The organism is Tateyamaria omphalii, from assembly GCF_014651375.1.
Classification (GTDB): domain Bacteria; phylum Pseudomonadota; class Alphaproteobacteria; order Rhodobacterales; family Rhodobacteraceae; genus Tateyamaria; species Tateyamaria omphalii.
The window spans coordinates 287,145-344,815 of record NZ_BMWT01000004.1 but is presented as its reverse complement, the minus strand read 5'-3'; the positions used below and the strand labels follow the sequence as shown (position 1 = coordinate 344,815).

Below are 57,671 nucleotides of genomic sequence, written 5' to 3'. Positions count from 1 at the left end.
GTCTTTGCATTGCAGGCGTGGCGGTGTCCTTTGTTTGGCAATCACCTTCGAACCATCAATGGGCACTTATGGCTGGTGTCGGATGTTCAATGGCGTCAGCTCAGGCATGTTTTGTGAATGCAATGGCACGGGCCGATGCCAGCTTTGTCGCGCCGTTCAGCTATGCCACCCTGATCTTTGCCGCGGGGTACGACATCATCTTCTATCGCGTTATCCCCGATGCAGTCACGATCCTTGGCGCTGGAGTTATCATCGCGGGGGCGCTACTTCTGGCTTGGCGGGAAGGGTTGCACGCGAAACCCAAAGCCCAAGGTGATCCCTTGTAACTTTGGGCTGTGTGACTACTATAGGGCGCTGACACTGAACTGAGACACAAGGCGGCCCCACGTGAGGCCGCTTTTTAAATCGGAAAGCCTGCTGATGTCCTGGACCGACGAACGCGTTGAACTGCTGAAAAAAATGTGGGGCGAGGGCCAATCGGCCAGCCAGATCGCCAAGGAACTTGGTGGCGTCACCCGCAACGCGGTGATCGGCAAGGTGCATCGCCTCGGTCTTTCGAACCGTGCTGGTGGCGGTGGTTCGAGCACAAGCACAGCCAAGGCAGAAGCCAAACCGAAACCAGCCCCCAAGGCCAAGGCTGAACCAAAGGTTCAACCCAAGACGGAACCAGCCGTCAAACCGGTCGAGACAAAAACCAGCCTGCCTGCACGCAAGCAGATCATTCCAGCAGGGCAGCCCCTGCCCCCGCAGCCCTCGGCCAACGAGATCAGCCCGGAAGCATTGGCCAAGGTCAACGAAGTCGAAAAGAAGGCCAAGAAGATCAGCCTGATGGAACTGACCGAACGGACCTGCAAATGGCCGGTGGGTGATCCGGCCACGGACAATTTCTGGTTTTGCGGCCTGCCTGTGCAACAGGGCAAACCCTATTGCGAAGCGCATGTAGGTGTTGCGTTCCAGCCGATGTCATCACGTAGGGATCGCCGCCGCTGATCCTGTGGTCGCCTGACGGCGGCATCATTTTCAAGGGGGCTTTGCCCCCGGCCTACGGCCTCCCCATGGTATTTTCAGTCAGAAGAAGACAGGCTGTTCAAAATCGGGCAGTCCGGTCTGTTGTCGCCAGCACATGTGTTGACCAGGTGGCTCAGCGTATCACGCATAGCTGACAGGTCGGCGATCTTGGCTTCAATAGCGCCGAGGTGTGTCGCAGCGATGTTGCGTACATCGGCGCTGGCTCGGTCCCGATCCTCCCACAACGCCAACAGGGAACGGCAATCCTCGACCGAAAAACCAAGCGCACGCGCTCGAGCCAAAAACGTCAGTTGATGGATATGGGTATTCGTGAAGCTGCGATAACCATTCGCGCTACGCCCAGGAGTAATAAGCCCAATCTCTTCGTAGTAGCGAATGGTTTTGGCCGGCAGTGCGGTGATGTCTGCAGCTTCCGAGATGTTCATGCGGTTCCCTCCGTGTGCAGGCGCAATGCATTCGTAACGACAAAAACGGACGACAGCGCCATGGCCAGAGCCGCCAATGCAGGCGAAAGTTGCGGACCACCAAAGGGCACAAGAATGCCAGCAGCCACCGGGATCAGGGCCGTGTTGTAAACAAAAGCCCAGGCCAGGTTCTGCCAGATGTTGCGCAGCGTGGCGCGGCTGATGCGCATAGCGCGGAGGACGGCGGCGGGTTGTGCGGACATGAGGACGACATCAGCCGCTTCGATGGCAGCGTCGGTGGCGCCATTTACAGCCAGCCCAACATCGGCAGCAGCAAGGGCCGGGGCATCGTTGATACCATCCCCGACAAACGCAACTGCACCTTTGTCCGCACGCAGCTTGCGGATCGCATCAACCTTTTGGTCCGGTTTTACGCCTGCGATGACAGTATCAATCCCTAGTGCCTCAGCAGTGTGTTTTGCTGCGGCAACCGCGTCACCGGATATCATGGCCACCGACCTGCCCTGCGCCTTCAAAACGGCAATAGCTTTTGCCGAACCGCTGCGTATCGTGTCGCGAATTGCCAATGATCCCATGTGGCGGCCATCAATCGCGACATGCACAACTGTCGCGCCTGTTGCGGCCCATACCGACGCAGCTTCGCTCAAGTCTGCATCCGCCTTCACGCCAGCCTGCGATAACATATCGAGGTTGCCAACAACCACCTTGTGCCCTTCGACAGATGCAGATGCGCCTGCCCCGAGCGCTGCTTGGAAGCCGGAGACATCGGTTGGCGCATTCGCAACATGATCAACGATTGCGCGGGCGATTGGATGCTCGGACAGGCTTTCGACACCCGCCGCCATCCGCAGAGCAAACGCCTGTTCTGCAGCGTCTGCCACGGCAATCTCATGTAGCTGCGGTGCGCCCATGGTCAGAGTTCCCGTCTTGTCGAAGGCGACGACCTGCACATCTTGCACACGCTGCAATGCATCGCCCTTGTGGAATAGCACGCCCAACTCAGCTGCACGCCCGGTGCCTACCATGACGGACATTGGCGTTGCCAAGCCCATTGCGCAGGGACACGCAATGATCAGCACCGAGACAGCGGAAACCACGGCAGGGGTCAATCCGGCGAAAGCCCACCAGAGCACAAATGTCCCCAATGCTATTGCAAGGACAGCAGGCACGAACCACGCCGTGATCCGATTGACCAATGCCTCGACCGGCAGACGCGCGGCCTGCGCTTCACGGGTTAGAGCCGTAATACGAGCAAGTACCGTATCCTCGCCCACATGCGTGGCGCGCAACGCGATGGTTCCTGTGGTTGTCAGCGTCCCACCAGTGACCACGTCGCCCTCTCGCCTGAGGACCGGCACAGGTTCACCCGTCAACATGCTTTCATCAACATGGCTGTACCCATCGACGACGATGCCATCCACCGGGATCCGCCCACCGGAACGGACACGCAACACATCACCGGTATGTACCGACGCCAGCGGCACGGTCTCGGCCTCGCCATCATCCGCCAGCCGCTCGGCTGTATCCGGGCGCAACCCCAACAAGCGCCGGACGGCGTCACCGGTGCGCCCTTTCGCACGCGCCTCGAGCCAGCGCCCCATGAGGATCAAAGTGACAATCACCGCGGCAGCTTCGAAATAAACGCCTGCAGGGGGCAAGATGCCGGGGGCAAGGACAGAAAATGCCGAAAACGCAAACGCTGCCCCTGCCCCGAGTGCCACTAGCGCATCCATGTCTGGGCGTGCCTTGAAAAGATTGGGCAGTCCACGACGAAAGAAACCAGCCCCTGGCCCCGCCAGTACAACTGCAGTCAGAACAAGCTGAAACAGATGGCTGTTGGCGGTGCCAATCGTTCTAGCCACCCAATGATGCAAGGGCGGATACATGTGGCCGCCCATCTCGATAACGAACACGGGCAGTGTCATCGCAGCTGCGACGAGGAAACGGCGGAAGATACGCTCAGTTTCGTTTCTTTCTTGTGCACTGTGGTTGGATGGCTCGGCTCGATATCCGGCGTCTTTCAAAGCGGTTCGCAGATCAGAGTCGGAACCAAGCGTGTCAACAACAAGGGTGCGGGTTGGCAAACGTGCTTCGGCTTTGATGACGCCGGGCGTGGCGCCCGCTGCCGTTTCGATACGCCTAACGCAGGATGCACAAGACATGGATGGGATGTGCAAGACGGTATGCCTGACGGTAGGCGGATAGCCAGCGCCATCCAGCGCCTGCATCGCATTAACCACATCGACCCCAGCAACCCGTGCACTGTGATCTGCAAGATTCACCCGCACGTCATGCGCACCTGGCAGTGCGGCTAAGGCCGCCTCGGCCCGTCCAACGCAAGAAGCGCAGTGCAATCCTTCCAACTTTAAGGTTAGTGTCCCTTCCGTCATGTGTTGCACATAGGGCTTCCAGTCACTGGAAGGTCAAGCCTTTGGTGAAACAAATCCAGCGCAGGTGTGAGTTGTGCGTCAGGGATGACCATGACAGGAAGGCGCGGTGCAAAAAAGTGAAAGACCAGCGATGCAAGACTTGCCCCCGCCCCCAACACCACCGCGCGCTGCCGATGTTCTGGCGGCACGGCTCTTTGATGCAGGGTGTCGTTTCGCCTTTGGTATGCCCGGCGGCGAGGTTCTGACCATCGTAGACGCGCTTGAGCGGGCGGGCATTCGCTTTATCTTGTGCAAACACGAAAACGCGGCTGCCTTCATGGCTGAAGGAGCATGGCACCGCACCGGTGCGCCCGGCATTCTGGTGGCTACGGTTGGTCCTGGAGCATTGAATGGCGTGAATGCTGTGGCCAATGCCCATCAAGATCGCGTGCCACTGATTGTGCTGGCCGGTTGTGTCGATGCGGACGAAGCACAGACCTACACGCACCAAGTGCTAGACCAGACGCAAGTGTTCCGTCCAATCACCAAGGCGACCTTTACGCTAAATACCGGCGCCGCGCACGTCATTGCAGACAAGGCTGTTAGCATCGCGCAGGAGGGACGACCCGGCCCCGTTCACATCGATGTGCCAATCACCGTAGCCGTGACTCCCGTAAGGCCGGAGCTTCCAATACGCAGGTCCCTTGCAGAACCGGTTGTGCCAGCGGCACAAACACTTTCAGGCATGCGAGCGGCCTTGGCGAATGCAGAACGTCCAATCCTGATCGCTGGTGTCGATGCGTTGAATCAGGGCTTTGACACACGGCGACAAGACATGTCGGATGCGCTGCGGCAGTTTGTTGAAACCTACAACGTGCCCGTTATTACGACGTACAAAGCCAAGGGGTTGCTACCGGAAGATCACCAGCTGGCTTTGGGTGGCGCGGGACTGTCACCCAAGGCTGACAAAGTTCTGTTGCCGTTGGTCCAAAGCGCCGATCTGATCATCGGCCTGGGCTATGATCCAATCGAAATGCGCACAGGTTGGCGGGATTTCTATTTCCCCGGCATCCAAACCATGATCGACATCACGGCCGAACCGAACCACCACTACATGCACCAAGCGACAACCAATGTGATCGGTGACTGCGCCGTCACGCTGGCAGCAATGGCGGACGGCGTGACGCCCCGTGCTACATGGACAAATGGAGAGGTTGCGGCTGCCAAGTCTGCTTTGGCCGACGCTTTCCCTAGCAACGATGATTGGGGACCCGCGGCGGTAATTGACACATGCCGTGCTGAATTGCCCCGCAATGCGCTCGCCACCGCAGACAGCGGAGCACATCGCATTCTGCTCAGTCAGATGTGGGAATGCTACGAGCCGAGAGGGCTTATGCAGTCATCCGCGCTGTGCACCATGGGTTGTGCAATTCCATTGGCAATGGGCGCGCAAGTTGCCGACCCCAACCGCACAGTGGTTAGTTTCTCCGGGGACGCGGGCTTCCTGATGGTGGCTGGCGAATTGTCCACGGCAGCAGAACTTGGCCTCAAGACCGTTTTCGTTGTTTTTGTTGATGCATCGCTGGCCCTGATCGAATTGAAACAACGGCAGAGACAGCTCACCAATGCAGGCGTCGACTTTGCCAAGCACGACTTTGCGGCCATGGGCCGCGCCTTTGGTGGCGTCGGCCATACGGTCACGTCACGGGCCGAGTTGAAAGACGCCCTTGCCGCCGCGCAATCGGCCGATACGTTCACCGTGATCGCCGCTGTGATTGATCGGGGAGCATATGATGGCCGCATCTGAGACACAGGGCGCACTGGACGGCCTGTTCGTTCTGGACCTGTCGCGCATCCTTGCCGGACCGACCGCAACACAGATGCTGGGTGATTTGGGCGCCACCGTCATCAAAATCGAGAACCCGAAGACCGGCGGCGATGACACGCGAGGATGGGGCCCCAACTATGCCCGCGGCGTTGACGGGCAACCCACTGATCTGTCATCTTATTTCATGTCCGCGAACCGCAACAAGCAATCGGTGGCCGTCGACCTTTCAACCGACGAGGGACAGGACATCGTTCGCCAACTCGCCGCACGCGCCGACGTCGTGATCGAGAATTACAAGCCTGACGGATTGGTCAAGTACGGCCTGGACCACAATACGCTGCTCAATGCCCATCCAGGGCTTGTCTACTGCTCTATCTCCGGGTTTGGCCAGACCGGCCCAAACCGTGACAAACCCGGCTACGATCTAATGGCACAGGGTTACGGCGGGATCATGTCGCTGACTGGCGATCCGGACGGCACGCCAACGAAAGTTGGCGTTGGCATCGCTGACGTTATGTGCGGCATGTACGCCACCATCGGCATTCTGGCAGCACTCAGGCATCGTGACCAAACAGGCGAGGGTCAACACATCGATCTCAGCCTCGTTGACGCACAGATGGCGTGGTTGATCAACGAAGGATGCAACTACCTTGTGTCCGGTCAGGTGCCCGAAAGGCGCGGCAACGCACACCCGAATATCGTTCCATACGATGCGTTCGCGACATCGGACGGACATGTATTGGTGGCAGTTGGCAACGATGCGCAATTTGCGCGTTTCTGCGATGCAATCGGAGCGCCCGGTTTGGGTCGCGACCAGCGCTACACGACCAACCTAAGCCGCATTGAGAACCGAGTTAGTTTAACCGCATCACTCACCCCAATTCTGGCAAAGATGACAAAAGACGACCTTCTGACAAAAATGCACGCTGTCAAAGTCCCTGGTGGACCGATCCATGATGTCTCCGAAGCGTTGAACTCCGATCAGGCAGAGGCGCGCGGTACGGTGGTGCAGGTCGACAGACGCGATGTGGAAGACGGACACGTACGTCTTCTGGCGAATCCGCTCAAGTTTTCGGCGACGCCGGTGACTTACAGACGCCCCCCGCCCCGGTTCGGGCAGGACACAAAAGCCGTGCTTGCAACATTAAAGCCCAAAAATTCGCAACAAAATACCGACTAGCCCAAGCGCTTTGGCCGGTTTTTGCCTGATTTTCGCGGATGTGCTGACATTTTGCTCACGGAACCGCACATGCTGCTTCACGGTTACGTGTTTCCTGTGCTCATAGCATACCATTCCTGCCTAGATGTTTTACACCCAGTAAGAACGCATACGGTAAAAGGTCACGCACCCATGATGCACGATATTTGTCAGGCGCCCGTCAGCCTAGAAGATCCCGCTCTCGTCGAAGAGTGGAACGGCATGATCCGCGCCTTCCTCGCGCATGGCACTGCGACCCCAACGCATCTGGGCGCAATCTTGTCGGGTGCACCCCAATTTGCGATGGGATACGCCGCAAAGGGTCTCTTTTCCCTGATGATGGGGCGCAAGGAGTTGTGGGATGTCGCCCATCAGGCAGGCAAGGATGCGGTGGCCGCACTGGCTGCGGCTGGCGGCTCAGCGCGCGAACGGCTTTGGGTTCGTGCCTTGGGCGAATGGTTAGATGGCCGCCCTTCGGGCGCGATCGCCGCAATGGAGCGCGTTCTGGCGGAGCACCCCACCGACACCTTGTCCGCCAAGGTAAGCCACGCGATCCGATTTATTCTGGGTGACGGTGTTGGCATGCGTACCTCGATCGAGAACGTATTGGATGCCCACAAAGATCACCCGCTCGAAGGGTATCTGCACGGCTGTCATGCCTTCACGCTCGAAGAGACAGGTGACTATCACGCGGCAGAAGCAGCCGGGCTCAAAGGGCTGGAGTTGGCAACGGACGACGCTTGGGGCCTGCACGCCGTAGCTCATGTTTACGACATGACCGCCCGTCCTGACGCGGGTATTTCCCTCATCGAAAACAACGTTCCGGCATGGGATCACTGCAACAACTTCCGCTACCACGTTTGGTGGCACAAAGCGCTTTTGCACCTCGATCGCGGCGAGAACGACATCGTGCTTGCGCTCTATGATCAACAGATCCGCGCGGACAAGACAGACGACTACCGCGACATCGCCAACGCGACATCCCTTCTGATGCGGCTCGAGCTTGAGGGCACCCACGTGGGTGATCGCTGGACCGAGCTGGCGGATTTTGCGCAGAACCGCACGGATGACGGGTGCCTCGTCTTTGCCGACCTTCACTACCAACTGGCTCTCGGTGCCGCCGGACGTGAGGATGCGCAGGCCGCAATGACCACGCGCTTTGCCGTCGATGCAGCACGTCAGGGCGAGATGCCGGCACGCGTGGCCGATCCGGGCAAGGCAGCGCTTTCAGGTTTGAACGCGTTTGCCGAGGGGCGCTATGACGCGGCATTCCAGAACCTTGCCGCGGCCCGACCATCAATGCAGATCATCGGCGGCAGCCATGCCCAGCGCGACGTTTTTGAACGGATGACAATCGACGCGGGGCTTCGGTCTGGCATGTATGACGCGACCGAGGCTTTGCTCGAAGATCGCATTGCACGTCGGGCTGGCGCCATTGACCGGTTTGCCGCAACTCGGCTGGCCTCGATCCAGGACGCGCGGCGCATTCCCGCTCAATAATGTGCGGGGATGGCACCCATTTGTGAGGTAAAGTAGACAGCGGCCATGACTTTTGCCGACCCGACAACGACCACTGCAGCCCCTTCTGCTGCGGCTGCACCCGCCAATCCTGTGCGGGTGCGTGATATCCGTCTGGATTTCTTCCGCGGGCTGGCGATGTTCATAATCCTGTTCGCTCATACACCGGGCAACTTCCTGACCTCGTGGATTCCTGCGCGTTGGGGTTTTTCTGATGCGACTGAAATCTTCGTCTTCTGCTCTGGCATGGCATCCGCCATTGCCTTTGGTTCCACATTCCAAAGGGCTGGCTTTGCCCTTGGGACGGCCCGTGTCGGATATCGCATTTGGCAAGTGTACTGGGCGCATGTCGGCCTGTTCTTTGCCACAACAGCCCTTTTGGCATTCGTCACCGATCTTGACATCACGACCCGCAACTACTGGGGCCAACTGAACCTGTGGATGCTGTTTGTCGAAGGCGAACATTGGCAAAACCCTGACATGCTGTTCCGATTCATGACGTTGCAGTGGGTACCGAACCTGTTCGACATTCTGCCGATGTACATGGTGATCCTTGCCATGATGCCCATCGTGATCTTTCTGGCGCGTGTGCATTTGGGGCTTGTCGCGGCCTTCTGCGGTATCCTGTGGTTACTTGGCCAACGCAAATTCATGGAGGCAGCGGGCCTTCCGTATTTGAACTTCACAGCCGAACCGTGGGTTGGAAATGACGATTGGCAGCGGCGTTGGTTCCTTAACCCATTTGGCTGGCAGCTTGTTTTCTTTACGGGTTTTGCGTTTATGCGTGGCTGGTTGCCGAAACCGCCCGTCAACAAGATGCTGATCGGCATCGCAGCCTTTATCGTTCTTGCGAACATCCCGCTCTCGAACATTGGCGTGCGCGAACTGGGTTTTGACTGGGCGCGTGACTGGCGCGCAGATAACCGCCAGTGGATCTCCAAATCCGACTTCGGCCTTTTGCGCTATGTGCAATTCCTGGCGCTTGCCTACCTCGCTTGGGTTTTGGCAGGCGACAAAGGCCACCGCCTGCGGGTGTCGGCCACAAGCGCACTGTCGCGTGCTTGGGACAAGGTGCTGACTGTCATCCTGAAGGTCGGACAGCAATCCTTGGCGGTCTTTGTCGTCTCAATATTTGTCGCACGCTTCAACGGCTTTGCGATGGACATTCTGGGCCGTGAAACGATCACGGTTCTGGCAGTGAATGCATTTGGGTGCGGTGTTCTGATCCTGACGGCATACCTAGCCGGTTGGTTCAAATCCGTTCCCTGGAAACCGAAGGCAAGCCGCTGATGCTGCGCCGTGAATTCCTCGCTTCCCTTGCGGCGCTATCCGCGGTTCCTCATGCGTCTTGGGCGCAAGACAAACAAGGATTGCCGCTGGGTGACTCTGTGCCATTCAGCCCGACGGACGTCGTTGATATCGCCAGGGAAAAGGCCAGCCGCGCATATGAACCGCGGCCCATGATCCCTCAGGCATGGCAGGACCTTACCTACGACCAGTATCGCAAGATCTGGTTCGACAGCCGTAATGGTCTATGGGAAGGCACTGACGCGTCACAACGTGTCGACGTGTTTCCGCCGGGACTCTACTTTCCTCAAGCCATCCGAACCTATGTCGTCGAAGGCGACCAGGCACGCCCGATCCAGTTCGACATGGGCGTCTTTGATACGACGGACAAATTCCCGGATGTACCCATAGATGAAACGCTCGGCTATTCAGGTCTGCGCCTACGGGCGGAACTACGTCAACCGGGCATCCACGAGGAATACGCCGTCTTCCAGGGTGCCAGTTATTTCCGTGGCATCGGCACGGGCGATATCTACGGCCTGTCAGCGCGCGGTCTTGCGCTCAAAACCGGCGATCCAATGGGCGAGGAATTCCCCGACTTTACTCATTTCTGGCTGGAGCGACCCGCAGCGGGCGCTGCCCAAATCGTTGTCCACGCGTTGCTGGACAGTCCGTCCTGCACAGGGGCCTACCGGTTCGAGATCATGCCGGGCCAACCGCTTGTGATGGAAGTCGAGGCGGAAATCTTTGCACGAAACACGCTCACGCATATTGGCATCGCGCCGCTGACATCGATGTTCATGTTCGATGACATGAACAGACAACGCTTCGACGACTTCCGGCCTGCCGTCCACGACAATGATGGGCTTATGATCCACAATGGTGGTGGCGAAGTCATCTGGCGCCCGCTTGCCAACCCCCGCACGCTGCAAATCAGCGCATTTGGTGACAACAACCCACGTGGATTTGGTCTGATGCAACGGGCGCGCAAATTCCGCGACTTCAACGATTTAGAGGCGTTGTATCATCGCCGCCCCGGTCTCTGGGTTACACCGGGTGAGGGCTGGGGACGCGGCAGCGTCGCCCTCATCGAGATTCCAACTGACAAAGAAATCTACGACAACATTGTTGCGTATTGGCGCCCCTCTGCCGATATCGAAGCCGGTACGTCGCATCGCATGACCTACCGCCTGGATTGGGGCTCCGATCCGGCACCGAAAGCTGCGATGCCACTGCGTGTTTTGAACACTGCGGCTGGCGGTCGTCCCGAAGGCGGGCGCATCTTTACAATTGATTTCGAGGATGCCCCTCACGTTCCCAAAGACCTTTCGAAGGTTGATCGCCTTGTCCGATCAAGCGCCGGTGATGTGACCGAAGGCATCATCCAACGGAATCCGGAAACCGGAGGGCCGCGCCTCGCCTTTACATTCATGCCAGGTGAGGCCGAATGGGCAGAGTTCCGGGCGCAATTGCGACTGGACGGGCAAGCTCTGAGCGAGGTGTGGTTGTACCGATGGACAGCGTGAAACACTTTGCAATGCCTCCACGGGCCCCGCTGGACATGCCTGCGCAGGACTTGGCACGCGCGCCGGCCAATACAGATGCGGGAACGGCCAAGCAGGACCCGATTTGGCGCATGGCTGTTTTTCTTCCGGCGCTGACCATCACGGGTCTTGTACTTTGGGGTCTGTACGGCCTGTTCAAAATGTCCGGTATGACGGCTTTTGAATACGTGCTTCTTGCGCTCATAGGTCTGACATTCATTTGGGTCACCATTGCAGTATCAACCGTTGGCGTCGGCTTGGCAGGCAGACTGGATGCAAACCGCATGCCAGCACCTTCAGACCCATTGGACGTCGCCCTTCTGGTACCAGTGTACAATGAAACGCCTTGGGACGTGTTCGGCAACGCCGCAGCAATGCTGACCGATCTGACGCGTCAAAAAGGCGGCCATCGCTACAGCCTGTTCATTCTGAGCGACACAACCGATGACCTGATTGCATGGCAGGAATGGCAAGCCTTCGAGGCATTGCGAAGCAGCGCGCCTGTGCCGGTTCACTATCGCCGCCGCGCACAAAACACGGACAAAAAAGTAGGTAACCTTGTCGATTGGATCACCGGTTGGGGTGCCTCTTACGAAGCAATGTTGGTGTTGGATGCGGATAGTCTGATGACAGGTCGGGCCATCGATCGGCTTTCCAGCGAGCTGGCGACAGACCCGAAAGCCGGGCTGATACAGAGCTTTCCTCAGCTTATCGGCGCCAATACGCTGTTTGCGAGAATGCAGCAGTTTTCCAATGTCGCATATGGGTGGCTGCTGGCCGAAGGTCTGGCGCACTGGTCCCGCACTGAAGGCAACTATTGGGGCCACAATGCGATCATCCGCACACGTGCTTTCGCGTCATCTGCGGGTTTACCGCATCTACGCAGCATGACGGGACAAACAAACCTGATCCTCTCACATGATTTCGTAGAGGCATCGCTGTTGCGGCGGTCCGGTTGGCGGGTGCGTTTCCTTCCCCGTATCTCTGGCAGCTTTGAAGAAACGCCGGGCACACTCATCGACTACGTGATACGGGACCGTCGATGGTGCCGGGGCAACCTGCAACACTTGCGTCTGCTCGCAACCCGCGGCCTTCATCCGGTCAGTCGCTTCCACCTGTTTCAAGGTGCGGCCGCTTACCTTATGTCACCCGCATGGTTTGTACTTCTGGTGTTCTGGGCGTTGTTGGGTCGCGATGCCGAGACCAACGTGATCTCGTACTTCAACGAGGCGAACCCCTTGTTCCCGAACTGGCCACCGGCCATGACGCATATCGACAGCGCAATTTTCCTGGTGGTTATGTACGCGATGCTTCTGACACCCAAGATCACATCTGCACTGATCATTGCGGCCAACGGAAAAGCCGTCAGGCTTTTTGGCGGGCGTCGGGTATTTACCGGAGCGGTTCTGACCGAGCTTGCCCTGTCAGTTGCTTATGCACCCATCATGATGATCCAGCAGACCAAAGCCGTTATTGGCGGCTTGGTAGGACGTGGTGGGTGGTCGCCACAAAGCCGTGCTGCCCAAGCATATCCAATGGCAACTTTGATCAAGTTTCATTGGATTGAAACCCTGATTGGCGCGCTTCTGTTTCTTGGGTTGGGCATGGGGTTGGTGTCTTGGTGGCTTATTCCGATTGCTGCCAGCCTGGCGTTTGCCGTCCCGCTGTCTGGTCTGAGTTCATACCCCTTGGCTCATATCCGGCCACCGAGCTTGCGACTGGACAATCCTCTGACGCTTCGTGAACCAGCTATCGTTGGCAACGCGCGTACAGCCCGCGCCGAAATGCGTGCGCGAATAGAGGCGTCCGAAATAGCAGCGGAGTAGTCTTCTCGAAGGCCTTCCTGGGATTGATTGTCCTTGTAGACAGCGAGCCACAGCCTCCAGCAGGGCCTGCTCGCACAATGAGAACGGAAAACGGGCGTCGAGGAATGGCTGAAATGCAGTGCGCCTGAGCGAGTACTATTGAAGAACTATTGTACGCGAGTGAACTGCGAAGCAAAGTCTACGAAAGACCTTGAGCATAGTCGTAAGGGGTGTTCGGAAACGGGTTACTCAGACGTCCAAGCCACAGTAGGCAGCCCGCGCTTTACCCATCCGGGCCCGGCGCCCGATCCCAACATACCTTCTGGAACGTCGATGATCGTTGTGAACCCTGCTGCTGTCAGGCGTTCGCTCAAGCGCCGAGAACGCACGCCGCGGGCGCAAATCAAAGCCACAGGCACGTCCGTGCGCCCATCAGTCTGCGCGAGAAGCGCATCGGTAAAGTCTTTCCGGCGCATATCCAAGGGGACAGCGCCCTCACCGACACCCGTCCGCTTCCATTCGTCAGGTCGACGAATGTCGACCAACAGGACCGTACCTTTTGTTGCCGCCGCATAGACATCCGGAGTGGTCAGGGTGCCTTCCATCCCGGCCTCGGCAGAGATGTTGTACCAACGCGATGCAAAGACTGTGCCGCCGACAATCGCCATGCCAATAAAAAACCCAAGGCCCCGGCGCGTCATACGCGCCGGGGCCGCCGCCCGGTCAGTTTTGGGAGTTTCTGCCGAGCGAACCGTCATGTCATGTATTCGGCGCTTCACTGGTGAATTTCGGAATGGTGCTTTCCGACGCCGCTTCACCTTCGATGCTGACCCAGTTGCCTTCGGAAAGGTTGATGTTTCCAGGAATATCTTCCTCCCAGAAGCCCACAACCACATCAGTGATGTTCAAATACAGTTTGTCATCGACGATGCGCCACAGGTTTGGGTTGGCAGGTACTTTCCCGCCCTTTGCGACGCCATAGGCACAGTGACCGTCATACTGCGGTGCATAGCGCGCCGGGTCGGCAACGAACTTGTCGCGGTTTTCTTCTGTTGAGAAAGCGAATGTCGCACCATTGTATTCGGCGGTGATGTCCGCGTTGCCCGGCACGCCGGGCGTTTGTGTCTGACCTACCGGCTTCATTTCGAGGTCGAAATAGGCCACAACATCATAACCCGAAACAGCAAAGCCTGTTTCGTCAATGTACTGGTCGCCGGCAAACGCAGCCGTGCTGAACGTCAAGGCACTTGCAGCCGCAGCAACGGCCATCGTGAGTCGATTCATCATATGGGATCATCCTCTGTCAAACTAGGTCCGGCGCGTATCACTTGCGGCGGATAATCAGACATTAATGGGCAGCGGTCCAGCTTTTCAGCCCGCCTCGCGCCGATGTGAGACCACGTCGGTTTTCGTGAGTTCCGTTACACTCAACGCAACCGCGGCGGACGATCCGGATCCATGCCCGGCGCGGCAGGTTCCGGTGGCTGCACTGGCGCGGGCTGCGGCAAGTCAAAGCGCAAGCCGACACGCGTCAAACGCTGAACAATCGCGGCATTTGCATCAAAAAAGCCAACATCCATTGCCCCGGCATCAATCCCCGAAAAGATCAGAGCTTCGGATGCAGCCTTGGCCAGCGCATCCTCTGCCCCGGGTGCTGCCCCGACAAAAGCAAGCATGTGGCTGCAAGCGCCGTCAGCGTCGGTTGTACCGACAAGGTAGGCCATCTGCGCCAACCCGGTCGCCGTTGCCAGTTTGGTATCCAAAGCCGAAATGAGGACTTCGGGCAGTCCTGTTGGAGCGGATACTTCGGCCAGTCGTGCCTCGATCTCTTCGGGACCAGTGCGAAGCGTGGTTGCCAGCCATTGCACCCCATCCGCATCCAGAAGAAAGGACGACGGGGCCACATCCAGGTTTAAACCCAGCCCAAGACTCTGCTCTGCAAGCAAACCGGCAATCACACGACCCGACATCGCAGCATATGGTGCCTCCGCACCAACAAATCTTGCCAATCGTTCCACTCGGTCGAACACAAGGACAAGCGGGCCGATTCCCGGATCAAAGACCTGTGGCGTGATCTGATCTCCCTTCACCTCGGATTCCAGTAGCAGGAATAGCTCTGCGTCTCCCAATCGCTCAAGAAACTGCAATCGTGCGGAATCATCATCTGGCCTAGCCTGCATCACGCCGTGGGCCTGATCCAAAACCGTTTGTGTCAAGACAGCACCTCTTTGACGCGCGCCCTTAGTACGGGCAGCACGTCTACCTCGAACCACGGGTTTTTCTTCAACCACGCGGTATTGCGCCAGGACGGGTGAGGCAAGGGAAAGGCCCGAGGCGCAAAGTCGCGCCAAGCGGTCACAGTGTCTCGGACCGACATCTTGGTGCCCAGATGCCAGGATTGCGCGTACCCGCCGATCAACAAGACCAACGGCACATCACCCACGTGTTCCATGACGTCCTCCCGCCAGGTCTTGGCACAGATCTTGGGGGGTGGCCGGTCAGATCCCTTTGCGTCATATCCGGGGAAGCAAAATGCCATTGGGACGATCGCCAGTTTGTCTCGATCGTAAAATGTTGCCTCATCCAACCCAAGCCAATCACGCAACCGATCTCCGGAAGGGTCGGTGAAAGGCCGCCCGCTTTCGTGTACACGCGCGCCGGGCGCTTGACCCGCCACGAGGATTCGAACACCGGGCTTAAACCAGACAACGGGTCGCGGGCTATGCGCTGTTTCTGTTGCGGCAAATCGGTCCGCACACAGCGTGCATGCGCTAATTCTTTCTGGCAGTCCCATGGAAAACACTTATGCGACACCAATGGGTTAGGCAATCAATTCGAGACTCTTCGAAATAAATCTTGCGTGATTCAAAAATTTCTATAATTCTAGGATTATGAAAATGAATCACGTCCCTGAGCTTGACCTGACCCGCGCTGCTGCTGCGTTTGCTGCTCTGGGTTCTGAACAGCGTCTGTCAGTTTTGCGAACACTCGTGCGGGCCGGGCCTGACGGCTTGAGCATCGGCGTACTGGGTGATCGTACCGGTGTTATGGGCTCGACCCTGACTCACCATGTCAAAATCCTCGCCAGTGCTGGTCTGGTGACCCAAGCACGACAAGGTCGTTCAATTATCTGCGCCGCAGTCGCATTTGATGAGCTGCAGGGCCTGTCGAACTTCCTGCTCACTGAATGCTGCGCAGACAGTGCCGAAAAGGACAGCAGAAATGGCTGACACCACGTCCTCTTCCAGATCCGCCGCCAGCCGGTGGTCGAGTATCGACCGTGTTTGGATGGCCGCTGCACTCATTGTTTTGTTTGTGGCTATCGTCGATCCTTACCGCGTCGATGACGTGATCGGATTTGCGGCACGAGCGCTTGCGGGCACTCTGCCCTTCATTGGCTTTGCAGTATTTGCAATTGCCTACCTCAAGGCGACTGGTGCCGAAAACCTGCTGGCCCGCGCGTTCGAAGGCAACCCCACCCGCATGATCGTCATGGCGGCCTTGCTTGGAGGGTTGTCACCGTTCTGTTCATGCGAGGTTATACCGTTCATTGCCGCACTGCTGGCCGTTGGCGCGCCGCTTGGTGCAGTTATGGCCTTCTGGCTTGCGTCACCTCTGATGGATCCCGCCATGTTCGCGATCACGACCGGGGCCATCACACTGGAGTTTGCAATCGCCAAAACCCTTGCTGCCGTAGCGCTGGGGCTATTCGGTGGGTTTGGGACCCAACTGTTATCGCGCACACCACTTTTCACCGACCCTCTTCGTTCAAAACCGGCTGTCGGAGGTTGCTGTGGAGTGAAAGCCCCCTTTTCGGCAACCCCGGTATGGAAATTCTGGCATGTAGAAGAGCGCGTGCAAATCTTCCGTCACGCGGGTTTGAACAACGGGATTTTCCTGTTGAAGTGGCTCACGCTCGCATACGTCATCGAAGCGCTGATGGTGTATTACATGCCTGCCGACTTCATCGCCAATGTTCTTGGCGGCGGCGGGATAGGAACCATTTTGCTGGGCTCAGTCGTGGGCATGCCCGCCTACCTGAACGGTTACGCAGCTGCTCCGCTGATCGGAGATCTGCTGGACCAAGGCATGGCTCCGGGAGCAGCGATGTCATTCATGATCGCTGGTGGAGTAAGTTCTATCCCTGCCGCACTTGCTGTGTGGGCGTTAGTTAAACCCCGTGTATTTGCGGCCTACCTCGGTTTTGCACTGGCTGGGTCTGTGTTTGCGGGTGTTGCATGGCAATTGGTGGCATCGACTTAGAAGCAATTCTGCCGACGGAGATCATCACAACCGTGTCACATCCCCGTGGCAGAGAGGTTGAACTGTCTTTTGCTCCGCAACAATTACCCTCGTAACCTATACATTTGACAGGATAGCGGACATAATATTGCCCAAGTCGATGGTTAGATCGTTAAGACACCTCTGCTAAGGGGGGAATTGCCATTCGCTCGAACACGTAGGGCAAAGCAGACACCGCGGAGCAACGGGGATGCTGGAATTCGAAAATGTATCCAAGTCCTTTTGGACGGGCACACAGCGCAAGGTGATCCTTGACCGTGCGTCCTTCAAAGTGGAATTGGGCAATTCGTTTGGCATACTGGCTCCGAATGGGACCGGTAAGACAACCCTGATCAACATGATGGCCGGGCTTGAAAAGCCTGATGAAGGTGAGATCCGCCGCAGTTGCAACATTTCTTTTCCGCTTGGGTTCATGGGCGGTGTCTTGCCCAAGATATCCGCGCATGAGAACTCACGTTACATTGCGCGATTGTACGGTCTGGACCCCGACTATGTGGAAAGCTTCTGTCGCTGGCTCTGCAATCTTGGTGAATACTTTGATCAACCTTTAGGCACCTATTCATCGGGCATGCGAGCGCGTTTTTCCTTCGCGCTTATGCTGGCCCTCGAATTTGACATCTATTTGATTGACGAAGGCATGCCATCGTCAACAGATGTTGAATTCAACCGCAAGGCAGGCGACGTGCTGCAGGAACGGCTGCGCACTACAACAATTATCATCGTGTCGCATCAGGCGCAGACGCTTGAGAAATTCGCGCGTTCCGCGGCGGTTTTGCTGAATGGCAAACTGCATATGTTTGACACGTTGGAAGAGGCAAAACGGCTTTATGACTACGAAACCCAAAGCTAGGAAGTTCCGGATCAAACGTGCTGCGCCCGCACTTGGCAGTGCGACGTCCGAGTCCGACCGCGACAGCTCAGCCGAAGAGCCCAAACCCGAAACCATATCGCAAGATCAGAAACAAAATCCTGCCCCTCAAAGTGGCGAAGTCGCTTCGAGCCAACAGGTGCAAAGCGAAAGCACCATCGATGAAATACGCAAAGAGGGGCTGACCGGCCGACAATTGCGTATGGCGCGTCGGGTGGCTCAAAAGCATGGGTTGGCCCCTACATCGGATTTCGATGCTGTTCGTCTTTTGCGAGCCAAAGGCATTGATCCGTTCCAGCGCGCAAAAGTGCTGGAGCTTGTCGTGCCTCAGGCAGGGGCTGAACCACATGAAGGCGGCGCGCCGGATGCCTTCGCAAGCCTGCCTGCAAGTGCCGGCGGGGCCGGACGCGCCCAACTGCCTCAGACCATACCTGTGAAGCAGCAATTGCCGTCGACAGAACTCAGCCCGGCAGACCGGCGATCGCAGGAAATCCAGAACATTCAGCGCGACATCGCGCGGCGCCGCCGCAGAAAGATGGGCCTCCTGCTGGTGAGGCTCGCGTTTTTCGTGCTTCTGCCGACCTTCCTGGCCGGGTACTACTTCTACGCCATCGCGACGCCAATGTACGCAACCAAATCCGAATTCCTCATCATTCAGAATGAAGGGTCTGGCGGCGCAGGTCCGCTTGGTGGGTTGCTGCCCACGCAGTTCGCAACCAACAGTGACAGCATTGCCGTGCAGGGTTTTCTGCAATCCAAGGATGCGATGCTGCGGTTGGATCGCGACGTCGGGTTCAAATCTCACTTCACCCAAGACTGGATCGACCCGATCCAGCGGCTCAGCGACAATCCGACAAACGAAGAAGCATACAAAACCTACAAGAAAAACGTCAAAATCGGGTACGATCCGACCGAGGGCATGATCCGCATGGAAGTGGCTGCCGCCGACCCTCAAGCGTCAGCTGATTTCTCCAGACAATTGATCAACTACGCCGAACAACGTGTGAACAACCTGTCCGCCCAAAAACGCGACGATCAGATGCGCGATGCCCGCCAAGGATTCGAGCGCGCGGAAACAGAACGCCGTGCGGCGCAGGAAAACCTCGTCCGACTGCAAATTCAAGGTTCGACCCTTGATCCCGAAGGTGTTATCGCCTCGCTGCGCACGCAAATCGGCCAGCTGGAAACCCAGATTATCGAAAAAGAAATCGAGCTGGCCAGCCTGCTGAACAATGCGCGACCGAACCAATCGCGCGTTGATGGCGCCCGCGGAACACTGCAGATCTACAAAGATCAACTGGTCCTTCTGAACAACAAGATGACCGACGTGTCCCAAGGTGAGAATTCGCTGGCCGAACTCGCTGCCAATATTCAGATCGCTCAGGCCGATCTTGCGGCGCGCGACATGATGCTGCAATCGGCACTGCAACAGATGGAACAGGCCCGCGTGGAAGCCACCCGACAGGTGCGGTATCTGACCGTCGCCGTAGACCCCATCGCGCCGGAAGAACCGACATATCCCCGCGCATTCGAAAACACGATCTTGGCATTTCTGGTCTTTGCAGGCATCTACCTGATGATCTCGCTTACAGCGTCGATCCTTCGAGAACAGGTGACAAGTTAGGGGCCGAACCCATTATGAAACATGTTGAAGTCGCCGGCCTCACGATCGGCAATGACCGCCCCTTAACGGTGATCGCAGGACCTTGCGCCTTGGAAAGCGCTGACCTCGGCCAAGAAGTGGCTGGGCGAATGAAGGAAGTTTGCGAAGCCGCGGGTGCGCAATACGTCTTCAAAGCGAGCTACGACAAGGCCAACCGCACATCACTCAAGGGTGGCCGTGGGCTGGGTTTTGATCAAGGCCTTAAGGCCCTGCAATCGGTCAAGGATGCGATTGACGTTCCGGTCCTGACAGACGTCCACACCGAAGCCCAATGCGCACCTGTGGCAGAAGTGGCCGACATCTTGCAAATCCCTGCTTTCCTGTGTCGCCAAACCGACATGTTGCTGGCAACAGGTGAAACGGGTGCCGTGGTGAACATCAAGAAGGGCCAATTCTTGGCCCCTTGGGAAATGGGCAACATCGTCGCCAAAGTCGAAAGCACGGGCAATTCCCGCATTCTTTTGACCGAACGGGGCACATCCTTTGGCTACAATACACTCGTGGCGGATATGCGGTCGCTGCCGCAAATGGCGCAAACCGGGTACCCCGTTGTGATGGATGCCACGCATTCGGTCCAGCAACCCGGAGGTAAAGGCGGATCATCGGGCGGGCAGCGCGAATTTGCGCCGGTCATGGCCCGCGCGGCCGTGGCAATTGGGGTTGGCGCGGTATTCATCGAAACACACCCCGATCCTGACACCGCCCCGTCAGACGGTCCCAATATGATCTATCTCGACCAGATGCCCGCCCTGGTCGATACGCTTATGCAATTTGACGCGCTCGCCAAAGCGCACCCAATGACGTTTTAATCAAAGAGTTCTCCCATGACCAAACCTGCTGCCACTGTGACCCCAAACACATGGGAATTCCTGCGTGATCCGATGATCAAGCCAACAGGCTTTCGGGAATATGACGCGCGCTGGAAGTACCCGGACGAGATCAACCTGCCAGGAATGACGGCATTGGGTCTTGGCCTTGGCACACAAATGCAGCGACGTGGCATTGATCCTGTGATTGCCGTGGGCAACGATTATCGCGACTATTCGCTCAGCATCAAGAACGCGCTGATTGTCGGACTGATGCAAGCGGGCATACAGGTCAAGGACATTGGCCCTGCCCTGTCCCCTATGGCCTATTTCAGCCAGTTCCATCTTGATGTGCCAGCGGTAGCGATGGTCACAGCCTCGCACAATCCCAATGGTTGGACCGGTGTCAAAATGGGCTTTGACCGCCCCCTCACTCACGGCCCGGACGAGATGTCGGAACTGCGCGACATAGTGCTGAACGGAGATGGCGAAGCACGCCCCGGCGGCGGCTACGAATTCGTGGATGGTGTGCAAGAGGCATACCTTCAGGATCTGGTTGGCGACTTCAAGATGACGCGCCCGCTCAAGGTCGTGTGTGCCACGGGTAACGGCACAGCAGCGGCCTTTGCGCCCGAACTCTTCCGTCGCATCGGAGTAGAAGTCGTCGAAAGCCATACTGAGCTTGACTACACCTTCCCCAACTACAACCCGAACCCCGAAGCCATGGAGATGCTCCATGACATGGCGGGCAGTGTAAAGGCGTCTGGTGCAGACCTCGCGCTTGGTTTTGACGGCGATGGCGACCGCTGCGGCGTAGTGGACGATGAAGGCGAAGAAATCTTTGCCGACAAGGTCGGCGTCATCATGGCGCGAGATTTGTCCAAACTCTACCCTAACGCCACCTTCGTCGCCGATGTGAAATCCACGGGCCTCTTTGCTTCGGACCCTGAACTCCAAGCAAACGGCGTAACGGCCGACTACTGGAAAACCGGACACAGCCACATGAAGCGCCGGGTCAAGGAAATTGGAGCACTCGCCGGATTTGAAAAGTCAGGCCACTACTTTCTCGCCGAACCTGTAGGGCGCGGCTATGACTGCGGGATGCGGGTCGCTGTCGAAATCTGTAAACTGATGGATCGCAACCCCGACATGAAGATGTCTGACCTGCGCAAAGCCTTGCCCAAAACGCATTCGACCCCCACAATGTCGCCCTACTGCTCTGACACCGAAAAATATGACACGCTCGACCGTATTGTGGCCAAGCTGACAGCCAAAGCGAACGCAAACGAACCTATTGCCGGCCGTGCGATCAAAGAGGTGGTAACGGTCAATGGCGCGCGCGTTATTCTGGACAATGGGGGATGGGGCCTTGTCCGTGCCTCGTCCAACACACCGAACCTGGTCGTCGTCTGTGAAAGCCCGGAAAGCGAAGACGAACTGCGCGCGATTTTTGCAGACATCGATGCGGTCATCCGGACCGAAGAGACCGTCGGGGAATACGATCAGACCTTTTGAAGACCGCGCCGACGACGACCTTTGGCAGTATTGGCGAACTGGGAACGAGCTGCAATTGAGTTTGTAGCTCGCTCAGCAAAATCGTCTTTTGGCCTGCAATGCGCTCACTACTTTAGTTCATACAGATTTGGACCAGGGCGACAAGAAAACCTTGAAGCGGCCAATGTGCCGTCAGCGCGAGATATCGAAACGTTTGCAAATCAGGTCCATTGACGTCCTGTATGTACGAAATCCCATCGCTTCGTAATACGCCAAGCCTTCCGGATTGTTCGCACCGATACTCGCGTCGATATGGGCCAACCCGGCATCTTCCGCAGCCTTTCGTGTGACTTCGAACAAGGCCCGGCCAACGCCACGTCGCGCAGCAGATGGTCGTATATGTGTGCCAACGATACCCCACCCGGGCTCGACGCCCCATTGATTGCCAGCACGGGCGATCTTGAGCGACTGAAACCCCAACACGGCCCCCTCATCGTCGGCCACGGAGCATCGGATTTTGTCTTCACCTTCAATGTAGTATCGTTGAACGAATTCCTCGTCGTCAGGGCTCAGTCGTTTCCCCAAAGCTGTCAGTTCGCGAAGAAATGCACTCATCTGCTGAACGTCATCAAGCGTTCCATCCCTGACAATCATCGGCAACTCTCCACTGTTTCCCAGTGATCATGCGCATCAGTCGTGCACGATCTCAAGGGCTGGTAAGCAAGCAAATGAGGCGGCAGTGCGAAGCTGCCAAAACGTCCCTCGACGCAACGCGCTTGGACACATCGCTCCATGGAATTTTCTTCTTGCCACCGAAGGTGAGTTTCCGATACGAAACTCGCAAAGCTTGATGTTGGGAGAACCAGTTTACTGGTGCCGAAGGAGCAACTGCCTCGGAAACTCTCAGGCCAAAGGACCAATCTCAGGCCAAACGACTCTGGAGAGTGATGCTGCTGGCATCCGCCGAAGGGATAATGATCTCAGGCACCACGGACAGAGGAGGCACCGGCGCGCAAGCACAGTCTTGCGTATGATTTGGTGCCGCATGATTTGACGCAAATCTTGTCGGCTTGAAAAAGGTGATGAGGTATGTCCGATCTCAAGCAGACCCCGCTTCACGCATTGCACGTTGCCCTCGGGGCCAAGATGGTGCCCTTTGCCGGGTATGACATGCCGGTGCAATACGAACTGGGTGTGATGAAAGAACATCAGCATACCCGAGCGAAAGCCGGTCTGTTTGATGTCAGTCATATGGGGCAAGTGATTGTGCGCGGGGCAACCTATGAGGCTGCAGCACGCGGCCTTGAGTCACTAGTGCCGGTTGACGTGTTGGGGTTGGGAAAGAACCGCCAACGCTACGGCTTTTTCACGAATGCGGATGGTGGCATTGAAGATGACCTGATGTTGGCGAACCGCGGCGATCATGTTTTTGTCGTTGTGAATGCCGCCTGCAAGGATACCGATATCGCGCATATGAAAGCCGCGCTTGAACCGGATGTCGCGGTAACCGAGATCACGGACCGTGCCTTGCTCGCGTTGCAAGGGCCGGCTGCAGAAGGCGTGCTTGGTGCGCTTGATCCACGGGCTGCAGAGATGCGCTTTATGGATGTAGCAACGCTGGATCTAAACGGGGTTGAGGTCTGGGTTTCCCGGTCCGGCTACACCGGCGAGGACGGGTACGAGATTTCTGTTCCCACGGCTGCAGCGGTAGATATCGCCAAGGCGTTGCTGGAGCATCCAGATGTTGAAGCCATCGGGTTGGGTGCTCGCGATTCACTACGGCTGGAAGCTGGGCTCTGTCTGTATGACCATGACATTGATGCCAACACAACGCCTGTTGAAGGCGGTCTGACATGGGCGATCCAGAAGGTCCGACGCACAGGCGGAGATCGGGAGGGTGGTTTTCCGGGGGCAGGAATAATTCTTTCCGAGATTGGTAGTGGAGCCGTTCGCAAGCGCGTTGGGTTGCTGCCCGCTGGTCGCGCACCAATGCGCGAGGGAGTCACGCTGTTTGCGAGCGAGGACGAAACCGACCCGATCGGCACCATTACATCTGGCGGGTTTGGCCCGACGGTCGGGGGACCTGTTGCCATGGGCTATATCACCGCTGAATTCGCCGCGTTGGGCACCACGATTTTCGGTGAATTACGCGGAAAACGCCAACCACTCACGGTAGCGAAAATGCCATTCACGGCAGCCAACTTCAAACGATAGCAGAGAGGGTAACCAATGAAATACACGGAAGAACACGAATGGCTGCGAGCCGATGGGGATGTGTATGTCGTGGGCATCACGGAACATGCGACAACACAGCTGGGCGATCTGGTCTTTGTGGAATTGCCCGAGGTGGGCGCAGTTGTCAGCAAGGACGATGAGATCGTTGTCATTGAAAGCGTCAAGGCCGCGTCTGACATCATGGCCCCGGTTGATGGTGAAATCACAGAAGTGAACACTGATCTGGCGGATGACCCAAGCCTCGCCAACAGTGATCCGCTGGGCAAGGGTTGGTTCTTCAAGATCAAGCCGTCCGATGCGTCACAAGTCGACGGATTGATGGACGAAGCCGCCTACAATGAACTGATCGGCTGAAGGAACACAGCGACATGACTTTCAAACCCACCGACTATCTTCCTTACGATTTTGCGAACCGCCGTCATATCGGGCCGTCCCCGGCCGAAATGGACGAAATGCTGGAAGTGGTGGGGGCGAAGGACCTCGACGCGCTGATCGATGACACGATCCCGGCGAATATCCGACAAAAGGAACCGCTTGATTTCGGCAAAGCCAAGTCGGAACGCGAGCTGCTGCACCACATGCGGGTGACTGCGTCCAAGAACAAGGTTCTGACCTCACTGATCGGTCAGGGCTATCACGGCACGGTCACGCCACCGGCGATCCAGCGCAACATCCTCGAAAACCCGGCGTGGTACACTGCCTACACGCCCTACCAACCCGAGATCAGTCAGGGTCGGCTTGAGGCCTTGCTAAATTTCCAGACCATGGTGTCGGACCTGACGGGGCTTGAGATCGCCAATGCCTCGCTTCTGGACGAGGCAACGGCCTGCGCCGAAGCGATGACCATGGCGCAACGGGTGGGCAAGTCAAAGGCAACCGGCTTTTTCATCGATGAAAACTGCCATCCTCAGAACATCGCAGTGATGCGGACACGAGCCCAACCGCTTGGCATCGACATCACTGTTGGCAACCCCAACGATCTGGATGCAAGCACTGTCTTTGGGGCGATCTTCCAGTATCCCGGTACTCATGGCCACATCCGGGATTTCACTGATCAGATTGCCCAGCTGCATGAGAACAACGCGATTGGTGTCATCTCTGCCGATCCCTTGTCGCTAACACTTCTGAAGGAACCGGGGGCGATGGGTGCTGACATCGCCGTCGGAAGCACACAACGCTTTGGCGTACCCGTTGGGTATGGCGGTCCACACGCCGCCTACATGGCGACCAAAGCGAACTACGCCCGAAATATGCCAGGCCGCATTGTCGGCGTATCTGTCGACAGCTTTGGCAATCGGGCCTACCGGCTGTCCCTGCAAACACGCGAACAGCACATTCGCCGAGAGAAAGCGACATCGAATGTGTGCACAGCGCAAGCTCTGCTTGCCGTCATGGCGGGGTTCTATGGTGTCTTCCACGGTCCCGATGGCCTCAAGGCCATTGCACAACGCATTCACCGAAAGACCGCGCGATTGGCCGAGGGGCTAAAACAGGGTGGCTTTGATGTGAGGCCAGCCGCGTTCTTTGACACCATCACGGTTGATGTTGGGCCTCTGCAATCTGCCGTGATCAAATCCGCCGTAGACGAAGGGATAAACCTGCGTGCGGTTGGGACAACCGGTATCGGCATCACTTTGGATGAACGCACACGCCCCGCCACCATTGAGAAGGTTTGGCGCGCCTTCGGCATTGACCGACAGGACAAGGACTACACACCGCATTACAACATGCCGGACAAGTTGATCCGCACATCCGATTTCATGACCCACCCGATTTTCCACATGAATCGGGCGGAAACTGAAATGATGCGCTACATGCGCAGGTTGGCAGACCGCGATCTGGCGCTTGACCGGGCGATGATCCCGCTGGGGTCCTGCACTATGAAGCTGAACTCGGCCGCCGAGATGATGCCGGTCAGCTGGCGCGAGTTCTCGCTTCTGCACCCCTACTGCCCCAAGGATCAAGCCGCCGGTTACACCGAAATGATCGACGATCTGTCGGCCAAGCTTTGCGACATCACCGGGTATGATGCCATTTCCATGCAACCCAATTCCGGCGCGCAGGGCGAGTATGCGGGCCTTTTGAGCATCGCGAGCTACCACCGCGCCAATGGGCAAGGGCATCGCAACATCTGCCTTATCCCGATGAGCGCGCATGGCACCAACCCCGCCTCGGCCCAGATGGTGGGTTGGAAAGTCGTGCCCGTGAAATCAGCGGACAATGGCGATATTGACGTAGAGGACTTTAAGGCGAAGGTAGCAGAGCACAAAGACAACCTTGCCGCCTGCATGATCACCTATCCCTCGACCCACGGCGTTTTTGAGGAAACGGTGATCGACGTGTGCAAGCTCACCCATGACGCGGGTGGTCAGGTCTATATCGACGGGGCCAACATGAATGCGATGGTCGGTCTCAGCCGCCCGGGCGATCTGGGCGGTGACGTCAGTCACCTCAACCTGCACAAAACGTTCTGCATCCCGCATGGCGGCGGAGGCCCCGGCATGGGACCGATCGGGGTGAAATCCCACCTGACGCCCCATTTGCCAGGAGATCCGAATGGCGGAGAAGGTGCGGTGAGTGCCGCTGCCTTTGGATCGCCATCACTCTTGCCGATCTCGTGGGCATATTGCTTGATGATGGGTGGTGACGGTCTGACACAAGCGACCCGAGTTGCGATCCTGAATGCCAACTACATTGCCAAACGCCTCGAAGGCGCATTTGATGTTCTGTACAAGGGACCGACCGGTCGTGTCGCTCATGAGTGCATCATCGACACCCGCCCCTTTGCAGACAGCGCGCATGTTTCAGTGGATGATATTGCCAAGCGGCTGGCCGATTGCGGCTTTCATGCACCGACTATGTCATGGCCAGTTGCTGGCACGCTGATGATCGAACCGACAGAGTCTGAGACCAAGGCCGAGCTTGATCGTTTCTGCGACGCCATGCTCGGAATTCGGGCCGAAATCCAGGCCATCGAAGACGGCACGATGGACCCGGAAAACAACCCGCTTAAGAATGCGCCCCATACTATGGAGGACTTGGTCCGGGACTGGGATCGTCCCTATAGCCGCGAAGACGGTTGTTTCCCGACCGGATCGTTCCGGGTCGACAAATACTGGCCGCCGGTCAACCGTGTGGACAATGTCTGGGGGGACAGAAACCTATCCTGCACCTGCCCACCCATGGAGGACTATGCCAAGATTTAAACCCGGCCTGGCTACCCCACATATGGAGGGTGGCCAGCGAAGTTGAAATCTCTTTGGAGCAGGCTTCGTCGCTTCAATGAAACTGGCATGATCTCGTGCGCCGGCAACAGGCAGTGTGAGTTCGACTGCAATCCTCCGCTCACTCCTGCTGGATATCGACTTGGCGGACATCATCCAGGTTTTCGCTAAAACGGCGCGGCCGGAGCCCGGCCTGGAACCAGGTCAAATAGGTGTAGATCGAAAAAACCGGCCGTCCCGTGACGCGCCGGATGTCCGCCGCATAGGGCACCATATTCGTACACTCGAGCAGGATCGCACCAACCTCTGGGTGATCTGAGACCAGTTTCACTGCAGCAGCAATGTTGTCGGCTCGCGCCTGCTCAAAATCGATCTCCGCCGCGTCATCAAGTATGCGGGTAGTGAAATGAGAACCGACCCCGGTACCGACCACTGGTGTTCCGACGGCAAGGCCCGCCGCTTCGAGGTGGGCCTCAGTCAGCGTTTCCGCCGAGATGGTCAGGATGCCCAGCGATTGGCTTTCAGGCAACGACTGGAGAATGAGCGGCCCTTGTAGCAATGACGACGACGCAACGGGTACGCCCAAGGCGCTCGACAAGTCGCGTTGGAAAGGTACGAGAAACCCGCAATTGGTCGCGATCCCGTCACAGCCAAGATCAACCAACTCTCGACCGGCCTCGACGAACGCGCCCAGCAAGGGGGTCGCATCGCCGCGCACAACGTTGTCTGGCGTAGCTGCCCGTACAACTTTGAACTGAACCGGAAACGGCCATGTGGTTGCATTTCCGACGTCTCCGGGAACACGCGGGAACCGCGTATTGAGCATGAGGATGCCCAAGGTCGCCCCAAAAACGGTTTTTCCGCCAAATGTAGCCATCTTTCGCCCAACGCCAGATTGCTCAGTATGCTCTGCGGGGTCCGACCCGACATCCAGAGCGGACAATTTAGGTGGTACCGAGGCATTCCGATGTTTCAACGACAGCCTAGTGCAGTGCTTGCTTTGCATACAAGCCTATGCATTGATCTGACTACGTTTTTTAAGGCGCCGTGCAGGGGCAGTAGATGCAAAAAAGTATAGTGATAGCCGGCGCCGGGATCGTCGGTGTGTCAACCGGGATCTGGCTCCGGCGTATCAGCGACGCGGACGTTACGATTATCGACCGGTTGCCCCCCGGCGAAGGAACCTCGCATGGGAATGCAGGCGTGCTTGCCTCGTGCTCGATTGCCCCTGTGACAGCACCTGGCTTGATCCCCAAAGCACCCCGAATGCTTTTGAACCCCAATTTTCCGTTGTTCATGCGCTTGGGCTACTTTCCCAAACTGGTCCCATGGCTGTTGAAATATTTGTCCAATGCCAACGACAGCGACACCCGCCGTATCGCAAAAGGGTTGACCACCATCGTTGGAGATAGCGTTGACCAGCACAAAGCCTTGGCGGCCGATACAGATGCGAGGCAATGGGTTCAGGACAGCAACTATTCGTTTGCATACGCAAACCGTGCCGCGTTCGAAGCCGATGCCTACACATGGGCGCTGCGGCGCGAAGCCGGGTTTGAGCCCGAAATTCGGGAGGGAGAAACAGCCCACGTTTTTGAGCCCAGTCTTTCGCCCGATGTCGGGCTATTGGCAACCATGAAGGACCACGGATACATCCGCGATCCCGGAGGTTACGTAAAAGCACTGGCAAAAGAGTTTGAAAAACTGGGCGGCAAGGTACGGCAGGCAGAGATAAATGACTTCGATCTGACCGATGGGAAAGTCACGGCAGTACAAACTGATCAGGGGCCGTACCTTTGCGACCAAGCCATTCTCGCGACCGGCGTTTGGTCCAAACCGCTTATGCAAAAACTGGGACTGACTATCCCGATCGAGGCCGAACGCGGCTATCATATTGTCTTCAGGGATGCAGAGGGTGGACCATCGCACCCGGTCATGATTGCCAGCGGAAAGTTTGTAGCGACCCCAATGACCGCAGGCTTGCGTTGCGCTGGAATTGTCGAATTTGGCGGGCTGGCTGCCGGTCCTTCACAACAACCATTGGATTTTCTGCGAAGACACGCCAAGGCCAACTTTCCGAACCTCACATACAGTGAAGAGGTGGAGTGGCTGGGTCATCGCCCGGCACCGTCTGACAGTCTCCCACTTATTGGGCAGGTGGGCGAGACCGGCGTCTTTACCGCATTTGGTCACCACCATATTGGATTGACCGGTGGTCCGAAAACGGGAAGGATCACCGCAGGTCTTGTCGCGGAACAACCCGTAAACACTGACATAAGTGCATTTAACCCAATGCGTTTTTCCTAAGGCCGCGCCGAAAAGAAATGACCACCAGGGAGACTACAATGAAAAAAATCACCGCAACATGCGCCACGCTGGCCGCAACGACGATGCTTGCATTGCCCGTTGCCGCACAAGAAAAATGGGACCTGCCGATGGCGTATTCTGGGTCCAACTTCCACTCGGTCACTGGCGCTGAATTCGCCGAATGTGTGACCACTGGTACGGGTGGGGCTATCGAAATTACAACACACCCATCAGGCTCACTCTTTGCGGGTGCAGACATCAAGCGGGCAGTTCAGACTGGTCAAGTGCCAATCGGTGAACGGCTGCTGTCCGGTCATCAGAACGAAAGCGCCATATTTGGATGGGACTCGATCCCGTTCCTAGTATCATCCTTTGACGAGCATGACGCGCTCTACGCCGCAGCTAAACCGCATGTCGAAGAGCTGCTGGCCGAACAGAACCTGACCCTGCTCTATTCGGTGCCATGGCCGCCGCAAGGCCTCTACTTCAACAAGGAAGTGAACGGTGTGGCCGACATGGAAGGGATCAAGTTCCGCTCCTACAACAACGCGACCGCGCGTCTGGCAGAACTGACCGGCATGTTGCCTGTGCAAATCGAAGCTGCTGAAATCAGCCAGGCTTTTGCAACTGGTGTTGCCGAGTCGATGGTGTCTTCGGGTGCCACAGGCTACGACCGCAAGGTCTGGGAAAGCCTCAGCCACTTCTATTCGGTCGATGCCTGGCTGCCCCGCAACTACATGCTGATCAATTCCGATGTCTGGGCGGACACGTCCGACGCCAGCAAAAACGTTATCAACGCCTGCGCCAAACTGGCGGAATATGCAGGCACTTGGCGGGCTAAGGAATACACCGGGTTTACCATGGCAGGCCTGGCCGAAGGCGGCATGACTGTCGGACCAGCAGGAGATGCACTGATGTCCGAACTCAAAGAGGTTGGCGCCACAATGACGGCCGAATGGCTCGAAGCGGCGGGCGAGACCGGCAAGGCCATCGTTGACGCTTACAACGCCAACTAAACACAACAGCCGGGCCGGGTCCTGACGGCCCGGCCCGGCTTTGCCTTGCGCGGGGGACAGACCCATGACAGGACTTTTGCGCGGTCTGCGCCGCGTCCTTGATTTTATTTACCTTGCCGCTGGTGTGCTCGCTGCCCTTTGCCTGATCGCCATTCTGCTCTTGATCGTGGCACAGATGGTGGCCCGCTGGACGGGTGAAATTTTCCCCGGCGCGGCCAATTACGCAGGGTATGCCATGGCGGCGGCCAGTTTCTTTGCCTTCGCCAATGCTCTGAACAGAGGTGCCCATATCAGAGTTTCACTGGTGCTGAACGCAGTGCCTGCCGGATTTCGGCGTTTCCTTGAAGTCTGGTGCTTCGCCATCGCCGCAGGCGTTATGTGGTACTTCACCTACTACGCCTACTGGTTTGCTTACTGGTCGTGGAAGTTCAACGAAGTCAGTCAGGCGCAGGACGCTACGCCTATGTGGATTCCACAGTCGGTCATGGTCATCGGCGGCGGCATCCTTGCCCTGTCTCTGACGGACCACTTGATCCATGTTCTTTTCCACGGCGATCACCAGATCAAACGCGACCTCGTCGACCAAAGCTTTGCGGAGTAGCACAATGGAAGAAGTCTATGCCATCACGCTGTTCCTCTTTGTCTTGTTCCTTCTGTTGGGTACAGGGGTCTGGGTCGGTCTGGCCCTGATGGGCGTCGCCTGGGTGGGGATGGAGCTGTTTACGTCCCGCCCCGTGGGCGACACGATGATCACGACAATATGGGCCACGTCCTCTAGCTGGACACTCACGGCCCTGCCACTGTTCATCTGGATGGGTGAAATCCTGTTTCGAACCCGCCTGAGCGAAGACATGTTTCGCGGGCTGTCACCATGGCTTGCACGACTGCCGGGCGGGTTGGTGCATACCAACATTGTTGGCTGCACTGTCTTTGCAGCCGTCTCAGGTTCTTCCGCCGCCACCCTGACAACAGTGGGCAAGATGTCGATCCCGGAACTGCGCGCGCGGGACTATCCTGAGCGCATTGTCATCGGCACGCTGGCCGGGGCCGCAACGCTGGGTCTGATGATCCCGCCCTCGCTGGCGCTTATCGTCTACGGTGTAACCGTCAATGAAAGCATCACGCAGTTGTTTTTTGCCGGCGTCTTTCCGGGCTTGTGCCTTGCGTTCATGTTCATGGGATATGTGGCTGCGTACTCGTATCTCTCTGGCAACTGGAACCCCAAGCGGGAAATGGGCATGTCCTTTGCTGAAAAGCTGCGCAATTCCCGCTTTCTGATCCCGGTGCTGTGCCTGATCTTCGTTGTCATCGGATCAATGTATGCCGGTTACGCCACTGCCACCGAAGCCGCTGCAATTGGCGTGATCGGCGCTTTGATTTTAGCGGCAAGTCAACGGTCACTGAACTGGAGCACCTTCACGGAAAGCCTAATGGGAGCAACCCGGACCTCGGCAATGATTGCGTTGATCCTTGCAGGGGCCGCCTTCCTGAAACTGGCGATGGGTTTCACCGGCCTGCCGCGCGCCCTTGCGGACGGGATTGCGACTATGGAGCTATCGCGCTTTGAACTGCTGATGATCCTGATGGTGTTCTACATCGTGCTGGGAATGTTTCTTGATGGCATTTCATCCGTCGTACTGACGATGGCCGTTGTCGAACCGATGGTGCGGGATGCAGGGATTGACCTCATTTGGTTTGGTATCTTCGTGGTCGTCGTGGTCGAGATGGCACAGATAACGCCCCCTATCGGTTTCAATCTGTTTGTCCTTCAGGGGATGACAGAACACGAAATGGGTTACATCACGCGTGCGGCATTTCCGATGTTCATGATCATGGTTCTGATGTGCTTTGTGCTGATTTGGTTTCCGGACATTGCGATGTGGTTGCCGGAAACGATGCGACAGGCCCCCTGACTTGTGCTGCTTGCTCTGAACTGGATCGGGCGACACGGACGATACTGTTTGATCGGTGGTCTGGCCGTTGGGTTGGTGTTGCCCGAACTGGCGCAGTTTCTTCGGCCTTGGGTTGGACCTCTGGTCGCCCTTCTTCTGTTCGTTACGGGGATCAGGATCGGAGCGCGCAAGGCATTCGGTAGCCTTGGTGAACTTGCGCCTGCACTGGTCCGTATTGGAATATTGCAAACCGGCCTACCCCTGTGCGTTGCAGCGGTTCTGCATCATGCGGAAATGTTACAACACCCGCTGGCAATCGCAGTGACACTGATGCTCGCTGCCCCCTCGCTGACAGGAGCGCCGAACTTTGCCATTATGATGGGGCGAGATCCGGTACCCGGCATGCGGCTGCTGGTGCTCAGCACCGCACTGTTCCCACTAACGGCCATTCCCGTCCTATTGATCCTTGATCCAACGGGCTCCGGCCCTATCGGCGCGCTTTCGCTCTCGCTGGAACTGCTGTTGACAATCCTCGGAGCTGTTGGGCTTGGATTTGCTGTACGGCACCTTGGTGCGGGTCTCGAAGCACCTGCGACGCACAACGTCCTGGACGGAATAGCAGCACTGTTGTTGGCGGTCGTCGTCGTAGGTTTGATGAGCGCCGTCGGCCCATTGTTCAGAACGGCACCAATGGAGTTGCTGCTTTGGTTGATGGTTGCGCTTCTGATCAATTTTACCCTGGTCGCAGCGACCCTGTTCGCAGGTGCTTGGGCGCAGATACAGTTCACATTGTCGACGGCCATTTACGCAGGCAACCGCAACATTGCCCTGTTTTTGATCGCGCTTCCAGACACGGTTGCAGCGCCTTTGATGATCTTTGTTGGATGCTATCAGGTGCCCATGTATCTGACGCCGATACTGATGTCGCGCCTGCAGATACCTCGAAGCTAAAGCACGCGAGCTACCATTCTTTTCAACCGCTGGATTGCCAGACCCGAGATGGGAAATACGGCGTCATTTTCAATCTCGCCAACTCAATCGCTGCCAAGCATAAGGTCCCGGATGTATTGATCCCGGCGATCACGCCACTCAACTTCGTCGCAATGCTCAATCTCTTGAAGAATGCCGTGAACAACGCGCTCGCCCAGTACCGCCGCGGACCCGCTGAGTTTGTGAGCATGGTCCCGCGTATCCTGATTTAAAACTTGCGCGCCAGCAAGCGTAGCCACCAAATCCGCCAGATCGGAGTGGAATGCGCCAAGCACTTGTTGATACTTGGCCTCACCAAACTGCTCTCTGAATTGGTTTTCCGCAACGTCCTCTTTCTGATCGTCCCCATTCATATGTTGAGACGGCAACACACTCGACAACTTTGTCTGCAGGTCCTCGGGACGGACAGGTTTGACCAGTATGTCTGCGAATGAAGCCTGGGCGATGGCTTCATGATCCTTCTGCGCAGCATGGGCTGTCACAGCGATGGTCGGAAGACTGCTCCAGTCAACGTCCAGCTTGCGAATGCGATCAAGTGTTTCGATCCCGTCTATTCCGGGCATACTGATGTCAAGAAAGAGCACATCAAAGCGTTGGCTGGACACAGCTTCAATCGCCTCATACCCATCGCTTGCTTCGTCTACGGCAAACCCAATGTTTCGCAACATCTCGATCAAGATCATACGGTTGATTTCGTTGTCGTCGACAACCAACACACGGTTTCCTGCCCGCAGTTGAGCGGGCGTACGGACCACTGGTTGACCACCCTTCCGCGCTTTGGATCGATCGACACGAAGGGGGAGGCGCAGCGTGAAAAGACTGCCTTCTCCGGGCACGCTGTCGGCTTCGATTTCGCCTTCCATAGCTTCGACCAGACGCTTGGTTATTGCCAAGCCCAAACCGGTGCCAACATTTTCGCGGGCGTAAGTCGTGTCAATCGTGACAAATTCTTCAAAGATACGCTCAAGGTTCTCGGGAGCGATGCCGACACCGGTGTCCGACACACGAATTTCGACAAGATCGGTGTCGTTCAAACGCTCGATTTCGAGGCCGACAACTCCGTCGCTGGTGAACTTGATGGCATTTCCAATCAGGTTAATCAGGCATTGCTGGAGCGAGCGCTTGGCACCACAAACAGTGCCGAGATCATCTGATAAGAATTCGATGGTCAGCGTGTTGCCGCGCGCCTGCGCGTTTGCCGCCAGACTGTCCGCCATCTGTTGCACCATTTCCCGCAAGTCAAAGGTGACCTTCGGCTGCGGAGCGGCATCAGAACTGAGGCTGGACAGATCAAGCACATCGTTCACATGCGACAGCAACAGTTCGCCAGAAACGGAAATCGAATTCAGGTGCCTTTTTTGCCGTTCGTTTAGAGTGTCCTGTTCAATCAAGGCGAGCGACCCGAGAATTCCGTTCAAAGGTGTACGCATTTCGTGGCTCATCACGGTTAGCAGATCGGATTTGGCTTTCTCGCTTTCCTGCGCTTTATCGCGGGCGGTCTTTAGCTCTTCCTCGGCTTCCAGCTCGGGGGTGATATCTCTGAGGAATGAAACGAAGACCCGTTCACCGTCTGCTTCAGAAAGCGAGATCGACAGCTCAACTGGGAAAACCTCACCTGATTTGCGCAAAGCTTCCAGTCTGATACGACCCGCGCCAATCACCTTTTGCTCTCCGGTTTCAAGATAGCGCGCCATACCTTTGCGGTGCATATCACGAAGATGGCCTGGAACGATCATCTCTGCCATGTCCCCGCCCAAAGCCTCGGCGCGTGTAAATCCAAACACGGCTTCGGCCGCACCGTTGAATTCGACAATCCGACCGTTTGTATCCACCACCAGGACTGCATCAAGCGACGACGAAACGGCAGCTTCGAAGCGCGAGCGCACTACTTGGTTGTCGTGCGCCACCTGTTGTCCACGGCGATGAAGCTTGATTAGTATGAACAGTGCGGCCAGTAGCAGCAGGATCAACGACAGGACCGACGCAGCAAGCTTGACCAAGGTATGTGAAAACTCTGCCCGTCGCTCAGTCTCAGCTTCTGCAAAGACCTTGATACCTGCAAGTGCCAGCGCTCGAACCTGAGGTCTCAGTTCTTCGATTTGTCGTTGCATGTCAGACAAGGCCGCTCGCAGCACGTCATCCGGGCTATCGACAATGGGTGTCGCAACGTCGAGGAAAGCCTTGGTTGCTGCCAAACTTGCCTGCGCCTCGTCATCATCGCGGATGGCCTGGTAAAACGCGCTTTGCGTTAGCGTCGTGACCCGACTGTAGAAAATATCGTACCGCTTGCGAAATACGGAGAGGTCACTGTTAGGATCGTGTGTCGCACTATGCGCAGCACTGCCGAGATTCAGGGTTTCGATTTCCAGTTGGGACATATTCCAACTGATGTCGTCATGCAGAGCTGTGGAAAGTGCATCAAGGTCCTCGATCACCGAACGACCCAGATAGATGATAAAGACAAGCCCCGCGATCAGCAGGCCCGCGAACAGTGTGATCGGCTTCTTACCCATGATCGGATACAGCTCGGGACTTGCGATGATTACCTCACACTATTCTTCGGGAACAATTTCGATACGATCCAGTTGCCAGATACTGCGCGAATAATACTCTTCTGACTTGTATGTGTCGTTATAGTCAAACGGGTAAACAATCCACAATGGGCCTTTGTCGCGGACCGACATTGCATCTCCGTTGCGGGCATAGGCCACGATCGGACCGCCTTCTATTGCGTCGGTCGAAGGGATCGAAACTGCATAGTCGTTCAAGGCCACGGCGCGGATTGTACCTCCATCAGCTCCCACATGTTCCAAAAGGGCAAACAGCGGCACGCCTTCGAACCGTTGCGGGCCATCTGTCCATATGGTCTCAGTTTCGAAGCTTTCGGCAGGCAAAGCCTTGAGGCCATCCATATCGAACACCCAAGCGCCACCCTCGACCGGAGAGGCAACCAATCCGGTGATAGTCAGAACCGCTTCGTCGGCAAAAACGGGTGTAGCAAGCGAAAATGCAATGAAAGCGATGGTACTGCGGATGGTCGCGAACATAAGAAAAACTCCGTGAGTGGTGTTGCCCTGGCCCACTTATGTCACGCTCCGGTCCAAGCCACCGAGGTGCATCCGGTTAGCCTGAATATACTTTGGTATAGGTCTGATACCACAAAGTGAGCCGATCCTGCCCGGAAGTGTGAGTTCTTTGTCGCTGCAAATTGCCTCATAACCAAAAGAAGCAATTGCTGAACTTTCGCAGAACACTCTGATCGAAAGACAACGGGCGGTTGATGGAAGTAAGAAATTGCTATGATTGTGACAGTATCAAACAACCATGGCAGCCTGGGTGGTTCTACCGCTGCGGGTGCGCTACGGTTTGAGTAAGGTAATAGAGTTTGGCGGGCGGTAGCGATGAGAATATTGTTGGCAGATGATCATGGGATGGTGCGTGACACGATTTCGGCTTATCTGGAAACGGAAGGTCGGGCCGTCGTTGTGGCCGTCGAAAACTTCCACGAAGCAATGAAAGCGCTGAACAACAAAGGGCCGTTTGATCTGGTTCTTTTGGATTTCAGCATGCCGGGTATGAACGGGTTGGATGGTCTTTCAGACGCGATAAAGGCCCACCCCGATCAACCCTTTGCGATGCTCAGCGGCACTGCACCAAATCGAATTGCCCAGGAAGCGGTGGAACGCGGGGCCATCGGTTATCTCCCCAAGTCAATGACGGCAAAGTCACTGGTCAATGCAGTCCGTTTCATGATTGCTGGCGAAACCTTTGTGCCAGCTTCCGTCTTGGCAGATAGCGGAGAAACGCAAGAGACGGAGTTTTCAAAGCAGCTCAGCTTGCGGGAAAGACAAGTTCTGACCGGACTATGCCATGGCCGATCGAACAAGGAAATCGCGCGCGATCTGGACTTGCAGGAGGTCACGATCAAGCTGCACGTAAGGACCCTGTGCAAGAAGCTGAACGCCAAGAACCGCACGCAGGCGGCTTTGATAGCAAAAGACGCGGGCTTTGAATGACCCGCGTCTTCCCCAGTGTGTCACACTTAAAACAACATGCTGTCGATCAACTGACCCAAGTCATCAGCAACACCGTTTAAAAGCAACGTCGTGCCTCCGCCGAGTTCAATTTGAACATCATCACCTTCGACAACGCTGACATTGGTGTTGAACCATGCGGACATATCCGCATCACCAGCATCCAGGTCCAGGCTTCTGAAATCCAGGCGATCGCCTTCGGCGACTGAGAAGTCGGTGATCACATCCATGGCGCCGTCAATGTCATTGCTGCGGAAAACAAACCGGTCGGCACCGGCTCCTCCCGTGGCAACGTCATTGCCCGCCCCGAGATAAATCCGGTCGTTTCCAGCGCCGCCATCGAGCACGTCATCACCTGATCCACCGTTGAGGTAGTCCTTGTCGGCGCCGCCATTCAGGTCGTCGTTGCCGGACCCACCCTTCAAGGTGTCGCGGCCTTCACCGCCGGACAGGATGTCATCGCCGGATCCACCGTCGAGCGTGTCTGCGCCGTCCCCGCCATCAAGCACATCGGCACCAGAACCGCCATTCAGACTGTCGGCGCCGAGACCACCTTGCAGAACGTCGGATCCAGATCCTCCATCAAGTTGATCATCGTCGCTGCCTCCTGAGAGCGTGTCATTCCCAGAACCACCCGTGAGATCATCTGATCCCGCGCCACCTGAAAGGGAATCATCCCCGGATCCACCGATCAGAACATCCTGACCGTCGTCACCAAAGAGCTCATCATCTCCGGAACCACCATTGAGCAAGTCTGCACCAGTTCCGCCAGACAGGAAATCCGCTTCGGACCCACCGCTCAGATCGTCGGCTCCGTCGCCACCGTACAAAGCATCCGAACCCGACCCGCCATTCAATACGTCATCGGCGTCGCCACCATCTAGCGTATCGTGCCCTGCCGAACCGGTGAGGGTATCCGTACCGGCACCGCCAAGCAGGATGTCATCATCCTCAGGCAGAATGTTTCCATACTGGTCATAACGCACACCATTCTCATCATAGCTTGAAATGATCCCGCTGGTGCTGCCCTCACCAGCACCGCCGTGCAGGTTGTCTGACCCGTCATCGCCTTCAAGCGTATCACCCGAACTGCCGCCGACCAATACGTCTGTTCCAATGCCGCCCGAGAGAGTGTCGTGGCCCGCATTGCCTTCCAAAACGTCGTCATATGACAAGTCACCTTCCGTTGTTGCAACCAATGTCAATTCCGCCACGAGAACACTGGAGTTGATGTCCACCTCGACAAAGGGGCTCTCCGCCGTGGGGTCGGCAGCACCGTCGTTGGAGTATGACCTGGGAGCTTCCTCCATCAAGTGCAGGCTGGCCTCACCGGTGACCGGATCAATGATCACCTGATAGATCCCACCCGACGATGACGTCGAATCGTTCATATCGTGATCGCCCGAGTTTCCACCCACGAACAGATTGCCATCCGCATCCACAATCGCCGCGCCGAACGTCATAGCCGGCGCACCGTCAAGGCGGTTGCCATCAATCACTGTGGACGTGACGGGAACGGTGCTGAATTGTGGATCGCCATTTGAGATATCGATGACGAGCAGAATTGTGTCAGCGCCTTCCGCACTCGGTCGGGCAACACCATAAAAACTCTGTGTCTCTGCGTTGAAGGCAACGTCATAGACACGCGCGCCGACTAAGTCGTTTGGCAAATTGTAAACTGTCGTGACCGGGTTCCCATTCTCGTCAGATTGGTCAACATCAATCACCGCAATATGGTCCATGCTGGATTGGAACGACCAAAGGTTGCCCTGATCATCAAAGTCGCCCGTCCAGGACCGGTAAGGCGTTTCCCCGATGCGGTAGCTGTTACCCTCGGCATCAATCATGACAAGATCGGAACGCTCAACCGATTGACCAAGCGCATCGACGCCTGTGCCCACTGCAATCGCATAGAGCATGTCATTCTCGGCGTTGTAGCCCATGGAGTTGACATTGACGGTGCCCTGCACGCCCGCCACTTCGTAGCTTTGCGTTTCAACGTCAAAGACATGCAATGTCCCATTCAGGACTTGGTAGAGATTGGATTGCCCATCTGCAAAGGCGGAAACGGTAACTGTCTGGCCACCGATTTCCATTTCCTGATCGTAGTTAAAGATTGGACCTGATGTATCTATCTCAGGACCGCTGCTTTCGGCTTCGACAGAACGAATTGTGAGCTGCGTACTGGTGTCTTCAGCTGTGAATTGCACCTCATGTCCACCATAGGCCCCGCTTTGCGAACTGAATTCAGCAATCACTTCACCATCTAACAGCACCTCAACGGCTGCGTCGGATTGGCCGCCAGCAAAGTTAGCCGCCAGTTCCAGGTTCAGGTTGTAGACACCGCCGACCTCGGTCGTGACGACTTGCGTCATTTCCTGATGACCGTTTTCGAGGTCATTTACCTCCCAATTCCCGCTCGCCGCGTAGTCGGAGAAAGACGTGGCGCCATCAGTGCCGCCCAGAAGGTTGTCTTCGACATAGTCACCATGCAAGGCGTCGTCGCCTCCTTGGCCACTTAAGTTGTCGTCCCCGGCCAGGCCGACCATGTTGTCATCATGACCTGTGCCTTCGTTCAAATCGGACAATCCTGTACCGATCCATGTCTCAGTCGTTGGCATTTTAGTACCTCATTGGTTTTAAGAAGATTTAGGGGGACGCAGGCTTTACCAGCCGATGCCGTTGACCTGCGCAGTTTGGGGCACGTCGTCAAACAGACGCACCACATCGATCACCGGAATACTCGGACCATCCGATACGGCATGCCGGTAGGTGTCATTGCTGTGGCAAACGATGACAGCATCCACATTGTCCATCACCTCTGCCACATCGTCGCAAAGCATGTCCTTCAGCGACCCTGCCAATTGGCCAAGACCTTGACTGCCGTGCTGTACGTAGGATTTCAATCCATCCAGCGGTGTATCCTTGGTCACCGCTGTGTCATGCACTTTGAGTTCGATACCTCTGGCGTTCAATTCTGCCATAACCTCGAGGATCGGGCTTTCGCGCAGATCATCCGTGCCTGGTTTGAAAGCCAAACCAAGAATGCCCACACGTTTCGCACCGGTTTCCCGCGCCATGCGAGTAGCCTCTTCAATCTGCTCACGGTTTGAGCGATCAAGATTGCCAATCAAAGGCAATGAAACACCCAGACCTTCCGCGATGTGCTGAACTGCGCGCACCTCTTTGGGCAGGCAGGAGCCACCATAGGCAAAACCGGGCTTCAGGTAGTAGGACGACAGGTTCAGTTTCTGATCCTGGGTGAAAATGTCCATGACTGCGTGACTGTCCACGCCCAGAGGTTTGCACAACCGACCGACTTCGTTGGCAAAGCAGACCTTGGTCGCATGCCAGACATTGTCGACATATTTGATGGTCTCGGCCACCTCTACAGTTGTGAGGATCGGATCGGCATCGACCGGCGCATAAATGCGGCGCATGATCTCGGCAGTCCGGAAATCGCTGGTGCCAATGACGGTCTTCGGCGGATTATGGAAATCGTCAATAGCGACCCCTTCGCGCAGAAACTCGGGATTGAAGCAGATTCCAAAATCGCGTCCAGCTTTCTTGCCTGACATTTCTTCAAGGATTTTGGCCATCACCCGCATCGTGGTGCCAGGCGGGATAGAACAACGCATTGCAAAAACGTGAAAGCCATCCTTTTGGCGCAACCCCACGCCCATAGCCCGGGCCGACTGTTCAATGTAGGTATAGTCGCAACCGCCATCAGCTGCAGTTGGCGTGCCCACGGAAACAAAAGTCACATCTGTTTCTTGCACGGCAGCAACCAAATCGTCGGTCGCATTGATAAGCCCATCAATTACGCCTTTCGAAAGGGTCTCGCCCAGCATCGCTTCGTGAATTGGGCTTTTGCCACGGGCGATCTGGTCAATCTTTGCTTGATCGATGTCTACGCCGATGACCTGATGTCCAAGCGAAGCAAGGCATGCCGTGGAAACCGCCCCTACATAGCCCAGCCCAACGATGCTAATCCGCGACTTTTGCTGTGTTGCCGGAATGACAACCTGTACATCGTTTTGATCAAATTTTCTAAGTTCCATGAGACGATCCTCCGTTCTGAGGATCTTTATAAGTCACTGAAAAATTTAATATTCATCTCGCAAGTGTAGAACAGAAGCACGAAGGAGAGATGGTCTATACCAAGGGTTAGGCAAGCCATACCTAGGCACAAAAAAATGGCCCGCATGGTTTCCCATGCGGACCGGTCGCGTTCGTGAGTGGTGGCACTTGGGCCGAACGCGAACCTCAGGCGACCTCGGCGCGGTCGTAGATATCTTCGTAACGGATGATGTCGTCTTCTCCGAGGTAGCAGCCAGATTGCACCTCGATCAGATGCAACGGCAGCTTGCCCGGGTTTTCGAGGCGGTGCACAGCCCCCAAAGGAATGTAGGTACTCTCGTTTTCCGACAGGAGCTTTTCGTCGTCATCGACCGTCACCATGGCTGAGCCGCTGACCACAACCCAATGTTCCGCGCGATGCAAGTGACTTTGCAAAGACAGTTTAGCCCCTGGCTCGACCATGATGCGCTTGACCTGGAAACGGGGACCCAGCGACAACGTTTCGTAGTAACCCCAGGGACGGTAGCAGCGGCGAAAGCCATCAGCCTGCTGCGCGCCTTCCGCCCGCAACGTCTCGACAACTTTGCCGACATGTGAACCGTGGGATGCATCAGCGACAAGAATCCCGTCATCAGTTGCCACAGCAACGATGTCTTTTAGTCCGAGACCAACCAACTTCACGTCCGGGTTTTCGGACTTCAGCAATGTGCCTTCGCAATCAATCGCGGTGGCGTTCCCCGATGTGACATTGTCTCCATCGTCAGCGTCCTCGTGATCTTTCAAAGCTGTCCAGCTGCCCAGATCGGACCAGCCGCATGTCAGCTCCAGAGCAGCACACTCTCCGACATGCTCCATAATCGCGTGATCAAACGAAATGTCCTGGCACCTGAAAAAAGCGTCCTCGGACAGACGGCGGAAACCAAGATCGCGGCCACCAAGTGCAAGGGCTGCTTCGACGGGAGCCAACATCTCCGGGGCATGAGCTTCGAACGCTTTCAGTACGGCATCCACACGAAACAGGAACATGCCCGAGTTCCATAACCAGCTCCCGGATACCAGCATTTCTGCAGCGCGGTTTGCCTCAGGTTTCTCGGAAAATTCCGAGATCATCAACGCGTCCTGATTGCCGCCTTCGACCTTGAGGTAACCGAAGCCAGTTGCCGCATGGTCGGGCTGAATGCCAAACGTCACTATGGCCCCTTTAGCTGCAAGACGCATCGCTTTTTGCAGGCTGCGGCGGAACGCGCCTTCATCTTCGATCATGTGATCGCTGGGCAAGACTGCCAAGATAGCCTCGGGTTCGGATTTTCGTATCAGGGCAGCCGTCAGGATCGCAGCGGCGGTGTTCCGTCCAACGGGCTCAATCACCAACTCAGACACGCTTGCGTCCACATCCGCAAGTTGCTGCCGCGCAATGAAACGATAATCCTCTGCAGTGATCACTATCGGCTTGGCAAATCCTTTGCCCGATACGCGCCCAATGGTGCGTTGAAACAGGCTTTGACCTTCAATGAGTTGCGCGAACTGTTTGGGATAGCTCTTGCGCGAAACAGGCCAAAGGCGGGTACCGGCACCGCCGGCAAGGATAACTGGATGGATCATTTGAAACCCTCTTTTATGTTCTGATCCATATTAGCGGCCCCCGCGCCCTATGATGGATGTCTAAAGGTGAAGATGACTCTCGAAAGGATAGTCCCGCTAGCTGAAAGGGGTTTCGATCAAACCCACATACATCATGATCAGCATCAGAAACGCTGACAGAGCTGTCACGAGTTGAAACTTGGCAAACCCGTTCTTGATCGTCTCGACGAGACCAGAACCATCGCCCGCGCTTTGATTGCCGCGATTGGACCATTTCTGCTTAGAAAGGTGGAAAATCATATAGATTTTCACTGACGCGTTAATCACCTGATTGAGGTACAGTATGAACGGCCAAGTCATATCTGCGCGGCGGCTGTAGCCGAACAGGAACAGACACAACACAACGCGCGAAAACAGGACCCAAATAATGCAGTTCCAGAAGTATCCTGGGACAATCATGCTGCCCAGTACGGCCATCACCGGGCTGACCATCATCGTCCACATAGCAAGACGTTGATCCACAACACACCACCAGATGAAGAAGGGCATTGCGGTAGGACCAAGGGCGATGGCGCGTGCACCATTGCGCAGCATATTGCCGGACCACCGGCGAAAGTTCTGCACCATACGCTTCAGTCCGTTCTCCTTGATCACTTCGATCGTGTAGACAGTCGCGTCCGGCACATAGGTCATCTTGGCACCAACGCTCAGCAGCCGGTACCAGGTCGACTTGTCATCACCAGACAGAAACCGAAAGCGCCCCCACAGCCAGTGGTTCAAGTGGTCAGCTTCAATGGTGCGGATGAATTTCTCGTCTAAGATGTGCCGCGCGCGAAAAACACTCATGCGACCGGTGAGTGTCAAAACTCGCCCAGCCAGCGCATGGCTTTGCATGGCCAATCGCCGCTGGGCAAATCGCATGTCCAGCCACTTTGCAATCCACTGCGGTCCATAGCAGATCACTTCTTCGTCGGTGGTCAACGCCTGCAGTTCTGGGTCACTACCGAACATGGAAAGTGTCTTGCGCAGGACGTCGTCCCCATAAAGGGCATCGCCATCCATGAATATTACAAGGTCATCCGGATTGGCACCGGATCGCGCGATCGCCCGCAGGATCAGTCCAATGGCCATGCGCTTGCCTGGCTGGTTCTGACGGATAAAAATCAGTTCGGCCAGATCGTCCGGTATGTCCTGTGCGTAGGTTTCGACGAAATCACGAATGATCTGTTCGTCATATGCGCTGCCTGTCCCAATGTAGAGCGAGGTGGGAATACCCTCGAGTTTGACTTGACCCAAGATTGAGCCAATGACGCGTTTGGTAATCGACGGCTCTTCGTAATAGGTTGTCATCTGGATATGCAGTCGCTTGGGGCGCCAACCTGCATCCCAAAGTTCATCTGCGCGTTTGCGCATTCCTGGCCACTTGGCGCGCGCATAGACCTGCGCGCGCAACGCATGGGTGAACCACCACCCAAACCGCCAGAGCCCTAGAGTCCCCAGTACAACGGTTACATGTAGTGTCGATGGATTTGCGAAACGATTTGGCACGTTCGCCAAGAGCCACAAAAGCCCCATAAAAAGCAGAAGAAATAGTGTGAAGTGGGGCAACGACCAACGAGCGAAGTAGCTTGGCACCGGCTTTTGCAGTTCGTGCAAACGACGCGTCAGGTCCTTGTCAAAGGCGTATTCCGATAGCTCCTCAGCCATTCCGGACCCCCATTTTCGCAAGCCAACCGCGAAACGCCTGACCCAGTTGCCGCTTGGCTTCGAGGTTCACCGGTGCACCCAGACGCAGCCTCGCTTTGGTGGCCTCAGCACTTAAGTTCGTGGCCGAAACGGTTACCATGATCCCAAACTCACCAGGACGTTCGGGATGGTCGCCTGCACGCACATCGGTGATGGCGCCGTCGAATGTGATCTTTTGACCGTTTTCATTCAGTCCGATCGTGGCAGGCATCCCGATGTAAAGTGTTTCGGCGAACTTTTCAGATACCCAACCCACCGTAGCCCGGGGTTCCGCCCGCTCGAAAACCAAATCGCCTTCCTGTGTTCCAAACAGCTGACCCGGTCGCACCATAACTTCCCGTACGACACCGTCAGACGGCGCGCGGATATGGTTGCGATCAATCAAATCGCGCAGCCCATCGCGATCAGCACGTGCGCTGTCGGACCGCGCTGCTCGTCGCGCAACTTCTCGAGCCATCAGGTCAGAGACGATGGTCACGGGGTCCGACACTGCCGCCAAATCATCATTGCGCCCGCGCATCGACACCCACTGCCGGCGCATATCGTCAAATCCACCTTTGCCGACGAACTCGGTATAAAAGCGTGCCGCAACAGCCATGCGCATGGCAGTATTTTCCGATTGTTGATGCTCCGCCAGTTCTTCCATCGCCGCTATGGCACGGGCATGCTCTTGTCTTGCGACGGCAAGCTCTGCCTCAGCTTGATCCAGTCGGGCTTGCACCTCAGGGTCATGAAGCCTGATCATAACGTCGCCAGTGCGGACTTTTTGCCCGGAAGAAACGTCCACGCTATGCACAAATCCGCCCTGAGAGGGGAAACTGTGGCTCATTGGGGCTAGCACTCGACCGTGCTGTATGTCGATCCGGTCAAGATTGGTGAAGATATTGTTGCCGATGATACCCACGACCAGCGCTGCAATGGACAGGTATGTCAAAACATTGAACAGAACCCGGACAGGCTGCGGAACGAACTTCACTGGTTGTTCGGATTGCTCTGCTTCCGTTTGCTCCATCGGGACAAGATCAACAGGAGTGTCCAAGCTGGTGATCACGTCACCACTGCTGGCCATTTTGCCAGACAGCAACGAACGATAAAAAAGAGCCAAAGTTTCGCGTTGCCGACCGCTCAATCCTTCGAGGGAGACCAGGCCAGACTGTTCGTTTTTCGACAGACGAACCGGAAAGCGGATATCAACCCCTTGGAAAGGCACACTGAGCGTGCCAGCTGTCGGGCAGTCAGGCGCATCGTCCGGCCAGACCAATCCGGACAAGGACCAGCTTTTTATGCACACCGACGCACCGGATGGCGTTTCAACCACCAACGGCGCGGTGACCGTCCAATCCATATTTGAGTCAGGTGCTTCGTGGCGGATTTTCATCAGTGGCCTCATTGCTTTGGACCACAAAGGTACTTGGTTCGCTGACCGCGCAGGCGACGCACAAGTAGAACCACACGTTCAAAGGACGATTGGCATTATACGAAAGTATAGCCCGTTCAATCGCTGAAAATTGACAACGAACCTGGGGGTACACTTCTAAAACAGGGACTGCGAACCACACAGCATGCCGAACGCATCGCGAGGATTTGCTTGGTCCGTATTGTGAAAACAGGGTCGCAAAACCGCAGCCAAAACGTCGTCAAAAGTTTCAGACTTGCGCAAACTCTGCCCGAAGCCAGGCTTCAAACAACTCGATTTCGGGTCTCACAGCGACACTTGAGTTGCGATACATAAGGTAGTGAGATTGAGGAGAGGCAGTGGCCTCTCCCACCGGGACTATTCCTGCAGCGAGACCGCTTTGCGTCTGCGCCAATCGCGACAAGACCATCGCATAGCCATGTCCACCTGCCACCAGTTGCATCGCGGACACCGTTGTATCGAGAAAGTACTGTTCAGTCTCAGGTACCGGAACGCAGTCATGGGTGGCGAAGTATCGATTCCAATCACCTTCATATCCGAGGATGTGGATAAGCGGGCCGCGCAAAAGATCTGGGATTCCTTTGATACAGCCTCGCTGCTTGGCAGCGCAGATCGGTGTGATGAATTCTTCCGACAGCTTTTCGGACCGTGCGTCGGTCCAGGTGCCCCGCCCCATTCGCACCTCGACGTCGATGCCTTCAGGCCCCGTCGACGTGGACCAGATATCCGATACAAGACGAATATCGATTTCAGGGTGCTCTTGTTTGAAGCGTGGAAGACGCGGCGCAAGCCACAGCACGCTTGTTGAAACCGGTGCCTTGACCGTAACCATACGCGCTGTCATCGGCCCGAACAGGCTGACCGAAGCCAAATCGATATCTGCTATCGCCTGACGAACCGTGCTGACATAGGCCTGTCCAATATCTGTAAGTGACAAATGGCGCGCACGCCGGTGAAACAATTTGCTTCCCAATTGCTCTTCAAGTGACCGGATGTGAAGACTTACCGCAGTCTGGGTTAACCCGAGTTCCTCGCTGGCAGCGGTGAAGTTCAGAAGTCGGGCAGCGGCTTCAAAGCTGCGAAGCCAGATCAGATTGATACGTCTTTGCATTCCCGGAAATCACAAAATTTTTTTGGTCATACTGCGCACCATATATCATTTTGGTTGCTGCAAAAAAGTGAATAACATCCGCGTTGAGACGACATGAAAGCGCCAACAGGACCAAGTGACATGCCAGTGCTTTTCACGGAGGCTCCCGACATGGTCCTGGCAAATAGGGATACAAAGCCTGGCAACATGGGGGCTTGTTCCTTAGTCAAGGTCGAGGAGCAGGTGATTGAGGATAGCTTCCACTCTACCCTTCGGGATGTGGCGTGCAAGACGCTCATTTCAGGTTGCAAAACCGCGTGCAAAGGCGTTGTCGTCGGCGTAGCCACCTTTCTGCCAAATGGTATCCTGCATCCACATCGCCACACTCAGCCGGAGTTCTACGACGTGCTTGAAGGCTCCGGTGAGGTTGTGTTGGCCAGTGCTACGTATTCCGTGGACCATGGGACAGCCATCTACATCCCTGCAGATGTCGAGCCTGGAGTCAGTGTTGATCCTGATGGCCTGAGCTTTGTCTATGGCTTTGAGCAAGATGCGTCCTCAGGCATCGAACATCGGTTCGTGGCCTGACACGCCACCCAAAGGATGTTCCTCACAAGAAAGGTGCTGAAATGAAAGTTGGATTTATCGGTTTGGGCAATGTCGGCGGTAAACTGTCCGGCAGTCTGTTGCGCAATGGTATTGACCTGACCGTACTGGACTTGAACGCCAATCTTGTCGATCTGGCTGTATCCAAAGGTGCCAAAGCGGCGCGCAATGCGGCCGAATTGATGCGAGATTGTGATGCGGTGATCACATGCCTGCCGTCTCCTGCCGCGTCCGACGCGGTCATGCAAGAGATGCTGCCCCATGTGCAGGAGGGCAAGATCTGGATGGAGATGTCGACCACCGACCAAGCCGAAGCCGAGCGTCTGGGCGGTCTGGTGATGGCCGCCGGAGGTGCAGCGGTGGATTGCCCCGTATCGGGTGGCTGCCATCGAGCGGACACCGGCAACATCTCGATCTTTGCGGGTTGCGACCGTACGACGTTCGAGCGGATCTTGCCGCTTCTGATGACTATGGGCCGTCGTATTTTGCATACCGGTGACCTAGGCACGGCTTCGATGCTCAAAGTCCTGACGAATTACCTCGCCACCGTCCATCTGGTTGCCAATGCAGAAGCTCTGGTGACAGCCAAGGCCGCAGGAATGGACTTGAACACCACCTATGAGGCAATCAAAATCTCATCTGGAAACAGTTTTTCGCACGTCACGGAAAGCCAAGTCATCCTCAATGGATCGCGCGACATCTCCTTCACGATGGATTTGGTGAAAAAGGATGTTGGTCTGTTCCAGAGCATCGCCGAGCGCGGCAAGGTGCCGTTGGAAATCTCACCGCTGATTTGCAAAATATTTGACGATGGCATTGCGCGCTATGGGGATCGGGAATTGTCGCCCAATATCATCCGGCGTCTGGAAGAGGCGACTGGCCTCGACATTCTGGCACCTGGCTTTCCGTCGGAGATGGAGGATGATGAACCCGAAGAGCCTGGTTATGAGGTGATCCCGCAGGGGAAGTCGCTCAAGCCGGCAACTTGAACTGGCCCCGGTGCTTCGTAGCAGGGGCTGTTCCTACATGCGCCGGGCAGATGCAATGGACGAGTTGCAGGGCTTCGGCGAGAATTTCTCAGGCCATTTCAGAAGGCTCACGACAAGACAGACCCGCCGTGATGATCTCGTCATGCAAGGTGACAGAGGTGACCGCCCCGGCCTTGGCACTCTCGAACAAGTAAGCCGCAAGCACAGGCTATACGATCACAATCCCTGTGGCGTCTTGCCCCAGCAATACTGCCTCATGGCCGCGATGACTCCGGCAGCCATGCCGCTGACACCACCCCAGAGGAAAATCTGGCTGGGTGGGGCAGAGACAACGAACCAACCATTTTCTTCGGCCTCAGATTTGGTCAACCGTATTCAGGCAGCATAGTCGCCGTCAATGCGGATGGCCTTAGCGCCTAGATCGCGCACTACCTGAGCATGAGCTTCACTGGCCCCGGCATAAACATAATCGCTCATGTAAGAGAGGTGCAGCAAAAAGCCCGGAGCGTATCCAGTATGGAAGTACGGACCCGCATTGAAGCAAAAGCTGGCCTTGGCCAAACGATAGGCAACGGAACATTGGTGAATGCCACCACCGATAATCGCGACAGGTGCATGCTTCACGAGCGGATGGGGTATATGGAATTCCTTTGTTAAGGCGACCGCAGCCCGTTCGCGTTTGGCGAGGATACCTGTGTCCCGGTTCTTGTGGGTCACATAGCTGTTCGTCTCGAAATGAGAAAACTCGCGTGCATCCCCATTTTTGACGCGAAATCGACTTTGTCGTGGTTAAAGTGCGGGTGCTGATCAAAGCAAAAAAGGCGAGGGCAAGGCCTGTGACGACCAATGTTCCTGAGCGCGGGTTTACTGACAATGAATTCGCTGCGCGCACCCGGCGCGCACAAGAGTTAATGGCGCGTGATGGATTGGCAGGATTGTTTCTAACGACCGAACCAGAGGTCCGATACTTCACCGGCTTTCAGACTGTGTTCTGGCAAAGCCCGACACGACCCTGGTTTGTGTTCTTGCCCGCCTCCGGCAAACCGATTGCCATCATCCCCGAAATCGGCGCAGAATTGATGCGCCGTTCATGGCTGGACGACATTCGAACCTGGGCGGCGCCCACACCGAATGATGACGGTATCAGCCTTTTGACGGATCTCCTGAGGCCATATGCACGAGAACGCGCGCGGATCGGGGTGATGAAAGGTCATGAAACGGTACTGCGGATGCCACTGGGCGATTGGGAACGGCTCGTTGCTGCGTTGCCAGGGCTTGAGGTCGCGGATTCCACGTCGTTGGTGCATGCCCTGCGCATGATAAAGTCACCGGCGGAGATCGAGAAGCTTGCCTATATCTGCAGCCTCGGATCCGCCACCTTCGCCCGCGTGCCCGACATCGTTTGTCACGGCATGCCACAAGACGAAGTTTTCCGCGCCTTTAGACGCGAAGCATTGGCACAAGGGGTGGATGACACACCCTATTTGGTCGGGGCGGCTGAACGGGGCGGGTACCGGGACGTGATTTCGCCCCCCGACCGCCGTCCATTGCAAAATGGCGATGTCCTGATGCTGGACACTGGCCTGACATGGGATGGGTATTTCTGCGATTTTGACCGCAACTGGGCGATCGGGGTTGCGGATGACAGGGCCAGGCGCGCCTATGACGTGCTCTGGCGGGCCACCGAGGAGGGGCTTGCGACCGCCCGTCCGGGCAACACTTGTCGCGACCTGTTCCAGGCCATGGGTCGTGTGATTGCGGAATTCGACAGCAGCGGTGCCACCATCGGCCGTTTGGGGCATGGGTTGGGCATGCAACTGACCGAACAACCTTCCCATGCGGATTTTGATCTGACAGTGCTCAAGGAAAACATGGTGCTGACGCTTGAGCCATCGCTGAGCTACGGTGATGGGCTGACCATGGTGCACGAAGAAAACATAGTGGTCACAGCGGACGGAGCGCGGCTTTTGACCCAAAGAGCCGCACCCGAATTGCCAGTCATCTAGAAACGGTTTTCTCAAACCCCTGTGAACAATCCACTTTTTGAACCGATTTAGCGAGTATGACGAGCCTGTTCGCGCTGGCCGTGATCATAACTCTACGAGGCAAGAACGGTTGTGACGGCGGCCCAACGACGTGCGATTGCTAGTTCAGTGTGACATTGGTCGCGCTCGGGGCAGTTATGGGTGCGATCATCTGCTCGCGGTTGATGCGCATATCATTGGAGGTGTTCGCGAATACAGTCGGCGCCATGTGGTAGCCCTTAGTATACCTATCCAAACGGTCGCCGCCGCAGCCTCGGTTCTGCCGATTCCAGTGTATTCGAGATTCTGATCCAACTGGCTTTCGCTGACGAGGGGACCAATTTGCACCCCGTCCGCCAACGCGTGACCAACCTTTACTTCATTGCTGGCCAAAACCAGTTTTCATCGAAGGCGCTGTGCACGGCCGAGTGAACGATCAGGCGGCTGGCAGCGGTGCATTTCTGACCGGTTCCGCTACAAAGCGGACACAGCTTCATGGGCGACCACCAAGCCCAGATCACAATCATCCATCGCCAGAAGAGGATTCTTGGAACCCATCTCCAACTGAACCCTGGTCATCTTGTGCAAGGCGGCCATTGAAATCCCGCTACCCACGGCCAAGCCGAAAGCATCCACATCAGCGTTTTCCACAAGGCGTTGGCATTTTAATCGCAAGGCTGGATGCACCGTTGGGAGGGACACGCATGCTTTTGGACCATCTCGGTATTGGTTGCACAGAAAATGGACCCATCCACCGGGCGCATTTGGAGCCGAAGGGTCCGTCGCGGTGTTCTTGGATTTGCCAAGGGACAGCGACGTGCCATGCTCATTCTGACGGTTGTCCCGTTGTCAATCGAAGTTCAGAAGCCGCGGTTTTTACGTGATCGTCCCAAAGCAGTCCTTGCTATAGATGCCGCGAAAGCTCGGGACGAGTCCACGTCGTGAACCAACTCTGTGTTCGAACGGAACAAACGCCGCGAGATCGTGACGTCGTTCCGGTTCACGTTTTCAGCCGGCTTCGCCTTCGGACAGTACCTTTCGCGCAGCACGGAAACACTCCAATCCTTGAGGCACCCCGCAGTAGATTGCGATGACATGGATGATGGCGCGCAATTCCTCTTGCGTCACGCCATTTCGCAGCGCACCACGGCAATGCAGCTCCCATTCCGCCATTTTGCCGAGCGCACCGATCATGGCGAGGTTCATCATCGAGCGGGTTTTGGCGTCGATGACATCATCGCCCCAGCCAAATCCCCAGCACCAGGCGGTCATAGCTTCCTGGAAGGGCTGGGAAAACTCATCGGCCGCAGCGAGGTTTTTCTCGACATACTCTGCACCCAGGGTGGCTTTGCGCTGCTCCAGACCTTTCAAAAACAGGTCTTCGTCAAACAAACTCATGGGATGATCCTTTCCAAAAGGCTAGACGCCTTCGACAATTGCAATTTCCGCGCTGCATGCGCCATCACGGCGGGCGCGCGCCGCTTGGTATTCCGGTGAGTTATAGCAGGCCAGAGCTTGCGCCTTACTTTCAAATTCGATCACCACATGACGCTCATAAAGGGCGCCCTCCAGCGAGGTTGCATCGCCGCCACGTGCCAAAAAACGTGCGCCATACTTCGCAAAGGCCGCCGGCGCATGAGCTTGGTAGCTCGCATAGCGGTCAGGTTCTGTCACGGTGACAAAGGCGATCCAATAACCTTTAGGCATCGCGCGCCTCTCCGACATTCAAGGAGCGTTCTGCGATAAGAGCTGCTTCGCTGATATGGGCTTCTACTGCTGCGCGTGCAGCGTCCGCGCTGCCGCTGAGAATGCTATCATGGATCGCCATCAAGTGGCTCATACCTGAGCGCTCTCTGTCCTTTGCCGCAACCGTCAAAGCCCGAAGGCGACTGATCCGACCATTGAGCCTTTGCACAATGTTCCACGCAATCTCATGGCCCGCCTCCATGAAAATCAACTCATAGAAATGGGTCGTTGCCTTTAGGAAATCGCTCCATTCCGCATCGTTTTTTCTGGCATGTACGGCTTTGACAGCCTTACTGAGTTTGGCGCCGAATTCGCGGCTTTGCTTGGCGGTGCAGGCTGCAGCAGCAGAGCCTTCCAGTTGCAAGCGAATGTCATAAATCTGCTTCGCCTGTTCCCAAGTCAGGCTCGCGACGATGGGGCCTTTGTTCGGCAGAATTTCAACCAACCCTTCGGCTTCCAGGAAGCGGATCGTCTCACGTACGACGGTCCGACTGACGCCAAGCTGCTCACACAATGGGCGTTCGACCAGACGGTCACCGGGTGCAAAGCGACCGTCAATGATCGCCTCACGCATTCGGGCTTGAACGATGTCGCGCAGAGTTTGTGGTGCCCGATCGATTTTGGGCAAAATGGCTTTTTGATCGGTCATAGGCGAACAGTTAACAGGCCAAGCTGGCAGCGGCAATAGTATTGACTGATGGTATACCATCGTACGATACAGATGCGACTCAAGAAAGAAGGCCTCAATATGCCCGCCGAAATTCGCAAAACGCTGACCCATGTTGAAACCACCCTGATCGAAGGAGGCAAAAAGGCCGAGGTGCCTCTCAAGCTGATTGCGGCTATGGCTGTCATTCGCAACCCGTGGGCAGGCCAGGGATTTGTCGACGATCTTGCGCCTGCGATCCGTGGTTGTGCGCCGGGCTTAGGAGCGCTCCTGACAGAGATGATTCTGGACGTCAGTGGCGGCGGCGCGCAGGTTGAAGGCTACGGCAAGGCTGCGATCGTCGGGTTGAGTGGCGAGGTAGAACACGCCTCGGCGTTGATCCACACCCTGCATTTTGGAAACCATTATCGCAACGCCGTGGGTGCGAAATCGTATCTGTCTTTCTGCAATACACGCGGACCGGCGAATGCACCGCTAATGATCCCATTGATGGACAAGAATGATGGTGGACGACGCTCACACTACCTGACGATCCAAACTGCGGTGGCGGACGCTCCAGGCGCGGATGAAATCCTGATTGCGCTTGGGGCCTCTGTAGGTGGGCGTCCACATCACCGTATTGGTGATCGCTATCAAGACCTTAAGGAACTTGGCCATGACGTTGACAACCCTGCGGCTGTCTAGGTCCAGCCTTCAGGTCGCCTGGCGCGACCACGGGGCTGGCGCGCCTGTTTTGCTGATCCATGGGGTCGGCATGCAATCGGCGGCGTGGGGGCCGCAGATCGAAGCACTCTCTGACCGCTACCGGATCATCGCTGTTGATATGCCAGGACACGGAGAGAGCGCGGCCTTGCCCCAAGGAAGTCAGCTTCCCGAATACGTGTGTTGGCTGCACGACTTTGCAGACCAGCTTGGCCTGGGAAGCCTGAGTATTGTTGGGCACTCAATGGGCGCGTTGATCGCAGGTGGTTTCGCGGTTCAGTATCCGCAGCTGACCAGACGGGTTGCCTTGCTGAACGGTGTGTTTCGCCGAGATGCAAAGGCGCGCATCGCAGTTGGATCGCGGGCCGATCAGATCCGTTCAGGCAATATTGATCTGGAGACCCCACTCAAGCGCTGGTTTGGCGACACGCCGTCTGACCAAGCCGCGCGCGCCAAGGTCGCGGATTGGCTCAGCGTCGTTCACCAAGCCGGATATGCAACCGCCTATGAGGCCTTCGCGCGTGGAGACGACATTTACGCAGACCGGTTTGCCGAGATTAACTGCCCTTTCCTGGCAATCACGGGTGAGGACGACCCGAACTCAACTCCTGAAATGTCGAAAGAAATGGCTGCTACCGTGAAAGATGGCACTGCCATTGTCGTTGAGAACCATCGTCACATGGTCAATCTCACGGCGCCGGGCCTTGTCACACAGCATCTGAAAAACTGGCTGCAAGACACCCCATATGAGGAGGCCGTAGGATGACTGCATTTGACACTCAGGCACTGCGCAATGCCTTTGGGACATTTCTGACTGGTGTTACCGTTGTCACGGCGCGGGATGCGCAAGGTGAACCCTTGGGTTTTACGGCCAACTCCTTCTCGTCTGTGTCGCTTGACCCGGCGCTTTTGCTGGTCTGTCTGGCCAAATCTTCTCAGAACTATGACACCTTGGTGAACACCGCTGGCTTTGCCGTGAATATTCTGGCCGAGACGCAGGTCGATATTTCAAATACCTTTGCGCGTCCCTCTGACGATCGGTTCGCGGACGTTGATTGGCACGCCGGGCCTCACGGCGCGCCGATTATTGACAGCAGTTCGGCATGGTTTGAGTGCAAGATGTTCAACGTGGTGGATGCCGGAGACCACGCGATCCTGATTGGGCAAGTGATGGCATTCGACAGCACGGCAAAGCCCGGTTTGGGCTATGCGCGCGGCGCATATGTCACGCCCTCTGCATCGGCTGCCGCGATCTTGCCAACATCCAAACTGGTCGTTTCAGTCTTGGTTGAACAGGATGGGCATGTCCTTTTGCTGAGCGACGATGGCGGTGGAGTGATGCTGCCGGAAACTGAGGTTGGGCCAGATGAGACGGTGTCATCCGCTATGCAGCGCCTGCTGTTAGAGGCAGGCGTAGCGGCAGAACCCGGGTTTCTCTATTCGGTCTATGAGGACGCAGCACGCAAACAACAACACCTATGTTTTCTTTGCCAAGCGACCCGCTGCACCTCCGCCGCTGGTGTTTTTGTCCCAATTTCTGCGTCAACTTGGGACGACGTGACGGACCCCGCAACAGTCACGCTGCTGGAACGTTATGCGGCTGAAACCAAGATTGGCACTTTGGGCATTTACTATGGAAATCAAAACAGTGGCAAAGTACGCGCCGTTGTCTGACAGGAGGTTCTGACGCATGCGTTTCTCACTTTTTGCTCACATGGAACGGACATCCGCCGATCAGGATCAGCGCGAACTCTATGATCAGTTTGTGACGTTGGCGAAAATGGCGGACGATGGCGGCATGCACGCCGTCTGGACTGGTGAGCATCACGGTATGGATTTTACCATTGCACCAAACCCGTTCTTGAACCTTGTCGATCTTGCACACCAGACCAAGAATGTGAGGTTGGGCACGGGTACGATCATCGCTCCATTCTGGCATCCAGTGCGGTTGGCTGGTGAAGCGGCGATGGCAGATATGATCGTTGACGGGCGGCTTGATCTCGGTATTGCGCGCGGTGCCTACAGCTATGAATATGAGCGCCTGGTTCCTGGCATGGACGCATGGGACGCTGGTCAAAGGCTGCGCGAGCTGGTGCCCGCTGTGCAGCAAATTTGGAAAGGTGACTACGCGCAGGAAGGAATCTATCACTCCTTCCCCTCAACCACCTCATCCCCCAAGCCAGTGCAGCAAGACGGTCCGCCGATCTGGATTGCCGCCCGCGACCCCAACAGCCATGAATTTGCCGTCTCCAATGGTTGCAAGGTTCAGGTAACGCCTCTTTGGCAGGGCGACCAAGAGATCACCACGCTGATGGAAACCTTCAACGCCGCCTGCGCCAAGTTTCCCGACATCCCTCGCCCCGAAATCATGCTGCTTAACCACACCTATATTGCCGAGGATGAGGCCGACATTCAGCAGGCGGCGGAAGAGATCAACCGTTTCTACTGCTATTTTGGGGCGTGGTTCAAAAATGAACGACCCGTGTCGCAAGGGTTGATTCAATCGCTCAGCGACGACGAAATTGCCGCTCATCCGTTCTATTCGCCCGAAGCCATGCGACGCGACAACGTCATTGCAACAGCGGATCACGCCGTCGAGCGGATCAAAGGGTACAAGGCGCTCGGCTACGACGAATACGCCTTCTGGATCGACAGTGGGATGAGCTTTGAACGCAAGAAAGCATCGCTTGAGCGTTTCCTCCAAAACGTCATGCCAGCCTTCGCATAAGGAACAGATTGTGCAGCAATTTCAGCAATATATCGGCGGTGCATTCTCGGATGGCGCGGCACAGTTTGACAGTATTGACCCCGCCACGGGCAAGGTTTGGGCAAAAATGCCCGAGGCACAGCGCGAGGATGTGAACGCCGCGGTAGAGGCCGCCGAGGCCGCGTTCTATGGGGCGGACTGGGCCAGCTTGACGGCATCGGCGCGGGGTAAACTGCTTTTGAAGCTGGCGGATCTCATCGCTGAAAACGCCACCAGATTGGCAGAGCTTGAAACCCGTGACACAGGCAAGATCATCCGAGAGACCTCTGCCCAGATCGCCTATGTTGCAGAATACTATCGCTACTATGCAGGCCTTGCTGATAAAATCGAAGGCGCTCATCTGCCAATCGACAAGCCGGATATGGAGGTTTGGCTGCGCCGCGAACCTGTGGGCGTTGTCGCGGCGATCGTGCCGTGGAATTCGC

General features: G+C 56.5%; 54 protein-coding genes and 1 riboswitch (2 of these 55 cut by a window edge). Of the genes, 31 read left to right on the top strand and 23 right to left on the bottom strand.

Annotation, left to right across the window (positions count from 1 at the left end):
• On the top strand, window positions 1-326 hold the 3' end of the coding sequence (locus IE087_RS15635) for a DMT family transporter (protein ID WP_189370294.1). 580 nt of this gene lie to the left of the window's left edge; only the last 326 of its 906 coding nucleotides appear in the window; the start codon falls outside the window, past its left edge; it ends in the stop codon at window positions 324-326.
• 94 nt (window positions 327-420) lie between these two features.
• Window positions 421-990, top strand: coding sequence for a GcrA family cell cycle regulator (locus tag IE087_RS15630; RefSeq protein ID WP_189370293.1), 570 nt, complete (start codon window positions 421-423; stop codon window positions 988-990).
• A 74-nt stretch (window positions 991-1,064) separates the two neighbouring features.
• On the opposite strand, the gene cueR is transcribed toward IE087_RS15630, so the two are convergent.
• Window positions 1,065-1,454, bottom strand: coding sequence for a Cu(I)-responsive transcriptional regulator (gene cueR, locus IE087_RS15625; protein WP_189370292.1), 390 nt, complete (start codon window positions 1,452-1,454; stop codon window positions 1,065-1,067).
• The gene (locus tag IE087_RS15620) at window positions 1,451-3,844 is read right to left on the bottom strand and encodes a heavy metal translocating P-type ATPase (RefSeq protein ID WP_189370291.1); all 2,394 of its coding nucleotides are present in this window, start codon (window positions 3,842-3,844) and stop codon (window positions 1,451-1,453) included. Before IE087_RS15620 ends, cueR begins: the two co-directional genes overlap by 4 nt.
• A gap of 130 nt (window positions 3,845-3,974) precedes the next feature.
• Between IE087_RS15620 and IE087_RS15615 the strand changes: the two genes are divergently transcribed.
• The 6 genes from IE087_RS15615 (at window position 3,975) to mdoH (ending at window position 13,024) form a co-directional block, all read left to right on the top strand.
• Window positions 3,975-5,630, top strand: a complete 1,656-nt coding sequence (locus IE087_RS15615; RefSeq protein WP_189370290.1) for a thiamine pyrophosphate-binding protein — start codon at window positions 3,975-3,977, stop codon at window positions 5,628-5,630.
• Window positions 5,614-6,831 (top strand): CaiB/BaiF CoA transferase family protein, encoded by a 1,218-nt coding sequence (locus IE087_RS15610; protein ID WP_189370289.1) that lies wholly within the window; start codon window positions 5,614-5,616, stop codon window positions 6,829-6,831. Before IE087_RS15615 ends, IE087_RS15610 begins: the two co-directional genes overlap by 17 nt.
• Before the next feature lie 171 nt (window positions 6,832-7,002).
• Window positions 7,003-8,349 (top strand): tetratricopeptide repeat protein, encoded by a 1,347-nt coding sequence (locus IE087_RS15605; protein WP_189370288.1) that lies wholly within the window; start codon window positions 7,003-7,005, stop codon window positions 8,347-8,349.
• Window positions 8,350-8,394: 45 nt separating this feature from the next.
• Window positions 8,395-9,657, top strand: a complete 1,263-nt coding sequence (locus IE087_RS15600; RefSeq protein ID WP_189370287.1) for an OpgC family protein — start codon at window positions 8,395-8,397, stop codon at window positions 9,655-9,657.
• On the top strand, window positions 9,657-11,180 hold the full coding sequence (locus tag IE087_RS15595) for an OpgD/OpgG family glucan biosynthesis protein (protein WP_189370286.1): 1,524 nt from the start codon (window positions 9,657-9,659) through the stop codon (window positions 11,178-11,180). Before IE087_RS15600 ends, IE087_RS15595 begins: the two co-directional genes overlap by 1 nt.
• A complete protein-coding gene (gene mdoH / locus IE087_RS15590) occupies window positions 11,102-13,024 on the top strand; it encodes a glucans biosynthesis glucosyltransferase MdoH (protein WP_229801409.1) in 1,923 nt (640 codons plus the stop codon). The genes IE087_RS15595 and mdoH overlap by 79 nt, the downstream gene beginning before the upstream one ends.
• Window positions 13,025-13,248: 224 nt before the next feature.
• Here mdoH and IE087_RS15585 read toward each other — a convergent pair whose 3' ends face one another.
• The 4 genes from IE087_RS15585 to IE087_RS15570 form a co-directional block, all read right to left on the bottom strand.
• The gene (locus IE087_RS15585; RefSeq protein ID WP_189370285.1) at window positions 13,249-13,761 is read right to left on the bottom strand and encodes a rhodanese-like domain-containing protein; all 513 of its coding nucleotides are present in this window, start codon (window positions 13,759-13,761) and stop codon (window positions 13,249-13,251) included.
• Between the two features lies 1 nt (window position 13,762).
• Entirely contained in the window at window positions 13,763-14,287 is a 525-nt protein-coding gene (locus IE087_RS15580; protein WP_189370454.1) for a YHS domain-containing (seleno)protein, read from the bottom strand.
• A gap of 143 nt (window positions 14,288-14,430) precedes the next feature.
• The gene (locus IE087_RS15575; protein ID WP_189370284.1) at window positions 14,431-15,219 is read right to left on the bottom strand and encodes an SseB family protein; all 789 of its coding nucleotides are present in this window, start codon (window positions 15,217-15,219) and stop codon (window positions 14,431-14,433) included.
• The gene (locus tag IE087_RS15570; RefSeq protein ID WP_189370283.1) at window positions 15,216-15,797 is read right to left on the bottom strand and encodes a uracil-DNA glycosylase family protein; all 582 of its coding nucleotides are present in this window, start codon (window positions 15,795-15,797) and stop codon (window positions 15,216-15,218) included. Before IE087_RS15570 ends, IE087_RS15575 begins: the two co-directional genes overlap by 4 nt.
• Before the next feature lie 97 nt (window positions 15,798-15,894).
• On the opposite strand from IE087_RS15570, the gene IE087_RS15565 reads away from it, so the two are divergent.
• From IE087_RS15565 to IE087_RS15540, 6 genes are all read left to right on the top strand, one after another.
• On the top strand, window positions 15,895-16,233 hold the full coding sequence (locus tag IE087_RS15565) for an ArsR/SmtB family transcription factor (protein WP_189370282.1): 339 nt from the start codon (window positions 15,895-15,897) through the stop codon (window positions 16,231-16,233).
• Window positions 16,226-17,266: a permease gene (locus IE087_RS15560; protein ID WP_189370281.1), complete on the top strand. Its 1,041-nt coding sequence runs from the start codon at window positions 16,226-16,228 to the stop codon at window positions 17,264-17,266. Before IE087_RS15565 ends, IE087_RS15560 begins: the two co-directional genes overlap by 8 nt.
• Before the next feature lie 229 nt (window positions 17,267-17,495).
• Window positions 17,496-18,155: an ABC transporter ATP-binding protein gene (locus IE087_RS15555; RefSeq protein ID WP_189370280.1), complete on the top strand. Its 660-nt coding sequence runs from the start codon at window positions 17,496-17,498 to the stop codon at window positions 18,153-18,155.
• Complete coding sequence (locus tag IE087_RS15550; protein ID WP_189370279.1) at window positions 18,133-19,797, top strand: KpsE/RkpR family capsule polysaccharide export protein; 1,665 nt, start codon at window positions 18,133-18,135, stop codon at window positions 19,795-19,797. Before IE087_RS15555 ends, IE087_RS15550 begins: the two co-directional genes overlap by 23 nt.
• Window positions 19,798-19,811: 14 nt before the next feature.
• Window positions 19,812-20,645, top strand: a complete 834-nt coding sequence (kdsA, locus tag IE087_RS15545) for a 3-deoxy-8-phosphooctulonate synthase (RefSeq protein ID WP_189370278.1) — start codon at window positions 19,812-19,814, stop codon at window positions 20,643-20,645.
• Between the two features lie 15 nt (window positions 20,646-20,660).
• Window positions 20,661-22,157 carry a phosphomannomutase/phosphoglucomutase gene (locus IE087_RS15540; RefSeq protein ID WP_189370277.1) on the top strand — a complete coding sequence of 499 codons (1,497 nt, stop codon included), beginning with the start codon at window positions 20,661-20,663 and terminating at the stop codon, window positions 22,155-22,157.
• Window positions 22,158-22,328: 171 nt separating this feature from the next.
• Here IE087_RS15540 and IE087_RS15535 read toward each other — a convergent pair whose 3' ends face one another.
• A complete protein-coding gene (locus IE087_RS15535) occupies window positions 22,329-22,751 on the bottom strand; it encodes a GNAT family N-acetyltransferase (protein WP_229801408.1) in 423 nt (140 codons plus the stop codon).
• Between the two features lie 229 nt (window positions 22,752-22,980).
• Window positions 22,981-23,065, top strand: a riboswitch (glycine riboswitch).
• 160 nt (window positions 23,066-23,225) lie between these two features.
• On the opposite strand from IE087_RS15535, the gene gcvT reads away from it, so the two are divergent.
• Genes gcvT through gcvP form a run of 3 tightly spaced genes read left to right on the top strand, consistent with a single transcriptional unit; the run spans window position 23,226 to window position 27,577 of the window.
• A complete protein-coding gene (gene gcvT, locus IE087_RS15530) occupies window positions 23,226-24,350 on the top strand; it encodes a glycine cleavage system aminomethyltransferase GcvT (RefSeq protein WP_189370275.1) in 1,125 nt (374 codons plus the stop codon).
• A gap of 15 nt (window positions 24,351-24,365) precedes the next feature.
• The gene (gene gcvH / locus IE087_RS15525) at window positions 24,366-24,725 is read left to right on the top strand and encodes a glycine cleavage system protein GcvH (RefSeq protein ID WP_189370274.1); all 360 of its coding nucleotides are present in this window, start codon (window positions 24,366-24,368) and stop codon (window positions 24,723-24,725) included.
• 14 nt (window positions 24,726-24,739) lie between these two features.
• A complete protein-coding gene (gene gcvP, locus IE087_RS15520; protein WP_189370273.1) occupies window positions 24,740-27,577 on the top strand; it encodes an aminomethyl-transferring glycine dehydrogenase in 2,838 nt (945 codons plus the stop codon).
• A 139-nt stretch (window positions 27,578-27,716) separates the two neighbouring features.
• Here the strand turns inward: gcvP and IE087_RS15515 are convergent, their stop codons facing one another.
• Window positions 27,717-28,472, bottom strand: coding sequence for an aspartate/glutamate racemase family protein (locus IE087_RS15515; RefSeq protein WP_189370272.1), 756 nt, complete (start codon window positions 28,470-28,472; stop codon window positions 27,717-27,719).
• A 185-nt stretch (window positions 28,473-28,657) separates the two neighbouring features.
• Between IE087_RS15515 and IE087_RS15510 the strand changes: the two genes are divergently transcribed.
• The 5 genes from IE087_RS15510 to IE087_RS15490 all read left to right on the top strand — a co-directional run bounded on the left by IE087_RS15510 (window position 28,658) and on the right by IE087_RS15490 (window position 33,758).
• Complete coding sequence (locus tag IE087_RS15510) at window positions 28,658-29,899, top strand: NAD(P)/FAD-dependent oxidoreductase (RefSeq protein WP_189370271.1); 1,242 nt, start codon at window positions 28,658-28,660, stop codon at window positions 29,897-29,899.
• A gap of 38 nt (window positions 29,900-29,937) precedes the next feature.
• The gene (locus tag IE087_RS15505) at window positions 29,938-30,915 is read left to right on the top strand and encodes a TRAP transporter substrate-binding protein (RefSeq protein WP_189370270.1); all 978 of its coding nucleotides are present in this window, start codon (window positions 29,938-29,940) and stop codon (window positions 30,913-30,915) included.
• A 64-nt stretch (window positions 30,916-30,979) separates the two neighbouring features.
• Window positions 30,980-31,516, top strand: a complete 537-nt coding sequence (locus IE087_RS15500; protein ID WP_229801407.1) for a TRAP transporter small permease — start codon at window positions 30,980-30,982, stop codon at window positions 31,514-31,516.
• A 4-nt stretch (window positions 31,517-31,520) separates the two neighbouring features.
• Complete coding sequence (locus tag IE087_RS15495) at window positions 31,521-32,828, top strand: TRAP transporter large permease (RefSeq protein WP_189370269.1); 1,308 nt, start codon at window positions 31,521-31,523, stop codon at window positions 32,826-32,828.
• 3 nt (window positions 32,829-32,831) lie between these two features.
• On the top strand, window positions 32,832-33,758 hold the full coding sequence (locus tag IE087_RS15490) for a hypothetical protein (RefSeq protein WP_189370268.1): 927 nt from the start codon (window positions 32,832-32,834) through the stop codon (window positions 33,756-33,758).
• An 83-nt stretch (window positions 33,759-33,841) separates the two neighbouring features.
• Here IE087_RS15490 and IE087_RS15485 read toward each other — a convergent pair whose 3' ends face one another.
• Together IE087_RS15485 and IE087_RS15480 are read right to left on the bottom strand one after the other, a co-directional pair.
• On the bottom strand, window positions 33,842-36,310 hold the full coding sequence (locus tag IE087_RS15485; protein WP_189370267.1) for a hybrid sensor histidine kinase/response regulator: 2,469 nt from the start codon (window positions 36,308-36,310) through the stop codon (window positions 33,842-33,844).
• Window positions 36,311-36,349: 39 nt separating this feature from the next.
• A complete protein-coding gene (locus IE087_RS15480) occupies window positions 36,350-36,844 on the bottom strand; it encodes a putative pterin-binding protein (RefSeq protein ID WP_189370266.1) in 495 nt (164 codons plus the stop codon).
• A 354-nt stretch (window positions 36,845-37,198) separates the two neighbouring features.
• Here IE087_RS15480 and IE087_RS15475 point away from each other — a divergent pair, with 354 nt between their 5' ends.
• Window positions 37,199-37,813 carry a response regulator gene (locus IE087_RS15475; RefSeq protein ID WP_189370265.1) on the top strand — a complete coding sequence of 205 codons (615 nt, stop codon included), beginning with the start codon at window positions 37,199-37,201 and terminating at the stop codon, window positions 37,811-37,813.
• Between the two features lie 26 nt (window positions 37,814-37,839).
• On the opposite strand, the gene IE087_RS15470 is transcribed toward IE087_RS15475, so the two are convergent.
• The 6 genes from IE087_RS15470 to IE087_RS15445 form a co-directional block, all read right to left on the bottom strand.
• Entirely contained in the window at window positions 37,840-40,452 is a 2,613-nt protein-coding gene (locus tag IE087_RS15470; RefSeq protein WP_189370264.1) for a calcium-binding protein, read from the bottom strand.
• Between the two features lie 45 nt (window positions 40,453-40,497).
• A complete protein-coding gene (locus IE087_RS15465; RefSeq protein WP_189370263.1) occupies window positions 40,498-41,892 on the bottom strand; it encodes a nucleotide sugar dehydrogenase in 1,395 nt (464 codons plus the stop codon).
• A gap of 205 nt (window positions 41,893-42,097) precedes the next feature.
• A complete protein-coding gene (locus IE087_RS15460) occupies window positions 42,098-43,513 on the bottom strand; it encodes a mannose-1-phosphate guanylyltransferase/mannose-6-phosphate isomerase (protein ID WP_189370262.1) in 1,416 nt (471 codons plus the stop codon).
• Window positions 43,514-43,609: 96 nt separating this feature from the next.
• The gene (locus tag IE087_RS15455) at window positions 43,610-45,199 is read right to left on the bottom strand and encodes a glycosyltransferase (protein ID WP_189370261.1); all 1,590 of its coding nucleotides are present in this window, start codon (window positions 45,197-45,199) and stop codon (window positions 43,610-43,612) included.
• The gene (locus IE087_RS15450) at window positions 45,192-46,616 is read right to left on the bottom strand and encodes an HlyD family secretion protein (protein WP_189370260.1); all 1,425 of its coding nucleotides are present in this window, start codon (window positions 46,614-46,616) and stop codon (window positions 45,192-45,194) included. Before IE087_RS15450 ends, IE087_RS15455 begins: the two co-directional genes overlap by 8 nt.
• A gap of 268 nt (window positions 46,617-46,884) precedes the next feature.
• Window positions 46,885-47,766, bottom strand: coding sequence for a LysR family transcriptional regulator (locus IE087_RS15445; protein WP_189370259.1), 882 nt, complete (start codon window positions 47,764-47,766; stop codon window positions 46,885-46,887).
• Window positions 47,767-47,859: 93 nt separating this feature from the next.
• Between IE087_RS15445 and IE087_RS15440 the strand changes: the two genes are divergently transcribed.
• Complete coding sequence (locus IE087_RS15440; RefSeq protein ID WP_189370258.1) at window positions 47,860-48,333, top strand: cupin domain-containing protein; 474 nt, start codon at window positions 47,860-47,862, stop codon at window positions 48,331-48,333.
• The gene (locus IE087_RS15435) at window positions 48,330-49,340 is read left to right on the top strand and encodes an NAD(P)-dependent oxidoreductase (protein WP_373296520.1); all 1,011 of its coding nucleotides are present in this window, start codon (window positions 48,330-48,332) and stop codon (window positions 49,338-49,340) included. Before IE087_RS15440 ends, IE087_RS15435 begins: the two co-directional genes overlap by 4 nt.
• A 216-nt stretch (window positions 49,341-49,556) precedes the next feature.
• On the opposite strand, the gene IE087_RS15430 is transcribed toward IE087_RS15435, so the two are convergent.
• Both IE087_RS15430 and IE087_RS23550 read right to left on the bottom strand, forming a co-directional pair.
• Window positions 49,557-49,709 carry a hypothetical protein gene (locus tag IE087_RS15430; protein ID WP_189370256.1) on the bottom strand — a complete coding sequence of 51 codons (153 nt, stop codon included), beginning with the start codon at window positions 49,707-49,709 and terminating at the stop codon, window positions 49,557-49,559.
• 6 nt (window positions 49,710-49,715) lie between these two features.
• Complete coding sequence (locus tag IE087_RS23550; RefSeq protein ID WP_229801406.1) at window positions 49,716-49,964, bottom strand: hypothetical protein; 249 nt, start codon at window positions 49,962-49,964, stop codon at window positions 49,716-49,718.
• A gap of 212 nt (window positions 49,965-50,176) precedes the next feature.
• On the opposite strand from IE087_RS23550, the gene IE087_RS15425 reads away from it, so the two are divergent.
• On the top strand, window positions 50,177-51,346 hold the full coding sequence (locus tag IE087_RS15425) for a M24 family metallopeptidase (protein WP_189370255.1): 1,170 nt from the start codon (window positions 50,177-50,179) through the stop codon (window positions 51,344-51,346).
• A 139-nt stretch (window positions 51,347-51,485) separates the two neighbouring features.
• Here IE087_RS15425 and IE087_RS23545 read toward each other — a convergent pair whose 3' ends face one another.
• The 5 genes from IE087_RS23545 to IE087_RS15405 all read right to left on the bottom strand — a co-directional run bounded on the left by IE087_RS23545 (window position 51,486) and on the right by IE087_RS15405 (window position 53,759).
• Window positions 51,486-51,593: a hypothetical protein gene (locus IE087_RS23545; protein WP_229801405.1), complete on the bottom strand. Its 108-nt coding sequence runs from the start codon at window positions 51,591-51,593 to the stop codon at window positions 51,486-51,488.
• Window positions 51,594-51,838: 245 nt separating this feature from the next.
• Window positions 51,839-52,015: an aldehyde dehydrogenase family protein gene (locus tag IE087_RS23540; protein WP_229801404.1), complete on the bottom strand. Its 177-nt coding sequence runs from the start codon at window positions 52,013-52,015 to the stop codon at window positions 51,839-51,841.
• Window positions 52,016-52,372: 357 nt separating this feature from the next.
• On the bottom strand, window positions 52,373-52,762 hold the full coding sequence (locus tag IE087_RS15415; RefSeq protein ID WP_189370254.1) for a carboxymuconolactone decarboxylase family protein: 390 nt from the start codon (window positions 52,760-52,762) through the stop codon (window positions 52,373-52,375).
• A gap of 21 nt (window positions 52,763-52,783) precedes the next feature.
• Window positions 52,784-53,071 (bottom strand): DUF1330 domain-containing protein, encoded by a 288-nt coding sequence (locus tag IE087_RS15410; RefSeq protein ID WP_189370253.1) that lies wholly within the window; start codon window positions 53,069-53,071, stop codon window positions 52,784-52,786.
• On the bottom strand, window positions 53,064-53,759 hold the full coding sequence (locus IE087_RS15405) for a GntR family transcriptional regulator (RefSeq protein ID WP_189370252.1): 696 nt from the start codon (window positions 53,757-53,759) through the stop codon (window positions 53,064-53,066). Before IE087_RS15405 ends, IE087_RS15410 begins: the two co-directional genes overlap by 8 nt.
• A 99-nt stretch (window positions 53,760-53,858) precedes the next feature.
• Here IE087_RS15405 and IE087_RS15400 point away from each other — a divergent pair, with 99 nt between their 5' ends.
• The 5 genes in view from IE087_RS15400 to IE087_RS15380 are tightly spaced (at most 16 nt apart) and all read left to right on the top strand, a layout consistent with a single transcriptional unit that may run on beyond the window.
• A complete protein-coding gene (locus IE087_RS15400) occupies window positions 53,859-54,461 on the top strand; it encodes an amino acid synthesis family protein (protein WP_189370452.1) in 603 nt (200 codons plus the stop codon).
• Window positions 54,433-55,245, top strand: coding sequence for an alpha/beta fold hydrolase (locus IE087_RS15395; protein WP_189370251.1), 813 nt, complete (start codon window positions 54,433-54,435; stop codon window positions 55,243-55,245). Before IE087_RS15400 ends, IE087_RS15395 begins: the two co-directional genes overlap by 29 nt.
• Entirely contained in the window at window positions 55,242-56,153 is a 912-nt protein-coding gene (locus tag IE087_RS15390; protein WP_189370250.1) for a flavin reductase family protein, read from the top strand. The genes IE087_RS15395 and IE087_RS15390 overlap by 4 nt, the downstream gene beginning before the upstream one ends.
• A gap of 16 nt (window positions 56,154-56,169) precedes the next feature.
• Window positions 56,170-57,207, top strand: coding sequence for an LLM class flavin-dependent oxidoreductase (locus tag IE087_RS15385; protein ID WP_189370249.1), 1,038 nt, complete (start codon window positions 56,170-56,172; stop codon window positions 57,205-57,207).
• Window positions 57,208-57,217: 10 nt separating this feature from the next.
• Window positions 57,218-57,671: the 5' portion of an aldehyde dehydrogenase gene (locus IE087_RS15380; RefSeq protein WP_189370248.1), read on the top strand. The gene runs 1,013 nt beyond the window's last position; the window shows 454 of its 1,467 coding nt (coding positions 1-454); the start codon lies at window positions 57,218-57,220; its stop codon lies beyond the right edge, outside the window.

Bases quoted from the DNA above. Each gene is read 5' to 3' on its own strand.
- IE087_RS15630 (WP_189370293.1), top strand. From the start codon at position 421: ATGTCCTGGACCGACGAACGCGTTGAACTGCTGAAAAAAATGTGGGGC.
- cueR (WP_189370292.1), bottom strand. From the start codon at position 1,454: ATGAACATCTCGGAAGCTGCAGACATCACCGCACTGCCGGCCAAAACC.
- IE087_RS15620 (WP_189370291.1), bottom strand. From the start codon at position 3,844: ATGACGGAAGGGACACTAACCTTAAAGTTGGAAGGATTGCACTGCGCT.
- IE087_RS15615 (WP_189370290.1), top strand. From the start codon at position 3,975: ATGCAAGACTTGCCCCCGCCCCCAACACCACCGCGCGCTGCCGATGTT.
- IE087_RS15610 (WP_189370289.1), top strand. From the start codon at position 5,614: ATGATGGCCGCATCTGAGACACAGGGCGCACTGGACGGCCTGTTCGTT.
- IE087_RS15605 (WP_189370288.1), top strand. From the start codon at position 7,003: ATGATGCACGATATTTGTCAGGCGCCCGTCAGCCTAGAAGATCCCGCT.
- IE087_RS15600 (WP_189370287.1), top strand. From the start codon at position 8,395: ATGACTTTTGCCGACCCGACAACGACCACTGCAGCCCCTTCTGCTGCG.
- IE087_RS15595 (WP_189370286.1), top strand. From the start codon at position 9,657: ATGCTGCGCCGTGAATTCCTCGCTTCCCTTGCGGCGCTATCCGCGGTT.
- mdoH (WP_229801409.1), top strand. From the start codon at position 11,102: ATGGGCAGAGTTCCGGGCGCAATTGCGACTGGACGGGCAAGCTCTGAG.
- IE087_RS15585 (WP_189370285.1), bottom strand. From the start codon at position 13,761: ATGACGGTTCGCTCGGCAGAAACTCCCAAAACTGACCGGGCGGCGGCC.
- IE087_RS15580 (WP_189370454.1), bottom strand. From the start codon at position 14,287: ATGAATCGACTCACGATGGCCGTTGCTGCGGCTGCAAGTGCCTTGACG.
- IE087_RS15570 (WP_189370283.1), bottom strand. From the start codon at position 15,797: ATGGGACTGCCAGAAAGAATTAGCGCATGCACGCTGTGTGCGGACCGA.
- IE087_RS15565 (WP_189370282.1), top strand. From the start codon at position 15,895: ATGAAAATGAATCACGTCCCTGAGCTTGACCTGACCCGCGCTGCTGCT.
- IE087_RS15560 (WP_189370281.1), top strand. From the start codon at position 16,226: ATGGCTGACACCACGTCCTCTTCCAGATCCGCCGCCAGCCGGTGGTCG.
- IE087_RS15555 (WP_189370280.1), top strand. From the start codon at position 17,496: ATGCTGGAATTCGAAAATGTATCCAAGTCCTTTTGGACGGGCACACAG.
- IE087_RS15550 (WP_189370279.1), top strand. From the start codon at position 18,133: ATGACTACGAAACCCAAAGCTAGGAAGTTCCGGATCAAACGTGCTGCG.
- kdsA (WP_189370278.1), top strand. From the start codon at position 19,812: ATGAAACATGTTGAAGTCGCCGGCCTCACGATCGGCAATGACCGCCCC.
- IE087_RS15540 (WP_189370277.1), top strand. From the start codon at position 20,661: ATGACCAAACCTGCTGCCACTGTGACCCCAAACACATGGGAATTCCTG.
- IE087_RS15535 (WP_229801408.1), bottom strand. From the start codon at position 22,751: ATGAGTGCATTTCTTCGCGAACTGACAGCTTTGGGGAAACGACTGAGC.
- gcvT (WP_189370275.1), top strand. From the start codon at position 23,226: ATGTCCGATCTCAAGCAGACCCCGCTTCACGCATTGCACGTTGCCCTC.
- gcvH (WP_189370274.1), top strand. From the start codon at position 24,366: ATGAAATACACGGAAGAACACGAATGGCTGCGAGCCGATGGGGATGTG.
- gcvP (WP_189370273.1), top strand. From the start codon at position 24,740: ATGACTTTCAAACCCACCGACTATCTTCCTTACGATTTTGCGAACCGC.
- IE087_RS15515 (WP_189370272.1), bottom strand. From the start codon at position 28,472: ATGGCTACATTTGGCGGAAAAACCGTTTTTGGGGCGACCTTGGGCATC.
- IE087_RS15510 (WP_189370271.1), top strand. From the start codon at position 28,658: ATGCAAAAAAGTATAGTGATAGCCGGCGCCGGGATCGTCGGTGTGTCA.
- IE087_RS15505 (WP_189370270.1), top strand. From the start codon at position 29,938: ATGAAAAAAATCACCGCAACATGCGCCACGCTGGCCGCAACGACGATG.
- IE087_RS15500 (WP_229801407.1), top strand. From the start codon at position 30,980: ATGACAGGACTTTTGCGCGGTCTGCGCCGCGTCCTTGATTTTATTTAC.
- IE087_RS15495 (WP_189370269.1), top strand. From the start codon at position 31,521: ATGGAAGAAGTCTATGCCATCACGCTGTTCCTCTTTGTCTTGTTCCTT.
- IE087_RS15485 (WP_189370267.1), bottom strand. From the start codon at position 36,310: ATGGGTAAGAAGCCGATCACACTGTTCGCGGGCCTGCTGATCGCGGGG.
- IE087_RS15480 (WP_189370266.1), bottom strand. From the start codon at position 36,844: ATGTTCGCGACCATCCGCAGTACCATCGCTTTCATTGCATTTTCGCTT.
- IE087_RS15475 (WP_189370265.1), top strand. From the start codon at position 37,199: ATGAGAATATTGTTGGCAGATGATCATGGGATGGTGCGTGACACGATT.
- IE087_RS15470 (WP_189370264.1), bottom strand. From the start codon at position 40,452: ATGCCAACGACTGAGACATGGATCGGTACAGGATTGTCCGATTTGAAC.
- IE087_RS15465 (WP_189370263.1), bottom strand. From the start codon at position 41,892: ATGGAACTTAGAAAATTTGATCAAAACGATGTACAGGTTGTCATTCCG.
- IE087_RS15460 (WP_189370262.1), bottom strand. From the start codon at position 43,513: ATGATCCATCCAGTTATCCTTGCCGGCGGTGCCGGTACCCGCCTTTGG.
- IE087_RS15455 (WP_189370261.1), bottom strand. From the start codon at position 45,199: ATGGCTGAGGAGCTATCGGAATACGCCTTTGACAAGGACCTGACGCGT.
- IE087_RS15450 (WP_189370260.1), bottom strand. From the start codon at position 46,616: ATGAAAATCCGCCACGAAGCACCTGACTCAAATATGGATTGGACGGTC.
- IE087_RS15445 (WP_189370259.1), bottom strand. From the start codon at position 47,766: ATGCAAAGACGTATCAATCTGATCTGGCTTCGCAGCTTTGAAGCCGCT.
- IE087_RS15440 (WP_189370258.1), top strand. From the start codon at position 47,860: ATGAAAGCGCCAACAGGACCAAGTGACATGCCAGTGCTTTTCACGGAG.
- IE087_RS23545 (WP_229801405.1), bottom strand. From the start codon at position 51,593: ATGGCGCCGACTGTATTCGCGAACACCTCCAATGATATGCGCATCAAC.
- IE087_RS15415 (WP_189370254.1), bottom strand. From the start codon at position 52,762: ATGAGTTTGTTTGACGAAGACCTGTTTTTGAAAGGTCTGGAGCAGCGC.
- IE087_RS15410 (WP_189370253.1), bottom strand. From the start codon at position 53,071: ATGCCTAAAGGTTATTGGATCGCCTTTGTCACCGTGACAGAACCTGAC.
- IE087_RS15405 (WP_189370252.1), bottom strand. From the start codon at position 53,759: ATGACCGATCAAAAAGCCATTTTGCCCAAAATCGATCGGGCACCACAA.
- IE087_RS15400 (WP_189370452.1), top strand. From the start codon at position 53,859: ATGCCCGCCGAAATTCGCAAAACGCTGACCCATGTTGAAACCACCCTG.
- IE087_RS15395 (WP_189370251.1), top strand. From the start codon at position 54,433: ATGACGTTGACAACCCTGCGGCTGTCTAGGTCCAGCCTTCAGGTCGCC.
- IE087_RS15390 (WP_189370250.1), top strand. From the start codon at position 55,242: ATGACTGCATTTGACACTCAGGCACTGCGCAATGCCTTTGGGACATTT.
- IE087_RS15385 (WP_189370249.1), top strand. From the start codon at position 56,170: ATGCGTTTCTCACTTTTTGCTCACATGGAACGGACATCCGCCGATCAG.